This is a genomic window from Marinomonas sp. CT5 (genome assembly GCF_018336975.1).
GTDB lineage: Bacteria > Pseudomonadota > Gammaproteobacteria > Pseudomonadales > Marinomonadaceae > Marinomonas.
The window spans coordinates 890,845-948,515 of the sequence record NZ_CP025572.1 but is presented as its reverse complement, the minus strand read 5'-3'; the positions used below and the strand labels follow the sequence as shown (position 1 = coordinate 948,515).

The 57,671-nt window shown below is 42.2% G+C and carries 51 protein-coding genes (2 of these 51 only partly in view); 25 read left to right on the top strand and 26 right to left on the bottom strand.

Annotated features, from left to right (window positions below; translation table 11 throughout):
• From C0J08_RS04505 to C0J08_RS04490, 4 genes are all read right to left on the bottom strand, one after another.
• A protein-coding gene (locus tag C0J08_RS04505) for an aspartate kinase (RefSeq protein ID WP_212654925.1) crosses the window boundary here: on the bottom strand, positions 1 to 1,173 show its 5' portion. The gene continues 69 nt to the left of window position 1, outside the view; the window shows 1,173 of its 1,242 coding nt (coding positions 1-1,173); its start codon is at positions 1,171 to 1,173; its stop codon lies off the left edge, out of view.
• A 44-nt stretch (positions 1,174 to 1,217) separates the two neighbouring features.
• Positions 1,218 to 3,836, bottom strand: coding sequence for an alanine--tRNA ligase (alaS, locus tag C0J08_RS04500; RefSeq protein WP_212654924.1), 2,619 nt, complete (start codon positions 3,834 to 3,836; stop codon positions 1,218 to 1,220).
• A 229-nt stretch (positions 3,837 to 4,065) separates the two neighbouring features.
• Positions 4,066 to 5,160 carry an alanine racemase gene (alr, locus tag C0J08_RS04495; RefSeq protein WP_212654923.1) on the bottom strand — a complete coding sequence of 365 codons (1,095 nt, stop codon included), beginning with the start codon at positions 5,158 to 5,160 and terminating at the stop codon, positions 4,066 to 4,068.
• A 32-nt stretch (positions 5,161 to 5,192) separates the two neighbouring features.
• Positions 5,193 to 6,446, bottom strand: a complete 1,254-nt coding sequence (locus tag C0J08_RS04490) for a D-amino acid dehydrogenase (protein ID WP_212654922.1) — start codon at positions 6,444 to 6,446, stop codon at positions 5,193 to 5,195.
• Between the two features lie 195 nt (positions 6,447 to 6,641).
• Between C0J08_RS04490 and C0J08_RS04485 the strand changes: the two genes are divergently transcribed.
• Complete coding sequence (locus C0J08_RS04485) at positions 6,642 to 7,103, top strand: regulatory protein RecX (RefSeq protein ID WP_212654921.1); 462 nt, start codon at positions 6,642 to 6,644, stop codon at positions 7,101 to 7,103.
• 11 nt (positions 7,104 to 7,114) lie between these two features.
• On the opposite strand, the gene C0J08_RS04480 is transcribed toward C0J08_RS04485, so the two are convergent.
• A complete protein-coding gene (locus tag C0J08_RS04480; protein WP_212654920.1) occupies positions 7,115 to 8,695 on the bottom strand; it encodes a coiled-coil domain-containing protein in 1,581 nt (526 codons plus the stop codon).
• A gap of 295 nt (positions 8,696 to 8,990) precedes the next feature.
• Here C0J08_RS04480 and C0J08_RS04475 point away from each other — a divergent pair, with 295 nt between their 5' ends.
• The 6 genes from C0J08_RS04475 to phnE (C0J08_RS04450) all read left to right on the top strand — a co-directional run bounded on the left by C0J08_RS04475 (position 8,991) and on the right by phnE (C0J08_RS04450) (position 16,002).
• Positions 8,991 to 10,883, top strand: a complete 1,893-nt coding sequence (locus tag C0J08_RS04475) for an ATP-binding protein (protein ID WP_212654919.1) — start codon at positions 8,991 to 8,993, stop codon at positions 10,881 to 10,883.
• A complete protein-coding gene (locus C0J08_RS04470) occupies positions 10,884 to 12,251 on the top strand; it encodes a sigma-54-dependent transcriptional regulator (protein WP_212654918.1) in 1,368 nt (455 codons plus the stop codon). It abuts the gene before it with no gap.
• 217 nt (positions 12,252 to 12,468) lie between these two features.
• On the top strand, positions 12,469 to 13,512 hold the full coding sequence (gene phnD, locus C0J08_RS04465) for a phosphate/phosphite/phosphonate ABC transporter substrate-binding protein (protein ID WP_212654917.1): 1,044 nt from the start codon (positions 12,469 to 12,471) through the stop codon (positions 13,510 to 13,512).
• A 102-nt stretch (positions 13,513 to 13,614) separates the two neighbouring features.
• Positions 13,615 to 14,400 (top strand): phosphonate ABC transporter ATP-binding protein, encoded by a 786-nt coding sequence (phnC, locus tag C0J08_RS04460; protein WP_212654916.1) that lies wholly within the window; start codon positions 13,615 to 13,617, stop codon positions 14,398 to 14,400.
• Positions 14,388 to 15,182, top strand: coding sequence for a phosphonate ABC transporter, permease protein PhnE (gene phnE, locus C0J08_RS04455; protein WP_212654915.1), 795 nt, complete (start codon positions 14,388 to 14,390; stop codon positions 15,180 to 15,182). The genes phnC and phnE (C0J08_RS04455) overlap by 13 nt, the downstream gene beginning before the upstream one ends.
• A gap of 22 nt (positions 15,183 to 15,204) precedes the next feature.
• Positions 15,205 to 16,002, top strand: a complete 798-nt coding sequence (phnE, locus tag C0J08_RS04450; protein WP_212654914.1) for a phosphonate ABC transporter, permease protein PhnE — start codon at positions 15,205 to 15,207, stop codon at positions 16,000 to 16,002.
• Between the two features lie 808 nt (positions 16,003 to 16,810).
• Here the strand turns inward: phnE (C0J08_RS04450) and C0J08_RS04445 are convergent.
• The 4 genes from C0J08_RS04445 to C0J08_RS04430 are packed head-to-tail and all read right to left on the bottom strand — an operon-like array spanning position 16,811 to position 19,726.
• Entirely contained in the window at positions 16,811 to 17,218 is a 408-nt protein-coding gene (locus tag C0J08_RS04445) for an OsmC family protein (protein WP_212654913.1), read from the bottom strand.
• 39 nt (positions 17,219 to 17,257) lie between these two features.
• Positions 17,258 to 18,073 (bottom strand): indole-3-glycerol phosphate synthase TrpC, encoded by an 816-nt coding sequence (gene trpC / locus C0J08_RS04440; protein ID WP_212654912.1) that lies wholly within the window; start codon positions 18,071 to 18,073, stop codon positions 17,258 to 17,260.
• A gap of 24 nt (positions 18,074 to 18,097) precedes the next feature.
• Entirely contained in the window at positions 18,098 to 19,138 is a 1,041-nt protein-coding gene (gene trpD, locus C0J08_RS04435; RefSeq protein WP_212654911.1) for an anthranilate phosphoribosyltransferase, read from the bottom strand.
• Between the two features lie 9 nt (positions 19,139 to 19,147).
• Positions 19,148 to 19,726, bottom strand: a complete 579-nt coding sequence (locus C0J08_RS04430) for an anthranilate synthase component II (protein ID WP_212654910.1) — start codon at positions 19,724 to 19,726, stop codon at positions 19,148 to 19,150.
• Between the two features lie 363 nt (positions 19,727 to 20,089).
• Between C0J08_RS04430 and C0J08_RS04425 the strand changes: the two genes are divergently transcribed.
• Together C0J08_RS04425 and C0J08_RS04420 are read left to right on the top strand one after the other, a co-directional pair.
• Positions 20,090 to 21,421, top strand: a complete 1,332-nt coding sequence (locus tag C0J08_RS04425; protein ID WP_212654909.1) for a magnesium transporter — start codon at positions 20,090 to 20,092, stop codon at positions 21,419 to 21,421.
• A gap of 60 nt (positions 21,422 to 21,481) precedes the next feature.
• A complete protein-coding gene (locus tag C0J08_RS04420) occupies positions 21,482 to 22,657 on the top strand; it encodes a mechanosensitive ion channel family protein (protein WP_249344505.1) in 1,176 nt (391 codons plus the stop codon).
• Positions 22,658 to 22,742: 85 nt separating this feature from the next.
• Here the strand turns inward: C0J08_RS04420 and C0J08_RS04415 are convergent, their stop codons facing one another.
• Together C0J08_RS04415 and rpe are read right to left on the bottom strand one after the other, a co-directional pair.
• Positions 22,743 to 23,423, bottom strand: coding sequence for a phosphoglycolate phosphatase (locus C0J08_RS04415; protein WP_212654908.1), 681 nt, complete (start codon positions 23,421 to 23,423; stop codon positions 22,743 to 22,745).
• Positions 23,423 to 24,094, bottom strand: a complete 672-nt coding sequence (gene rpe, locus C0J08_RS04410; protein ID WP_212654907.1) for a ribulose-phosphate 3-epimerase — start codon at positions 24,092 to 24,094, stop codon at positions 23,423 to 23,425. Before rpe ends, C0J08_RS04415 begins: the two co-directional genes overlap by 1 nt.
• Before the next feature lie 89 nt (positions 24,095 to 24,183).
• On the opposite strand from rpe, the gene C0J08_RS04405 reads away from it, so the two are divergent.
• A complete protein-coding gene (locus C0J08_RS04405; RefSeq protein ID WP_212654906.1) occupies positions 24,184 to 25,167 on the top strand; it encodes a DUF3530 family protein in 984 nt (327 codons plus the stop codon).
• 16 nt (positions 25,168 to 25,183) lie between these two features.
• Here the strand turns inward: C0J08_RS04405 and djlA are convergent, their stop codons facing one another.
• Positions 25,184 to 25,975 (bottom strand): co-chaperone DjlA, encoded by a 792-nt coding sequence (gene djlA / locus C0J08_RS04400; protein ID WP_212654905.1) that lies wholly within the window; start codon positions 25,973 to 25,975, stop codon positions 25,184 to 25,186.
• Between the two features lie 129 nt (positions 25,976 to 26,104).
• Here djlA and C0J08_RS04395 point away from each other — a divergent pair, with 129 nt between their 5' ends.
• The 8 genes from C0J08_RS04395 to C0J08_RS04360 are packed head-to-tail and all read left to right on the top strand — an operon-like array spanning position 26,105 to position 34,069.
• Positions 26,105 to 28,357: an LPS-assembly protein LptD gene (locus C0J08_RS04395; RefSeq protein ID WP_212654904.1), complete on the top strand. Its 2,253-nt coding sequence runs from the start codon at positions 26,105 to 26,107 to the stop codon at positions 28,355 to 28,357.
• A gap of 2 nt (positions 28,358 to 28,359) precedes the next feature.
• A complete protein-coding gene (locus tag C0J08_RS04390) occupies positions 28,360 to 29,610 on the top strand; it encodes a peptidylprolyl isomerase (protein WP_212654903.1) in 1,251 nt (416 codons plus the stop codon).
• 9 nt (positions 29,611 to 29,619) lie between these two features.
• On the top strand, positions 29,620 to 30,639 hold the full coding sequence (gene pdxA / locus C0J08_RS04385) for a 4-hydroxythreonine-4-phosphate dehydrogenase PdxA (protein ID WP_212654902.1): 1,020 nt from the start codon (positions 29,620 to 29,622) through the stop codon (positions 30,637 to 30,639).
• Positions 30,636 to 31,436, top strand: coding sequence for a 16S rRNA (adenine(1518)-N(6)/adenine(1519)-N(6))-dimethyltransferase RsmA (gene rsmA / locus C0J08_RS04380; RefSeq protein WP_212654901.1), 801 nt, complete (start codon positions 30,636 to 30,638; stop codon positions 31,434 to 31,436). Before pdxA ends, rsmA begins: the two co-directional genes overlap by 4 nt.
• Positions 31,437 to 31,811: a Co2+/Mg2+ efflux facilitator ApaG/CorD gene (gene apaG, locus C0J08_RS04375; RefSeq protein WP_212654900.1), complete on the top strand. Its 375-nt coding sequence runs from the start codon at positions 31,437 to 31,439 to the stop codon at positions 31,809 to 31,811.
• Between the two features lie 15 nt (positions 31,812 to 31,826).
• Entirely contained in the window at positions 31,827 to 32,654 is an 828-nt protein-coding gene (locus tag C0J08_RS04370; RefSeq protein ID WP_212654899.1) for a symmetrical bis(5'-nucleosyl)-tetraphosphatase, read from the top strand.
• Complete coding sequence (gene glpE, locus C0J08_RS04365; protein WP_212654898.1) at positions 32,651 to 32,971, top strand: thiosulfate sulfurtransferase GlpE; 321 nt, start codon at positions 32,651 to 32,653, stop codon at positions 32,969 to 32,971. The genes C0J08_RS04370 and glpE overlap by 4 nt, the downstream gene beginning before the upstream one ends.
• Before the next feature lie 3 nt (positions 32,972 to 32,974).
• Positions 32,975 to 34,069: a tRNA nucleotidyltransferase/poly(A) polymerase-related protein gene (locus C0J08_RS04360; protein WP_212654897.1), complete on the top strand. Its 1,095-nt coding sequence runs from the start codon at positions 32,975 to 32,977 to the stop codon at positions 34,067 to 34,069.
• A 36-nt stretch (positions 34,070 to 34,105) separates the two neighbouring features.
• Here C0J08_RS04360 and folB read toward each other — a convergent pair whose 3' ends face one another.
• Both folB and tsaD read right to left on the bottom strand, forming a co-directional pair.
• The gene (gene folB / locus C0J08_RS04355) at positions 34,106 to 34,471 is read right to left on the bottom strand and encodes a dihydroneopterin aldolase (RefSeq protein WP_212654896.1); all 366 of its coding nucleotides are present in this window, start codon (positions 34,469 to 34,471) and stop codon (positions 34,106 to 34,108) included.
• Between the two features lie 4 nt (positions 34,472 to 34,475).
• Positions 34,476 to 35,510 (bottom strand): tRNA (adenosine(37)-N6)-threonylcarbamoyltransferase complex transferase subunit TsaD, encoded by a 1,035-nt coding sequence (gene tsaD / locus C0J08_RS04350; protein ID WP_212654895.1) that lies wholly within the window; start codon positions 35,508 to 35,510, stop codon positions 34,476 to 34,478.
• Positions 35,511 to 35,930: 420 nt separating this feature from the next.
• Here tsaD and rpsU point away from each other — a divergent pair, with 420 nt between their 5' ends.
• From rpsU to C0J08_RS04325, 5 genes are all read left to right on the top strand, one after another.
• Complete coding sequence (gene rpsU, locus C0J08_RS04345) at positions 35,931 to 36,146, top strand: 30S ribosomal protein S21 (RefSeq protein WP_009835737.1); 216 nt, start codon at positions 35,931 to 35,933, stop codon at positions 36,144 to 36,146.
• Between the two features lie 170 nt (positions 36,147 to 36,316).
• On the top strand, positions 36,317 to 36,763 hold the full coding sequence (locus tag C0J08_RS04340; RefSeq protein WP_212654894.1) for a GatB/YqeY domain-containing protein: 447 nt from the start codon (positions 36,317 to 36,319) through the stop codon (positions 36,761 to 36,763).
• A gap of 4 nt (positions 36,764 to 36,767) precedes the next feature.
• On the top strand, positions 36,768 to 38,771 hold the full coding sequence (gene dnaG / locus C0J08_RS04335) for a DNA primase (RefSeq protein ID WP_212654893.1): 2,004 nt from the start codon (positions 36,768 to 36,770) through the stop codon (positions 38,769 to 38,771).
• A gap of 113 nt (positions 38,772 to 38,884) precedes the next feature.
• Positions 38,885 to 40,723 carry an RNA polymerase sigma factor RpoD gene (rpoD, locus tag C0J08_RS04330; protein ID WP_212654892.1) on the top strand — a complete coding sequence of 613 codons (1,839 nt, stop codon included), beginning with the start codon at positions 38,885 to 38,887 and terminating at the stop codon, positions 40,721 to 40,723.
• A 348-nt stretch (positions 40,724 to 41,071) separates the two neighbouring features.
• A complete protein-coding gene (locus C0J08_RS04325) occupies positions 41,072 to 42,466 on the top strand; it encodes a PhoH family protein (protein ID WP_212654891.1) in 1,395 nt (464 codons plus the stop codon).
• Positions 42,467 to 42,536: 70 nt separating this feature from the next.
• Here the strand turns inward: C0J08_RS04325 and C0J08_RS04320 are convergent, their stop codons facing one another.
• The 4 genes from C0J08_RS04320 to C0J08_RS04305 form a co-directional block, all read right to left on the bottom strand.
• Complete coding sequence (locus C0J08_RS04320) at positions 42,537 to 43,163, bottom strand: bifunctional 4-hydroxy-2-oxoglutarate aldolase/2-dehydro-3-deoxy-phosphogluconate aldolase (RefSeq protein WP_212654890.1); 627 nt, start codon at positions 43,161 to 43,163, stop codon at positions 42,537 to 42,539.
• A 21-nt stretch (positions 43,164 to 43,184) separates the two neighbouring features.
• Entirely contained in the window at positions 43,185 to 44,660 is a 1,476-nt protein-coding gene (zwf, locus tag C0J08_RS04315) for a glucose-6-phosphate dehydrogenase (RefSeq protein ID WP_212654889.1), read from the bottom strand.
• A gap of 19 nt (positions 44,661 to 44,679) precedes the next feature.
• On the bottom strand, positions 44,680 to 45,654 hold the full coding sequence (gene glk / locus C0J08_RS04310; RefSeq protein WP_212654888.1) for a glucokinase: 975 nt from the start codon (positions 45,652 to 45,654) through the stop codon (positions 44,680 to 44,682).
• A gap of 102 nt (positions 45,655 to 45,756) precedes the next feature.
• Positions 45,757 to 46,821, bottom strand: a complete 1,065-nt coding sequence (locus C0J08_RS04305) for a sensor domain-containing diguanylate cyclase (RefSeq protein ID WP_212654887.1) — start codon at positions 46,819 to 46,821, stop codon at positions 45,757 to 45,759.
• Positions 46,822 to 47,136: 315 nt separating this feature from the next.
• Between C0J08_RS04305 and C0J08_RS04300 the strand changes: the two genes are divergently transcribed.
• Positions 47,137 to 47,460, top strand: a complete 324-nt coding sequence (locus tag C0J08_RS04300; RefSeq protein WP_212654886.1) for a hypothetical protein — start codon at positions 47,137 to 47,139, stop codon at positions 47,458 to 47,460.
• On the opposite strand, the gene C0J08_RS04295 is transcribed toward C0J08_RS04300, so the two are convergent.
• Positions 47,448 to 48,482, bottom strand: coding sequence for a DUF3080 family protein (locus C0J08_RS04295; RefSeq protein ID WP_212654885.1), 1,035 nt, complete (start codon positions 48,480 to 48,482; stop codon positions 47,448 to 47,450). The two genes, C0J08_RS04300 and C0J08_RS04295, sit on opposite strands and share 13 nt — an antisense overlap.
• On the opposite strand from C0J08_RS04295, the gene C0J08_RS04290 reads away from it, so the two are divergent.
• Positions 48,481 to 48,891: an acyl-CoA thioesterase gene (locus C0J08_RS04290; protein ID WP_212654884.1), complete on the top strand. Its 411-nt coding sequence runs from the start codon at positions 48,481 to 48,483 to the stop codon at positions 48,889 to 48,891. The two genes, C0J08_RS04295 and C0J08_RS04290, sit on opposite strands and share 2 nt — an antisense overlap.
• A 54-nt stretch (positions 48,892 to 48,945) precedes the next feature.
• Here the strand turns inward: C0J08_RS04290 and C0J08_RS04285 are convergent, their stop codons facing one another.
• The 7 genes from C0J08_RS04285 to nusA all read right to left on the bottom strand — a co-directional run.
• Complete coding sequence (locus tag C0J08_RS04285; protein ID WP_212654883.1) at positions 48,946 to 49,536, bottom strand: LPP20 family lipoprotein; 591 nt, start codon at positions 49,534 to 49,536, stop codon at positions 48,946 to 48,948.
• Between the two features lie 154 nt (positions 49,537 to 49,690).
• On the bottom strand, positions 49,691 to 51,799 hold the full coding sequence (pnp, locus tag C0J08_RS04280) for a polyribonucleotide nucleotidyltransferase (RefSeq protein ID WP_212654882.1): 2,109 nt from the start codon (positions 51,797 to 51,799) through the stop codon (positions 49,691 to 49,693).
• Positions 51,800 to 51,974: 175 nt separating this feature from the next.
• Positions 51,975 to 52,244, bottom strand: a complete 270-nt coding sequence (rpsO, locus tag C0J08_RS04275; RefSeq protein ID WP_012068748.1) for a 30S ribosomal protein S15 — start codon at positions 52,242 to 52,244, stop codon at positions 51,975 to 51,977.
• Positions 52,245 to 52,355: 111 nt separating this feature from the next.
• On the bottom strand, positions 52,356 to 53,282 hold the full coding sequence (gene truB, locus C0J08_RS04270; protein WP_212654881.1) for a tRNA pseudouridine(55) synthase TruB: 927 nt from the start codon (positions 53,280 to 53,282) through the stop codon (positions 52,356 to 52,358).
• A 9-nt stretch (positions 53,283 to 53,291) separates the two neighbouring features.
• A complete protein-coding gene (gene rbfA / locus C0J08_RS04265) occupies positions 53,292 to 53,681 on the bottom strand; it encodes a 30S ribosome-binding factor RbfA (protein ID WP_212654880.1) in 390 nt (129 codons plus the stop codon).
• A gap of 12 nt (positions 53,682 to 53,693) precedes the next feature.
• Entirely contained in the window at positions 53,694 to 56,258 is a 2,565-nt protein-coding gene (gene infB, locus C0J08_RS04260; protein WP_212654879.1) for a translation initiation factor IF-2, read from the bottom strand.
• 26 nt (positions 56,259 to 56,284) lie between these two features.
• A protein-coding gene (gene nusA, locus C0J08_RS04255; RefSeq protein WP_212654878.1) for a transcription termination factor NusA crosses the window boundary here: on the bottom strand, positions 56,285 to 57,671 show its 3' portion. 104 nt of this gene lie beyond the right edge of the window; 1,387 of the gene's 1,491 nt are visible here — the last part of the coding sequence; its start codon lies beyond the right edge, outside the window; the stop codon is at positions 56,285 to 56,287.

The following is a 57,671-nucleotide window of genomic DNA, read 5'->3' as shown; positions in this document are numbered from 1 at the left end:
CTCCATGTACTTCTCATCGATAATGACCGACACCTTAATTTCTGAGGTGGAAATCAGTTGGATATTAATCGACTCAGCCGCTAACGCTTTAAACATTGTGCTTGCAACTCCTGCATGAGAGCGCATACCCACTCCGACAATAGACACTTTGGCAATTTTCGCATCCGAAAGAACCGCGTTTGCTCCCAGCTCAGTTGCAATAGCATTCAAAGTAAGTAGAGCCTGATCGTATTCATTGCGGTGCACCGTAAAGGTAAAATCCGTTGTGCCATCCACAGAGACGTTTTGGACAATCATATCCACTTCAATGTTGGCATCACTAATAGGGCCAAGAATACGTGAAGCAATACCTGGTATATCAGGAACGCCCTTCAATGTTAGTTTGGCTTCATCTCTATTGAATGCAATTCCAGAAACCGCTGGCTGCTCCATACTTGTATTCCCCTCAGTTGTAATCAATGTACCTTCACCTTCAACAAAACTCGACAGCACCCTAAGTGGTACCTGATATTTACCCGCAAACTCTACTGAACGAATTTGCAATACCTTTGAGCCAAGACTGGCCATTTCAAGCATTTCTTCAAAAGTGATTTTATCCAGACGTCGAGCACTATCTACGACCCGTGGATCCGTTGTATAAACACCATCAACATCCGTGTAAATTTGGCACTCATCCGCTTTCAATGCAGCGGCCAATGCTACACCAGTGGTATCAGAGCCACCACGACCTAAAGTCGTAATATTGCCAAACTCATCAGCCCCCTGAAAACCAGCTGCAACAATGACACGCCCTGCATCTAAGTCCGCACGCATAGCCTCAGTATCAATTTTTTGGATTCGAGCTTTACCATGAGCGCTGTCAGTCGTAATACGGATCTGTGACCCAGTGTAAGAACGAGCATCAAGACCTCGCTTCATCAATGCCATAGACAAAAGCGCAATCGTAACCTGCTCACCAGTAGACAAGAGCACATCCATTTCACGAGCACTTGGTGAAACATGAATGCTTTTCGCAAGTTCAATCAGCCTATTGGTTTCACCACTCATAGCAGAAACGACAACCACTATGTCATCACCTTGCTGCTTATGCTTCAGCACTCGATCCGCTACCGCCTCGATACGCTCTATCGTACCTACCGACGTACCACCGTATTTTTGAACTAACAACGCCATATTTTTTTACTACCCAAATCCAAGCTCAAACAGAGCAAATCAATTTAAACTCTCTCAGCAACCCAACCAGGCACCATTTCAAGAGCAGCAGCCAGGCCATCAGGATTATTACCACCAGCCTGTGCCATATCAGGACGGCCGCCACCTTTACCATCAACCAAAGGTGCAATAGTCTTAATCAAATCGCCAGCCTTCACCTTCTGCGTCAACTCCTTAGTTACACCAGCAATCAGGCTAACCTTGCCATCATTCACTGCTGCCAACAAAATAACCGCTGACTCAAGCTTGCTTTTTAATTCGTCCAGCAGATCACGTAGCCCTTTTGGATCATCCATTTCTACCTTAGCAACCAAAAGCTTACCGCCATTAATATCAATGGCTTGTGACACTAAATCAGCGCCTGCCTGAGCGGCCAGCTTCGTTTTCAACTGATCAATTTCTTTTTGCAATGCACGTGCTTGGTCATTCAATGCCACCACTTTATCAAGCGCAGCCTCTTTACTGGCTTTAAATAAGCCTGCAATTTTACCTAACGCGGCTTCAGACTGACGTGTCGCATCAATAGCCGCCTTACCTGTTAATGCTTCAATACGACGCACACCTGAAGCGATACCACCCTCAGAAACCACTTTAAACAAGCCGATATCACCAGTACGAGAAACGTGAGTACCGCCACACAATTCAATGGAATAATCCGCCCCCATAGTCAGCACGCGCACTTGGCTTTCGTATTTTTCACCAAACAAAGCTTGAGCACCTTTTGCTTTGGCCGCATCAATATCCATGGTTTCCGTAACCACTTCATGGTTCAAACGAATCTGCTCATTGACCATATCTTCTACTTGCTCAAGCTCAGCAGCCGTCATACCTTCAAAATGAGAAAAGTCAAAACGTAGGCGCTCAGGGTTTACTAAAGACCCTTTCTGTTGAACATGATCACCTAGCACACGGCGTAAAGCCTCGTGCAATAAATGCGTTGCCGAGTGATTTAGCGCGGTGGCATTACGCAACGAACGATCCACTTCCGCAGTGACCGAATCCCCTACGGTTAATTCTCCTTCACGCACATCAACATGATGTAAATGCACTTTGCCTTGCTTAGTCGTGTTAGTTACTTTCGCAGCCGCAGGCCCACGCAACCAACCTTGATCACCAACCTGACCACCGGATTCACCATAGAAAGGCGTTTCAGCTAAAATAACGAGACCAGATTGACCTGTCTGTAAAGAAGAAACGGATTCACCTTCTACAATAATTTGCTCAATTAAACTTTGACCTTTCAGGTCTGAATAGCCAGTAAACTCGGTAACACCATCAACCGAAACCGATCCAGACATATCCATAGAGAAATTACTAGCGGAACGCGCGCGGGCACGCTGTGCCTCCATCGCCACTTCAAATCCAGCTTCATCAATTTCTAGCCCATTTTCACGAGCCACATCGTTAGTCAAATCAGCAGGAAAGCCATAAGTATCGTAAAGCTTAAAGACAGTTTCACCTGGAATAACTTTTTGATCACCAAGCTCAGAAATCGCTTCTTCAAGAATCTTCATGCCTTGATCAAGGGTTTTGGCAAACTGCTCTTCTTCTTTTAATAGAATAGAAGCAACGCGCTCTTTTAACTTGGTAAGCTCTGGATAAGCCTGACCCATTTCCACATCGAGCGCTTCCACCAATTTGTGAAAAAACACACCTTTCTGACCAAGCTTATTTCCGTGACGAATCGCGCGACGAATAATGCGACGCAAAACATAACCACGACCTTCGTTAGATGGAATCACACCATCCACTATCATGAAAGAACAAGAGCGAATATGGTCTGCAATAACACGCAATGATTGCGCTTCCAAATCTTTTGTACCCACCACTTCAGCAGATGCTTTAATTAGGTTTTGAAACAAATCAATTTCATAGTTGCTGTGGACACCTTGTAAGATGGCAGCAATACGTTCCAATCCCATACCAGTATCAACAGAAGGTTTAGGCAATGGTGACATCGTGCCATCTGCAGAACGGTTAAACTGCATGAATACCACGTTCCAAATTTCGATAAAGCGATCGCCGTCTTCTTCCGGAGAACCTGGAGGCCCACCCCAAATATGCTCACCATGATCATAAAACACTTCAGAACATGGACCACAAGGCCCAGTATCACCCATCGCCCAGAAGTTATCAGACTGATAACGGCCGCCCTTATTGTCACCAATGCGAATAATCTTTTCTTCAGGAAGACCGATATCTTTATTCCAAATATCAAACGCTTCATCATCATCCGCGTAAACGGTTACCAACAATTTTTCAGTAGGCAATTTCAATACGACAGTGAGGAACTCCCACGCATAGTTAATGGCTTCTTTTTTAAAGTAATCACCAAAACTGAAATTACCCAACATTTCAAAGAAAGTATGATGGCGCGCGGTGTAGCCAACGTTTTCTAGATCATTGTGTTTACCACCCGCTCGAACACAACGCTGAGACGTGGTTGCACGAGAGTATGGGCGAATATCTTCCCCCAAAAACACATCTTTGAACTGGACCATACCCGCGTTGGTGAACAACAAGGTTGGGTCATTTCCAGGAACCAATGAACTGGATTCCACGATCTGATGCTGTTTACTTTCAAAGTACGATAAAAATGATTGGCGTAACTCAGAACTCTTCATAATGGGATGAGTCTCTATCTCTATTTTTCTGGACGAATTGGATTGCGAGAATGGCAGATTAGCATATGCCTATTCGATGCAACGAAAAGCACAAAATAGTACACGCAAAGGATAGGTGTTTTCAAAAGAAACCGCAGTAATTTAAAGCTTATTTTGTGCATAACTTAAGCAAAAGCGGAATTTGCAGAGACAAAACCACTTTTGCTTAAGCTTTCTAACAAGAGGGTTACTAAGAATCCTCCCCACGCACATAACGATAATGAGGTCGCCCCGTCATTCTAGTCACCAGTTCATAGCCAATTGTTCCGGCATAATCGGCCACCTCTTCAACAGGTACGTCACCACCCCAAATCACAACTTCTTGCCCCATTGCCGGCTCATTTTCAGCGTCTTTCATACGTACGGTAATCATATCCATGGAAACACGTCCGGCCAAACAAGCAGGCTTGCCATCAATTTGCAGTGGCGTACCGTTTTCAGCGTGTCGAGGGTATCCATCGCCATAGCCAACAGCTACGGTGGCCAATATATGATCCTCAGCCGCGACATAACCTAGCCCATAACCCACTCGATCGCCTTGCTTAAGTTTCCGTGTTGAAATGACTTTTGACGATAATGTCATTGCAGGACGCAGCCCCATTGCTCGACCACTCACTTCTGCAAAAGGTGAAATGCCATACAACATAATACCTGGCCGAATCCATCCACCTTCTGGCACACTCCACTTCATTATTGCCGCAGAGTTCGCCACACTGGCATCAATGTTACCAATCGCTTGTCGTGCCTGCTCAAAATAGGCAAGTTGCTGCATCGTCGTTAAATCGGATAAATCATCTGCGCATGAGAAATGCGTCATTAAAACAACCTCTCCCACTTGCCCACTCTCTTTCAACGCAGAAACAAATACAGGAGCCGTTTCTTTATCAACACCAAGGCGATGCATCCCAGAATCGAGCTTTAAAAAGATTTTTTCAATTTTTGCCTGACTAGCGTGCAATTCATCAAGCTGTTGGGCGTTTTCTAAAGCAGACCAAAAACCATATTTCTCGCACAGCGTCCACTCCTCACCTTCAAATACACCTTCTAGTAACAAAATAGGAGAAACAACACCGGCCTCACGTAAAGCAATCGCTTCTTCAATAGCGGCCACTGCAAATGCATCGACTTCTTCATCTAAGTAACGCGATACCTCAACTGCCCCATGGCCGTAAGCATTACTTTTCACAACAGCAAATGCCTTGCATGTTGGCTGTAATTTTTTTGCATAACGATAGTTTTGTAAAATCGCTTCCAGATCTACCGTTGCCGTAAGTGGCCTTGCCATCTTTACCCCTTAAACTTTTTAAAGCGTCATTATTACTTATAACGCTGTATAGAAAGATCTTGCGAATCAATATCGGCCTTATCACCGGACATAATATCGGCAATCACCGCAGCAGAACCACAACTCATAGTCCAACCCAATGTCCCATGCCCTGTATTCAAATACAAACCAGCAATATCCGTTCGTCCAACCACAGGCGTTCCATCTGGGGTCATTGGACGCAACCCAGTCCAATAGTCCGCCTGAGACAGATCACAACCCTGATTAAACAAATCGTGAACCACATGAGTAATGGTTTCTGTACGAACTTTGGGCAATTCAAGATTATAACCATTTAGCTCCGCGGTACCGGCGGCACGAATACGACCGCCTAATCGAGTGACGGCCACTTTATAGGTTTCATCCATTACGGTAGAGATCGGAGCAAACTGTGAGTCTGTAATGGGCACAGTCAAGGAATAGCCTTTCACAGGATAAACCGGTATAGAGATATCAATCGCTTTGAGTAGTTCTTTTGAGTAACTGCCTATTGATACTAAGACATTATCAAACTCAAAATCTCCCTGATCGGTTTTAACGGCGCGTACTTTACCACTTTCCACGACTAAGCGCTCAACCGATGTATTAAACTTAAATTCCACACCTAATTGATCGCAGTGTTTTTTTAACTCTTGGCAAAAAGTAAAGCAATCACCCGTTTCATCTCCAACTAAGCGCAAACCACCTTTAAATTTATCGATTACCGGAGCCAAACCAGGCTCAACTTCTAGAATCTGAGCAGGCGTTAACACCTGATGGGCTACATTTAATGCTTTTAGAACTTTGATGTCTTTTTCTGAGGCCTCAACTTGCTCATTTTTACGAAAAAGTTGAGTCAGCCCCCCTTGCCCATCATCGTACTGAATACCAATATCTTTACGCATAGCAATAAATTGATCGCGGCTGTACTCTGCCAAAGCCACCATACGGGACTTATTCACGTCATAAGCTTTTTCAGTGCAATTTGCCAACATCTGCCCCATCCAAGCCAACTTCTTCGGCTCTGGATCAATACTGACTTTTAAAGGAGCATGTTTCTGCATCAGCCACTTAATGGCTTTAAAGGGGATACCAGGTGCCGCCCAAGGAGCAGAATAACCAGGTGAAATTTGCCCAGCGTTAGCAAAGCTCGTCTCAAGAGCCACTCCCTCTTGACGATCAATCACTGTCACATCAAAACCTTTTTTCGCCAAATAATAGGCCGATGTCAAACCAACAACACCCGCACCTAGGACGCAAACACGCATAGAAAAACCTCAAACAAAATGAAAAGTCATATCAGCTATATTTGCACAATATATTAAGTTTTATCATCTATTTTATGATATATATACAGAATAAAAAACTATAAATAATGATATTTGAAGTCAATAACAAATAAATGCAAAGACATTATTCAACTGCTAAGATAACAATCCATTTAGAAAAATGAAGATAAAAACATGAAGGAACAACTCTCCACTTTAGATCAAGCTTTATCACTATTGAGCTACAGAGAACACAGCAGCAAAGAGCTAGCCAATAAACTAAAATCAAAAGGACATAGTGAAGAAGAAATTTGCACAACAATCGAAAAATTAAAAGAAATTAACTATCTAAATGACAAACGTTTCGCGGAAATTTTTGTACGAAGCCGACTCAGTAAACCTTTGGGCGCAAATAGAATTTTACAAGAATTGACTCAAAAAGGGATAAGTAGCTCACTTGCCAAAGAAGCCATAGCGAATGAAGATGCCGACTGGTTTGAACTCGCTAGACAGCTAAAAGAACGTCGTTTTGGAGAAGATGTAACCAAAGATTTTAAGGAAAAAGCCAAGCAGTCTCGTTACCTTCAGTATCGCGGATTTGATTTTGAGCAAATAAAATACGCACTTTCCTCTAAAGAAGACGATAATCGGTACTAGCCTCAAGCACACTAATTATTGTCATCTTGGGCCATCAAAGCTGCCAGATAGCGCTCTTCCATCTCAACATAATTCTTTTGTACTGATTCTATTTTGACGTCTAACTCATCAATTTTTTTCTTCAGTTTGTTAAACTCTTCGGTCTGAGACTGACCGTCGAACAGTTCAGCTTGAAGGCGTTTTTTCTCATCCATTAACTCTTCATTGATTTCTTTTAAATTTTCTACCTCTCTTAGATCTTGCTCTAACTGTGAATTTAACTCCTCTTCATCAACAGAGTTCATCAGCAACTCTGGATTTTTAAGCTTTAATTCTAAACTTTCCCGCAACACTCTCGCCTTTTCCAAGTCGTGCTCTAACATTTCTACATAAAGCTCAGACTCATTTACCATAGTACGTAACGAACTTAATTTAGAAGCTTGCTCATTAGCAAAATTATCAGACTCCTCGGTATAAGAATCTCTATGCAGTAAATCCTCCATGTTTTGCATCGTATTTCGTTCTTCATCAAACACATTATAGATATCAACGCTCTGCGACGAATTTCCCTCCTGCTGATCCAGCAAGGCTTTTTTCTGCTTCAATGCTTCATCACGCTTCATCACATCAATATTCAGGTTGTATTTAATTGTTTGTAAACTTTCGAGCTTCCCCTCTAGTCGCTTAACAACGCGATCACTTTCAAGTAATGCTTTTTCCAAACGCACAATGGAAATATCATAAACACCTATGTGTTTACCATCTCCCTCATAACCATGCTTAGATTTTCGAGCTTGTTCTTTTAAATCAACAATAATGGCTTTTTGGTAAGCAGCTAGTTGCTTAAGATCTGATACTTTATCGTCCAATTCCGAGCGAACCGAATGCAAAAACTCTGATTGACCAGTATCACTTAAGAAGGTTTCTAAGGCATCAATATAAACCGCATCCTCTCCCTCTTGTTTAACCTCATCTAAGCGCAACTTAAGCCGTTCAATAAACTCATACATACTGGCTATTTCAGCACGCAATAAGGCAAGAGAATCATCCAAGTCCGTTTCTTGCATTAATTGTCCCTGAAGCTTATCGAGACGTAAGTTCAACTCAGAAGTAATATCTACCTGTGCAAATACCTTATCACCAGCCTTTTGAATCACTTTACTTAATTCTTTGAGTAACGATTGATTCACTTTAATCGCTTTCAATAAAGCATCGACCTCCTGAGCACGATCGACTCTATCCAAAAGCTCTTTAAAAGCTTCTAATAACTCAGGAATGTCATCCATTGGAATATCTTGTTTTAGAATGTGCATTTCGATATCTAAAAAAATTGACCAACAAGATAAAGCGGCTTTACCTTGAACATCAGCCTTAGATAACTCGCCAAGCATCTGCACACAAAGATTTTTCTGCTGCTCCAGTAAACTAAGCCACTGCATTTTTTCTTCTGCTGAGGCATTTTCTTCTAACTCTTTTTTCTTATCAGATTCCTTATTGATTACACCGACATCACGAGCGACTTTTCTTAGAGAAAAGTACCTTGTTAGCATAAACACTAGGATCACAAAAAGAAGTGCACTAGAAGCAATCAAACCCCATTGCCAGATCAACATACTGTGTAAACCCTACTCTAAATTTTGGCTAATAAATCATCATAGAATGATATTCCTGATGAAACCATCAAACCTACATTTTTTTACCGCTCTCCTAAAAAGTAGAACAATACAAAATGACTCCTTCTACTCTCTAAAAAAACCGACGCCCGTTGGACAAACAAAAAAAGAGTAAAAACTTGTGATGGGACAATTTTGTCCTCAATATAAACGAAACCTCATAGTAATAAGCCCTGAAAGTTGGCATCAATCTTTCATTAAGTAATCTAATATAAAAATAATAAGGTACAGATTAATGGGTAACCCCACATTTTTTTGGCTGCGCAATATTGGTATTGGTGGCAGGCTGTTCTTAGCTTTTGTGCTGATATCTTCCATCACGATTGTTGCAAGCGGTTTGGCAACAAATACGTATCTTCAACTTAGCGATCGTCTGTTGTTACTTAAATATCAAGATATCCCAGGACTCGATGCCGCCGCTCGATTAAACGATAAGAGCCGTCAAATCGTGGCCAACGCCCCTCTACTCGTAACCAGTGACGCATCCATATCCAGAGAGAAAACCATGAAGGAATTGAATGCCGCCATCAATGAAATGGATGCGCTCATGCGTAATTTACCGGATTACAACCGCTATTTTCTTGAACTCATTACACAAATTCAAAACAGCTTAGCATTACTAAACCAGAGTGTAGAACGTCGTGAAGTTATAAGGCGGGAACTAGCCACACAATCACAGCTCATTTTTCCTTTATTTCAGGACCTCATTGCTCAAATGGATCAGTTAGAACGTTCTATAGAATTGGGGCAAGTCATTAATCGGCTGTATTATTTTTCAGGGTTAATAGAAAAAGTTAGTAATGATGCTTCTTTTAATGAGCTGGACTACACTTTTTTACGACTTGAAAAGCTCGGCTCTGAAATTGCACAATACCTGACATTATTACCACAAGTGCCGCTACCGTTACGCCAATCACTACTCGACTTACTGACCATGAGTTCTCGCCAAGGTGAACTCTTTCAGCTAAAAAATGAAGAACTGGATCTACTCTATCAACAAAGTTTTCTCTTAGAAAATAGCCAACAGCACATTCAACAATTAGCGGCACAAATCAATCAATATACCAATTACACCAATACTAGCATCCGCGGTTCGCTCGAAGATGCCATCAAATCCATCAACAGCAGTATTCGAAATATCCTCTTACTGTCTCTCATTAGCCTTAGTATTGCATGCGCTATTTCTTGGTTCTATGTACGTCGTAATGTATTGCAACGCATCATTGAACTGCAACGAAATATGCGAGCTATTGCTAGTTCTCAGCTAGACACAAAAATACGTATTGTTGGTCACGATGAGGTTTCAAGTATGGCCAAAGATCTCCAATATTTTCAACAAACGGCCATCGCTGTAGAAAAGACAAACCAAGCTCTCGCTGCAGAAATCGAAGAAAGAGTTGCCGCAGAGGCGCAATTAAAAGCGGCACAAAACGAATTAGTTCAAGCGGGAAAACTTGCAGCGTTAGGGCAGCTTGGCGTAGGTATCACCCATGAAATAAACCAACCTTTAACTGCAGTAGCTAGCCATTTACACACAGCAGGGCGGCATATGGAAAAAGACCAAGTAGAAAAAGCACAAAATAGTTTAGATAAGATTAGTCAGTTACTTAGCAAAATCACCAGAATTACCAAACATCTTAAAGCATTTGCTCGGGTTGCTGGTACAGAGCTAACTCCTGTCGCCTTAGATTCGGTCATTAAAGATGCCATTGAGCTGATGTCTAGTCAGATAATCGACCAGTGTTGCACACTCAACTATCACACAAGCTCAGCACCTTTATATGTTCTTGCGGAACCCATTCGGCTAGAACAAGTCATGGTCAATCTTATTAGCAATGCGGTTGATGCCTTATCAAGCTCGTCTATCAAGCAGTTATCCATAACAGTCTGTGAGCAAGATGACAGAGTAATGATTGATGTTACGGATACAGGAACTGGCATTGAAGAAAGCCAGTTGGAACAAATTTTCGACCCATTTTTCACCCAAAAAGAAGTGGGTCAAGGCCTCGGCCTAGGCTTATCGATAAGCTACAACATCATTCAAGATTTTGGCGGCCAAATTAGAGTCTCTTCTACACCCGAGACAGGAAGCCGTTTTACTCTAGATTTAAAAAAGGCAGAGAAATAAATGCTTAACACCATAAAAATAATCATTATTGATGACGACCAGACCATTATCGAAGCATTGACAGAAATGTTAGAACTAGAGGGTTTCCAAATAGAAAGCCATTTCAGAGCAGATAAAGCTATTGCCATGCTTGATAAAAATAGCCCTGCAGTGATTCTCAGCGATGTCAGAATGCCAAAAATGGACGGCATGGATTTACTGACTCACATACAAAAGTTAGATAATGAGTTACCCGTTCTACTTATGAGCGGTCATGGGGATATTCCAATGGCCATCGAGGCAATGAAAGAAGGCGCATATGACTTTCTTGAAAAACCTTTAAAACCCGCCCAATTGATCAACCAACTACAACGCGCAGCGGAAAAAAGACAGCTGATTCTGGAAAACCGCAAATTGAAACAAAATCTCGCCCAACAAACAGGTTTAGAGACTTTTATCATTGGTGAATCTGCTGCGATTAAAAACATTCGCCAGCATATTTCTTCTTTAGCACAAGCCAATGTCGACACCATTATTTATGGCGAAACAGGTTCGGGTAAAGATGTGGTTGCCAGAGCTCTACATCAATTCAGCCTACGTAATAAAGGTCGTTTCATTGCCATAAACTGTGGAGGCATCAGTGAAAGTTTGATTGAAAGTGAGCTTTTTGGCCATGAAGCAGGATCTTTTACTGGCGCTAACAAACGCCATATTGGCAAAATCGAAGCAGCTAATGGTGGCACATTATTTCTAGATGAAATAGAAACTATGCCACTACCAGTACAAATTAAACTATTGCGCGTACTACAAGAAAGAGCCATTGAACGTGTTGGTAGCACAATCCCAATTCCGGTCGAACTCACAGTCATCGCAGCGAGTAAAGACAATCTTGCCCAATTAGGCGATGAGGGAAAATTTCGAAAAGATCTTTTCTATCGACTCAATGTTGCCAGTTTAACGATTCCACCACTTAGAGACCGTCCAGAAGATATTCTCCCCTTGTTTCATCACTATGCGCAAAAGGCTGCTGAACATTTCTCAAGAGAAATACCTAGTATTACGCCGACGTACTTGGATTATTTAATTCAACACCAGTGGCCAGGAAATGTTCGCGAACTGAAAAATTCAGCCGATCGGTTTGTACTTGGCATTAGCGAAAACTCGCTCGCATCGATCAAGCGCGAAGAAGACCTAAACGGCAGTTACGAAGAACGCATGGATCAATTTGAACGCCACATTATCGAAGAAGGACTCAGAGCCACCAACGGACTATTAAATGAAGCAGCCGAGTTACTGGATATGTCACGCAAAACACTTTATCGGAAAATGAAAAAACACCAACTAGATAAGCAGCAATTCAAATCATTAGAAGAAGAAGGACAAGAATGACCCATTTCCATTTTTATATGAGACTAAAGCGTCCCATATATATTAACACCTGATCAAATAAAAAAATTAACCATTTGTTTTTAAATAGTTTTTTAGTATTGGCATCTACCTTGCTCTATACCAGTCAATCTTACAGTAAGTGAGATTGGCTCATCTCCGATAACGGAACCTCCCGACCGGTGATAACAATAAAAAAGACATCACGAGGAAAACAATAATGCCTATTAAACTATTAACAGGTTTAGTACTCTCTAGTTCATTACTATTTGGTGCTAGTACAGCTCTAGCTGATGATTGCAACTATCGCGGCGTACTGGATGATAAATTCTGTGACGAAGACTATGACCTGGTTGCTGATCGGCCAAAAGACTCAAGTGAATGGCGTGACCCCAGCACCTTAGTCTTCACCTATACTCCTGTTGAAGACCCAGCCGTATACAAAGATGCATTCAGTGATTTCCAAAAGTACCTAAGCGAAGTAACAGGCAAAAAAGTGGTGTATTACACAGTTCACTCTAACGCAGCGGAAGTAGAAGCGCTTCGTTCTGGCCGATTACACATTGCAGGCTTCTCTACAGGTCCAACAGGTTACGCAGTTAACCTAGGCGGTTTAGTTCCCATCGCCGTAAAAGGAACAGAAGAGGCTTTTCAAGGTTACAACCTCATTACAATCGTACGTAAAGACAGTGGCCTGACGAAAATGACTGACTTAAAAGGCAAAGTAGTCGCTCATACCTCCGCTTCATCTAACTCAGGCAATTTAGCACCTCGCGCCATTTTCCCTGCATTAGGTTTAACACCTGATAAAGATTATGAAGTGAAATATTCAGGCAAACATGATCAATCTGTTATGGGCGTGTTATCAGGCGACTATGATGCCGCCCCCGTTGCTTCTGATGTTTTCAAACGTATGGTTGATGCAAAACGTATCAATAAAGATGATTTCCGTATTATTTATACCAGCCCACGATTTCCGACTTCATCGTTTGGCTATGCCTATGACCTAAATCCAGAGTTGGTCGAAAAAATCAAAAAAGCCTTCTTCACTTTCCGATTCCCACCAGAAATGCAAAAAACATTTGGCGGCGCAGATCGCTTCTTCCCAGTAACTTACAAGGAAGACTGGCAAGTTATTCGTGATATCGCCCACTCATCTGGTACAGCTTACACCAAGGCAGGACTTAAGCAGTTAGCTGAAGCCGATGCAGCAAAAGCCGCAGCCAAAAAACGCAAAAAAGAAGCCGCGAGCAAAAGCCAATAAACGGTTATCTCTCATTATCTAATTTTTTAAAAACCACATTTTTAAAAATACCAACAACCCAAATACCGGGTTGTTGGACCTATTCGCCTTTAGGAAATCATCATGTCTGTCACTGATAACACAGCCAAACATACAATTTTTTTAGAAGTACAGAATCTAAAAAAAGAATACACCGCAGGAAACCCCATTCTAAAAGGAATAGATATTCAAGTTACCGAACCCGGAATTATCGCCATTATTGGGCCGTCCGGAACAGGAAAAAGTACCCTACTACGTTGTATCAACCGTTTAATTGATCCAACAGATGGACAAATTTTATTCGACAATGCCGATTTATGTTTAGCCAGAGGAGCACAACTACGCCAGTTGCGCCGCCAAGTTGGTATGGTGTTTCAAGAATACAACTTAGTTGAACGCTTAACCGTTATTGAAAACGTCTTAACGGGCCGCCTCGGTTATATGTCTGCATGGCAAGCATGGCGTCGAAATTTTAGCCAAGAAGATATAAATACGGCTTTTGACTTATTAGAAGCTGTTGGCTTAAGCGAGCATGCCACTAAGCGCGCAGATAGCCTTTCTGGAGGTCAACGCCAACGAGTTGGTATTGCTAGAGCAGTTATGCAGAACCCTAAAATTCTATTAGCCGATGAACCCACTTCCTCTCTCGACCCAAAAACAGCGGTAGAAATCATGGAATTGCTAGAACGCTTTGCCGCTGAAAAGAACATACCTGCTCTAGTTAATATCCACGATGTAAAACTGGCCAGTCGTTTTGCCAAACGTATGATAGGTATGAGCAATGGTGTAGTAGTTTATGATGGCTCGCCAGATGGCATCACTGACGATCACCTAAAACAAATTTATGGGGGTGAGTCATGGCTGGTATAAACACAAATCAAAATAGAGACAATCCATTCAAACAAAACTGGTTCGTCACCGCTATTTGGCTACTTGTCCTATGCTACGTGGCGTATTCCTTTAACGCCATGGGATTGAGTTGGGAACGTTTTAACGAAGGCTTAGGACATGCAAGTAACTTACTAGGTCGCATGATTCCTCCTAACTTTAGCCGTTGGTCATTATTAATGAGTGGGCTAGTTGAGAGTCTTGAAATTGCCATTATTTCTAGTATTTGCGGCATCTTCATTTCCTTATTTTTAGGTCTATTTGCTGCTCGTAACCTAATGCCAAATTGGGTCAGCACACCTATACGAACACTTATCGCATTATGCCGCACCTTTCATCCGGTGATCATTGCCATTTTATTTGTAAAAAGCGTGGGATTCGGTGCCTTAGCAGGCATTTTGACTCTGGTTGTCGCATCCGTTGGCTTTATAGCCAAACTTTTCGCAGAAGCCATCGAAGAGATTTCTCTTAAACAGGTAGAAGCCATACGCGCAACAGGTGCAGGGTTTACTAGCATTATTTTGTTTTCTGTTATGCCACAGGTGTTTTCTCGCTTTATTGGTTTTTCGACCTATCAGCTCGACTCCAATTTACGTAATTCCACCATGGTTGGGATTGTCGGTGCCGGCGGGTTAGGCGGAACTCTTTTCTCAGCATTCCAGCGCTTTGATTACGACTTTGTCGCAGCCATTTTAATCATCATTATCGCTCTAATCATGTTTGGGGAATTTCTTTCCAATATTGTGCGACGCATTTTTCGCTAGTTTGACCTAGGAGCCTATTTTCATGAACACAATAGATCATCACTGGCAGCGTTTTACGCTCAAACAAAAACTGTCACGTTATGCCGTATATTTAGTTCTCGTTATCGCTTTTGTGCAATCTATCCAATCAGTAGAAGTCATCCCAGAGTTTCTTTTAGATGCTCCAGAGCAAATGGCAGATATGTTCTCTCGTATGTGGCCGATAGATTTCGCCTACTATCCAGATACCGTACATGACGCGATGGTTGAAACACTAAATATCGCAACCTTAGGTACACTCATTACCTTAATTTTTGCCGTACCTCTGGCCTTAATGAATGCCAGCAACATTGTTCAGTCCACTTGGTGTCATTGGATATCACGCTTTTTCTTAGTGTCTTCACGCTCTGTAAACTCATTGGTTTGGGCATTACTTTTCGTCTCTATCTTTGGACCTGGTGTTATTGCTGGTGTGTTAGCGATTGCATTTCGTTCTATTGGTTTTGTCGGAAAGTTACTTGGCGAGGCAATCGAAGAGGTAAATATGGGATCTATTGAAGCGCTAAAAGCCACGGGAGCTTCTTGGATGTCGATTTTACTAAAAGGCTATTGGCCTCAAGTATTGCCTGCTTTTTTTAGCATCGTATTATTTCGTTGGGACATTAATGTCCGAGAGTCTGCCGTATTAGGTTTGGTTGGAGCGGGCGGTATCGGCGTAGTGCTAGATGATTCAATGAATCTATTCCAATGGGATCGCGTCGCCATGTCTCTACTGGCTATTTTTGTTATCGTAATTTTGGCAGAAATTGTCGTGGTAAATATTCGTAAACGCTTAATTTAAAAAACATTTTAGTCATAATAAAGGAGCCTACTTGGCTAATACTGTTCACTTAAGCGAAACAGCATTACGAGATACCAGATATCTTGTCTTTGATTGCTTTACCATACGAGGTCTACTAGGCCTCGTTTTCTTTCTCTCCCAAAACAAGATCTTAACTCCTTAAGACACATTCCGGTCTTCGACTCAGCCTTGCGATCATGTTCAACCTGAGCTTTAAAAGTAATGTGATAATGCGTATTCATCAGCCTAACTCAATTCCATAATGGATTAGCACCATGCTTGACGGTTGCATTACTAGTACTACCGAAATGCTCTCATAATTCTGTCGTGTCTGGGGAAGGTAAATGAAACCATTTATGGCGAATATTTTCAGTCCTTGTCAAATCACCTTTAGCAAATCACTCATCGCCCCAATGCTCGCCAATACACAGGAAAAGCCATTGTATGGAACCAGAACCAATGCTTGAAAGAAGTCACTCTTAGCAAGGAGAAGCAGAAGCTCCGATCCCCACCGAACAAATATTTAAGCGTCTGAACAGTTCTTTAATGAATTCATTTCGAAAAGTGTCGCCCTTGGTACCAACCAAAACACTTCGTCTTCAGGTAAGCATTGTCACCTGATATTTGCTCTGAAGATAGGGTCAGTACAAATTCGATCCGTTCAACAGGAATATTTTAAATGAAGATCGAGTGATTTGAGAAAGAGTGTGACTTATCAACAATAAGAGAGGAGGCACAAAAAAGTCCGATTAAAAAGCTTAATCGGACTTTCTGGAGCATTAGCCCAAAGGCTCTTATTTTAACAAACCTAGTCAGCTTCAATCACCTCAAAGCTATGAACGATTTTCACCCCACCTTTCTCTAACATAAGAGAAGCCGAGCAATACTCTTCAGCAGACAACTTTACTGCACGAGCAACAACACTCTCTTTCAAATTATGCCCTGTCACAACAAAGTGCACTCGAATTTCAGTGAACACCGCTGGAACAGTGTCTGCTCGATCTGCGTCAATTTGAGCTACACAAGAAACCACGTCTTGACGAGCTTTTTTTAAAATCCCAACCACATCATAAGAAGTGCAACCACCTAAGCCCGCAAGCAATAACTCCATAGGTCGAGGACCGGCAACTTGATTACCGTCAATTTCAACCTTAAAACCAGAGCCAGTTTCAGCCGTAAAATGCACATCTTCTTGCCAACTAACATTCGTCTTCATCATTCAACCTTAATTAATTCTGCTACTGCACGCTCTTTATTATATTTGGAACAAATCTGCTAACTTTTCACCTGGCTCATCAGCAACCATAAATGCCTCACCAACCAAAAACGCGTGAATACCTTTTTGCCTCATCATAGCCACATCATCACGAGTGTGAATACCACTTTCAGTCACAATCAAACGATCCGAAGGGACATCCCCCATCAATTCGAAAGTGTGATCTAAACTAAGTTCGAAAGTATGAAGGTCACGATTATTAATTCCAAGCAACTCTGTTTGGGTATACTCCAACGCCAAACCTAATTCTGGACGGTTGTGCACCTCAATCAAAACATCCATTCCAAGGTCACGTGCCATTTGGTCCAATTCACGCAATTTATCACCACTTAAGCATGCGGCAATAAGCAGAATACAATCAGCACCAATTGCTCTCGCTTCAAGCACCTGATATTCATCGACAATGAAGTCTTTGCGAATAACAGGTAGCGTACAGGCACTACGCGCCTCAACCAAGTAATCCTCATGGCCTTTAAAAAAATCCCTATCTGTTAAAACAGACAGACAAGCAGCTCCCCCTTTTTCATAAGATCTCGCAATATCTGCAGGAATAAAAGGGTCTCTCAATACACCTTTACTAGGTGAAGCTTGTTTAACCTCAGCGATAACCCCCGATTTACCAATAGCAATTTGGTGTCTCAAAGCATATGCAAAACCTCGTGGCGCGTTATGTACATTAGCCACCGAAGCTGCAACTTCTAAGTTATTATAGGGAGTGTGTAATTTACGCTCACTAATCTCTTCATACTTTCTAGCTACAATTTTTTTTAAAATTGTCGGTGTTTCTAATTGCATTGGGCTAATACTCCTTCCTATTCTTTACAGTGAGTCAGGGCTCATAAAACAGCGAGTAAAACTGGCTAACTCAGACATTTTTACTTTGGCTGTACCACCCCCAATGACATCTTCCGCTATATTGACACCTTCAGCTAAGGTATCAGCAATACCCGACACATAAATCGCGGCTCCAGCATTTAACGCTACTATATCTCTGGCAGGGTTCACTTTTCCTTTACCTTCCAGTGCAGTTTTCACCAGAGCAAGGCTCTGTGTTGCATCGACAGCCTGAAGTGATTCAATAGACTGGGTTGAAATACCGAAGTCCTCTGGAGAGATTTTGTATTCTAGAATTTCTCCACCTTTCAACTCAGCGACATAAGTCGGTGCAGCAATACTAATTTCATCTAACCCGTCTTCAGAATGAACAACCATAACATGTTCACTACCGAGCGCTTTCAATACTTCCGCAATGGGGCGAACCCATTTTTGATGAAACACCCCCATAACCTGACATTTCGCATTAGCAGGATTAGTTAAAGGACCAAGCAAATTAAAAATTGTCCGTGTTGCCATCTCTTTTCGAGGACCAACGGCGTATTTCATCGCAGAATGATGATTAGGAGCAAACATAAACCCTAAACCAATTTCTTCTACACAACGACAAACTTGCTCCGCATCAAGACCAAGATAAATTCCAGCTTGCTCCAAAACATCTGCACTACCAGATTTTGACGATACTGAACGTCCACCATGTTTTGCCACTTTACCACCCGCTGAAGCGACTACAAAAGCAGATGCCGTGGAGACATTAAACAAGTTACCGCCATCTCCCCCTGTACCACAAGTATCTACTACGTGATCAAGATCTAGATGCACCTTGCTAGATAGTTCTCGCATTACCTGAGCGGCGGCCGTTATTTCTTCGACAGTCTCACCTTTCATTCTTAGACCAATTAAAAAACCGCCGATCTGAGCAGAGGTGGTCTTTCCCGTCATGATGTCATTCATCACTTTTCGCATTTCGTCACCGCTCAAATCTTGGCGCTCAACAACTGCGGCAATCGCTTTTTGAATATCCACCAGCCTCTCCTATCGAGTTAAAAAGTTTGCTAATAAGGCATGACCTGCCTCTGTTAGAATTGACTCAGGATGAAACTGCACCCCTTCAACGGCAAGCGTTTTATGTCTAATTCCCATAATTTCCTCGTTGTCACCTTGCATATTTTTACTCCACGCTGTGACTTCTAAACAGTCTGGTAGCGTCTCAGCAGAAATAACCAAAGAGTGATAGCGTGTTGCTGTTTGTGGGTTAGGTACCCCAGAAAAAACCGAGCTATTGTTATGATAAATTAACGAGGTTTTACCATGCATGACATTTTTAGCATGAATTACCTTTCCGCCAAAGACTTGCCCAATACTTTGATGGCCTAAGCAAATACCCAATATTGGAATTTTGCCTGCAAAAGCAGCAATAGCGGCCATGGAAACCCCCGCTTCATTTGGAGTACAGGGCCCTGGAGAAATAACCAAATGTGACGGTGCCAGCCGCGCTATATCTTCAACTGTAATTTCATCATTACGGTACACCCAAACATCGGCCCCCAGCTCACGAAAGTATTGAACTAGGTTATAAGTGAATGAATCGTAGTTATCTATCATCAATAACATAAAAGAGGAGACACGCCTATAAAACAGCCTAGACCTGCACTAACTGCCGTAACAAACCGCAATGAGACGCAAAGAAAAGCTTACACTAATAAAAGAACCATCATTTAAAGTGCGCTAAATTCTACACTGTCATGATCACTCTGTCTTGCCAGACAAGACAATCAAAACCGATAAAGCGACAAGTAAAATTGCATCCCTCTATCAACAAACATGATATTTTTTTTGGTTTATTCAATTCTCGGCAAGCTTCTAGATAAAATCATGTAAAAACAAAGCCTTGTTTGATATACAAGCGGTTATACCGCACACTAAAAAGCATGTTATCTTTACTGTCATTATTCCGTGTTTTAAGGATGCCCATCAGTGCACAGCCAAGTCGCCGATCTTATAGAAACACTCATTCATGATGAGTACTCTCCAGAGTCTGTTAACAAAGCCATTTCTGAGTTAACCCCAGATGATGTGGCGCTCGCCCTTGAATCCATCCCTCTTATTCAGAGACGTCAGGCTTGGGCCAATATAAAGCAAGCCAATCGTCTTGATATCTTAGTTGAGATGCGCGGTGAATCTCGTCAGTTACTGTTAAAAGAACTCGACGACTACGAAATAGAAGCATTATTTACTGATGTTGACGCTGAAGACTTACTGGAAATTACAGACTCACTTCCAGACCGCTTGGTCGACCTTGCTCTCAAGCAAATGGATAACAAACAGCGTGAATATTACCAACAAGGTATTGTTTACGATGAAGATGTTGTTGGTCGTTGGATTGACCATGAACTACTAATAGCTTCTCAATCCATTCGCACCTCGGAAGCTTTGAGATTGCTGAAAAAAGACATCCCAGACTACACAGATATGGTGTACTTGGTCAACAGAACAGGCCGCTGGGTTGGTTGCGTAAAATTCGATAGACTTTTTAAAGCCCAAGGACATGAACCTATTTCCAGTTTGATTGATGAAGAGTGTCCTTTCATTCGATCAGATACTGAATTAACAAAAGCAGCTGAGCAACTCGAGCGTTCGTCTTTATCAGCACTACCTGTTGTCGATGAGAATCAAATTTTACTAGGTCGCTTTCACTCAGGACTTGCTATGGAAACATGGCGTTTAGAACATGAAGCTCAACAAATGTCGATCGCCGGTCTCAATGAAGAATCTGATTTATTTGCTCCCGTAAAGCGCAGTGCGGCAACTCGTGGTATTTGGCTTGGAATTAATTTATTAACGGCATTTTTAGCTTCTGCCTTCATCGGGCTTTTTGAGGCAACACTCCAGCAAGTTGTCGCACTAGCCGTATTGATGCCTGTTGTGGCTTCCATGGGCGGGATTGCCGGCAGTCAAACCTTAACCCTAATTGTTCGAGGCTTAGCACTTGGGCAAATCACTCGTAGCAACTTAAAATCCTTATTAGCTAAAGAACTTAAAGTGGGTGGATTAAATGGCATTTTATGGGCCATTGTTATTGGCGTTGTCACTTTATGGTGGTTTGAAAGCCCAATGCTCGGTGGGGTCATTGGCTTAGCCATCATAGTGAATATTTTAATGGCGGCTCTGTCAGGCGTTCTTATTCCTGTGCTACTGGATAAATTACGCATTGACCCAGCCCTATCTGGATCAGTTATTTTAACAACAGTGACCGACATTGCAGGGTTCGTTGCCTTTTTAGGGCTGGGAACTCTACTGCTTATATAAGTAATGTAATTTAGACCACCAAACTTCTCACAAATAAGACAAAGGGATAGAAAAAGCATAATGAACTGGGAAACAATGCAAGTATATTTGGGCTTAGGTGATACTAGGATGCACTGGGTTGTGCGTGTTTTTTTAGTCGTCCTTGGCACACTTATCATTAATTTTATCGCCACTCGCATTTTAATGCGCATCGACCAACAACTTAAAAAAACCAAAACCCCTTGGGATAATGTATTAATTCATGCCGCCCAAAAACCCATTGGTGTCTTTATATGGGTAGCCGGATTAAGTATCGCAGCTGAAATCTCCGGTACGGAAATAGACCCAGACTTCTCCTCCCTTATTAAAGCCATTCGTGAAGTGGGTGTCATTGTTATACTAACTTGGTTTATTTTACGCTGCATATCGGAGAGTGAACGTACTCTAACGCGATCAAACAAAGTCAAAACTAAGGTAGATTACACAACAGCCAGTGCCATCAGTAAATTACTCCGAGCATCGGTAATCATTACTTCTGTATTAGTCGTCTTACAAACTTTAGGCTACAGTATTTCAGGTGTACTAGCATTTGGCGGTATTGGCGGTATTGCCGTCGGTTTCGCGGCTAAAGATTTGCTAGCCAATTTTTTTGGCGGTTTGATGGTTTACTTAGACAGACCTTTTGCCATCGGTGACTGGATTCGTTCCCCCGATCAAAACATTGAAGGAACTGTTGAACACATTGGCTGGCGTCAAACCCGCATTCGCACTTTTGACAAGCGCCCTTTATATGTACCAAATTCCACTTTTTCATTGATTTCAGTTGAAAACCCCTCTCGTATGACGCATCGTCGTATCAACGAGACCATCGGTGTCCGCTACTGTGACTTCAATCTTCTATCTACTATTCTTTCAGAAATAAAAGACATGGTTGCCAATCATGAAGATCTAGATACCAACGAAACTTATATGGTGAATTTCAATCAATTCGGACCATCTTCCCTAGATTTCTTCATTTATGCTTATACAAAAACAGTGGATTGGCGAACGTTTCACGACGTAAAACAAGATGTGCTCTTCAAAGCGATGCAGATTATTGAATCTCATGATGCAGAGGTCGCCTTCCCAACACATACGGTTCATATGGCAGATGATAGTCAAATGACACTACTGTCAGAGCAATCAAAATCATCCAAGCAAAATCAAGTACAGCAAGAGGCAACGGAGTCATCTGCGAAAAAGTCTGACAACAAATAACCCCTTTACTTTATTTCTAACAAGTGTAAAAAAGGCCAAACTGAAGCAGTTTGGCCTTTTACTTTATCTAACGGAAACAATGAAATCAGACTAATAGCTCGGCTAAATCATCCATTATTGCATCCGCACCAAGTCCATTCAGATCGACGCCTTGGTGATAACCATAAGTCACTAGAGCACATTTAAATCCAGCATTTTTTGCGGCTTTATAGTCTGTAATTGAATCACCGATCATAAGACAGTTTTCAGGCAAAGCTTCAATAGACTCACTACAGTGAAGTAAAGGCATAGCAGAAGGCTTTTTCTCTTCTAGAGTATCACCGCCTAGTAGCCAACCAAATTGCTCTGTGATTTCAAAATGATCAAGCATAGGTTTCACGAAAACACTTGGCTTATTCGTAATCAAAGCAACAGGTACACCATTATGCTTAAAAGCCTTTAGCAGCGCTTTTACATTAGGATAAAGAGTCGTACCGTCAGTCAAATGCGCATGATAGTGTGTTAGAAAAATGCGATAGGCTTCTTCATATTTATCCGAATCAATACCGGCCCACTCAAGTGCTTGCTCAATTAGCTTAGATGAGCCAAAACCCACCCAACCACGAACTCGCTCTTCACCGGCTGGTGACACACCAAGCTCAACCAAAAAAGCATCCACAGCACCCGCTATATCAGGCACACTGTCCACCAAAGTACCATCAAGGTCTAAACAAACCAGCTCTGGCCACCCATCAAACCACTTTGAAAAATAGCTTGGTGTTTTCATTAACGTGTACTCGCCAATTCACTACGCATTGCATCAATCACAGATTTGTAATCATCTTTACCGAAAATAGCGGAACCCGCCACAAATGTATCAGCACCTGCACGAGCGATTTCAGCAATATTTTTTTCGCTCACGCCGCCATCCACTTCTAAGCGAATGTCGTAACCACTGGCATCAATCAATGCACGAGCTTCGCGTAACTTATCTAGCGTGCTAGGAATAAAAGACTGACCACCAAAACCAGGGTTAACAGACATCAGCAAGATCATATCGACTTTATCCAGCACATATTTTAAATGTTCAAGAGACGTTGCCGGGTTGATTGCTAAACCCGCTTTACAGCCACCATCCCGAATCATCTGTAAAGATCGATCAATATGCTCACTGGCTTCTGGATGGAACGTAATATAAGAAGCGCCCGCTTCAATAAAGTCACCAATCATACTATCAACCGGCTTCACCATTAAATGCACATCAATGTCAGCCGTAACCCCATGCTTGCGCAATGCTTTACAGACCATAGGACCGATCGTTAAATTAGGAACATAATGATTATCCATCACATCAAAGTGTATGATATCCGCTCCGGCTTCCAAGACCTTATCGACCTCTTCGCCTAATCGAGCAAAATCGGCAGAAAGGATCGAAGGGGCAATGATAAAATCGTTCATATCTGACTCCAGCAGTGACACAATAAAGGTCGCAAAGTGAAAATTTAGACCATATTTTAACAAGGCCTTTATAAGAAGTATTGAAAACAATGAATAAATTTACTGCACTGCGCTACCTTATCATGGCACTTCTATCCTTGTTCACAGTTCCTAATCTTTGGGCTGAAGATTCTCAAGCCCCTGCAGGCGATACAACAACTAAGCCTCAAGATACACCCAAAAAGAGCACGGAAAAATACATTGTACCAAAACCACAGGCCTCTCGAATTGAAGCACTTGAAGAATCACTAAAAATCAAACGTCTAGATCACCAAATTGAAACACTGGAAGCGAATGGAGAGTCTTTCCTCACTCTATATAGACCGTCTCTCACCAGCTCAACCCAAGGCTGTATAATCTTGCTGCATTCAGACAATGAACACCCAGATTGGCCTGATGCCATTGGGCCATTACGCGATGCCATGCCAGAGCATAGCTGGTGCACTGTGTCTATTGAAGTTCCTGACATTATCAAGCGTGCGAAACCGGTGAAAGCCCCCTCTCCAACAGCAGACGATACACAGCCATTAAATGAACTACCAAACCAACCTATGGTTTTCGCTCGAATACAGGCGACAATAAACAAAGCACAAGAAGAAGGTGTGAGCCAATTCACTTTGCTTGGTTATGGGACGGGGGCAAGCTACGCTCTAGGGTTCCTATCAGCTAACAAAGATGCTGCTGAAGCCTTAGTTCTTATCGATATAGAGTCTCCACCAAACCTATCTGACTACGAAGTCGCACAACAAATTCGTCAAGTTGCTCAGCCAATACTCGACTATTACGTCAACAAATCAGGGAGAGACCAGTTTGCAATATGGCGAAAACAAGCCGCCAGTCAAAGGATAGAGAAAAAAGGCGACTTTATCCAAATAGACGCTTTACCAGATAGAGTAAATGGAAAAAAGAATAAACCGCTATTAATCCAAAGAGTACGCGGCTTTTTGAAACAGAATACCAGCCAAATAAACCAGCGAAAGGCATTACCAAGCGTAAAAAAAGGGCTTTTTTATCAAAGCCCAATAAATGATTAACGCATATTAAAAAATACTATTTACGAGAATTTTTAACCATTTCGTAAGCAGACTGAATTTCTTGTGTTCGCTCTTTAGCTAATTCAATCATCTCATCCGGTAGTCCTTGTGAACTCAATTTATCAGGATGGTTTTTACTCATTAGTCGTCGATAAGCCTTTTTGATTTCCGCATCATTCATATCAGGTGTTACACCTAAAGCCTCATATGCCGCTTTTAACAGGTCTTTTGACTCCATATTATTTGAAGAGGATTGATAACCCTGTCTAAAATGAGCCTGCTGCTTAACTTGGATATGAAGCGCTTCAAACTCCGCAACAGAGACCCCCAGATGAGCACAAACTTGAGACACAAAAGATTTTTCTTCTACGCTAAAATGGCCATCGGCATAAGCAGAAACCAGCAAAACCTCTAATAAAGTACGAGTTAAATCGCCTGGACCTACGACCTGCCTAAAGTTGCTCAACACAGAAGTCAGATCAAAGTTTGCAGATTTCCCCTCATTAAATAACTGTTTGGCTTGCTCTTGCGCAGCTGTAGATAAACGAAGACGCTGCATAACAGACTGCGCTAATTGAATCTCAGCCTCAGATACTTGACCATCTGACTTAGCTAATCGCCCCATCAAAAGAAATAATGTACGAAAAAAAATCTCTTGCTGAAGGCGCACATCTGCACGTCCACGAACATTACCGAAAGCCCCACCAATCTGCGCTCTATCAATAACTCCGCCGATAATAAATCCCAGCAAACCACCTAAAAAACCACCTAATATATAACCCAAAACTGCGCAAACAATTTTCCACATAAAGATATTTCTCCAGAATCGGTAGCCCCTATAGGCCTGCATAGATTATCATTTGTCTTATTACGTGGAACCGCTTATTGGCAGTATCCGATTTCGGACAACATTTATTGGTAAACAAGTATACCTTGCATGGTTAAGCATTTACGCATCTACACATTATTTTTTCAAAGTCTTTTCATCTTGCCTATCGCACATGCACAGGTAAATCAATGGGATTGGGCTCCAAGAGAATCTTTAACAGCGGAACAACAAGCGCAGTTAAGTCAATATTGCCAAGGCTCTTATGTTAATAGCTGGAAAGCAACGAATGAAAAAGGGACTGACCTTACCGCAGATCTTATTATTCGAGACAAAGGTGAAGTATTTCACCTTAAAGGAGCCGCAGAAATAGTAAAACCGCTTTACTCTCTATCGGCTGATAACATAAAGGGAAAACCTAACCAGTATTATCAAGCCCAAGGCAACGTTGCTTTACGCAATAAAAACCTTCTAATCCGCAGTTCAAGTGCCTATGTTTCAAACGATAATAGTGAAGAAAACAGCTTCAAAGACGCCAAATACCTTAACCACGGAAGCGGTACTCGGATGGAAGCCAAGACATTAACTCGCAGCCAAGATGGTGTTGTTTTTATCGATGATGGATTTTTCACAACGTGTGAACCCAATCAAGAAAGCTGGAAACTATATGGCAGCTCAATTGAGCTAGATACGAAACAAGGATTTGGTACTGCCAAACACGTACAGATTCGCATTGGCAATATTCCTGTTTTTTACTTTCCTTGGCTACGTTTCCCATTAAATAACATTCGACAAACAGGCTTTTTGTTTCCCACTTTTGGCTATTCTCTAAAAGATGGAGTAAGTCTTTCAGCGCCATTTTACTGGAACATAGCCCCGAACTACGACGCAACGATTACACCACAACTTATTCAAGAAAAAGGCGAAGGCATAGATTTAGAGCTACGCCATCTAAGCCCATACGGAGAAACTATCTACGAACAGTCAACTTTCTCCGAAAAAGAACAAGGTGAGCAAACGCTGCTCAAATTAAAATCGACGCAATCTTTTAACTCACACCTAAGTGCTGGACTTTTATTTGAAGATAACCCAACACCAAATAAAACACCTGAAGCCAATAGCACTTCGATTGGAACAAAAGATCACTACGAGCAAAGCGCATTTCTTTCAATCAACAACGGTAACTTTCTAAACAAGGTCACCTACTTAACCTTTGAAACCCCCAATACTAGTGCTGATAAACCTTTCGAATGGCTGCCGAGAGTTGATAGTTCATACCGTATAGCAACAACCTATTTAGATTATAAAGTTGATGCTCAATACACTGATTTTCACGATCCAGATGAAACCAACTTTGATGGACAACGCTTCGCGGTTAATCAAGACTCAAAAATAAACTTTAAAAATGCTTGGGGGAGCTTAACAACAGGCCTTTTAGCACAATACCGAAGCTACGATCTACATAGCTACACCAAGATGACGAACAGCGAGACCTCAATTGGACATGTTAGTGGCTATATTGATTCCGCCGTCATATTCGAACGCCGCTTACCCTTAGGAAACAGTGTATGGCGACAAACTCTTGAGCCGAAATTAAACTATCTAAACTCCCCTTTTAAAGATCAAGAGCTTATTCCCAATTTTGACGCTAGTCTCCCAACAATAAACTATACACAAGCCTTCGCGCATAGTCGTTTTAACGGCAATGACCGCATTGGTGATACTGAACAAGTGACCTTGGGGTTAGAAAGTCGCCTATATGATGAAAACAATAATGAAAAATGGGCATTCAAAGCAGGTCAGATCTTTTATTTAAAAGATCGCTATGTTGGTATAACGGGAAAAACGGATGAAGATACCCCTATTGATACAAGCAAGCGCAGCGACTTGCTGACGTCGGCCAATTACAATGGTAATCGCTATACACTTACAGGCTACATGAATTACAGTGCAGACAACAACGAATTAAACTTAATACAATTTATTGCGGCAATGGAGCCAATAGATGACGTTATAATCAACTTAAGCTACCTAAATTCAATAAACACTACAAACTCCACAAGCGATAATGAACAAGCCAGCATAGGAACGATCTTCCCTGTTAATAATAATTGGTCTGCCTTTGCACAGTACAACTATGATTTTTTAAAAGAAGATTTCACCAAACAAACTGCTGGTCTAGGCTATGAGAATTGCTGTTTCAAAGTATCATTAAGCTATCAAGATTGGCTAAATGATGACAACATATTTGATAGAGGCGTCTTTTTACAATTTATTTTACGTGGTTTAAGCACTGCCGGTCGAGCTAACAACGAAACCAACATTGCGAACGACTATTGGAACCAAGGAAAAGTTGGATATTAATCATGAAGTTGTTTTCTTTTTTTACATTGATTTTTTTTACATTGATGCCGTTACAAAATCTACAGGCAGCCCCCCATAAAATCGACGGTATTTCAGCTATTGTTGATTCAACACCTATCTTAGAAAGCGATATCCAAAATCGCTTTCAGATTGTGAAAGAACGTGTTCCTGGTGGCGTAATGACCGACAATATTCATCGGCAGATTCTAAACCAAATGATCGATGAAACATTGCAGGTCAATTATGCTCGAAAAATTGGCATGAGAGCATCCAGCTCCAATGTTGATAACGCAATCCTTGGCGTCGCTAAAAACATGAACCTTGATTTACAAGGCTTAAAAAATGTTCTTGCTAGTAAAGGCATCGATTACTCTCGATACAGAGAGCAGATTGAACAAGAAATACTGATGAATAATGTAAAGCGAGAGATCATCAAAAAGCGTATCGTCATTTCAGACCAGGAAATTGATGACTATCTCAGTTCAGAGACAAGCATTACCAAAGAAAAGGAACAAGTTCACTTTCGCCACCTATTAATTAGAGCAAGTGACCCAGAACAAGCAAAAGAAAAAATAACTGAAATCGCAAGTAAAATTAACTCAGAAGATGATTTCATCCAGCAGGCGATTGAAAACTCGGACGGCCAATTTGCAATTGAAGGTGGCGACCTAGGCTGGCGCCCACTAAATCAACTACCGCCGCTATTTGTTCGCGCCTTAGACACAGAGAAAGGTCCTCTTATTGGCCCATTACAAAGTAATGCTGGCTTTCATTTGCTTTGGGTAATTGAAAAGCGCTCACCTGATGTAACACTGCAGCAGCAAACCAAGGTACGACACATTCTAGTGAGACCAAATGAAATTCGAAACTTAGAGCAAACCAAAGAACTTGCTGACGAAATTTATAAAAAATTAAAAAACGGCAACGACTTCACGGAACTGGCTAAAAAATACAGTGAAGACCAAGGCTCAACCTTGCAAGGTGGTGATCTAGGCTGGGTCACCCCAGGAACCATGGTGCCAGAATTCGAAGATATGATGAACCAGACCAAGGTTGGCGATATCAGCAAGCCATTCCGTACTCAATTTGGCTGGCATATTTTAGAAGTTGAAGGTCGCAGAGAAGCGGATATTAGTAATAAAGTAAAACGCAAGAATGCCGAGCAAGCTTTAATTGCACAAAAGCAAGATATTGTATTAGGCAATTGGCTTGATGAGTTACGTGCCGATGCTTTCATTGACATCAAAAACTAAGAGAAAATAATGGCATACACCCCAGTGGAGCTGCTTCCTATTATTGCCATTACCTCTGGTGAACCGGCAGGTATCGGCCCAGATATTATTTTAAGCGCGTTAAACGAGCAGGCATTCCCTGCTCGTTTAATTGTTCTCGCAGACCCTCAATTACTTAAAGATAGAGCCCTAACTCTAGGACTTAAGGTAGAGATTCAAACTCTGAATAGTACTAAAGATGTTATTACTCACCAACAGGGAAATATCTGCGTCTTACCTATTTCGTTAGCCAAACAAGCCGCCGCTGGAACACTAGATGTTGCAAACTCCCCTTATGTACTAGAAACCTTAAGACAAGCAGGTGAAGGTTGTATCCAACAAAAGTTTGATGCCATTGTGACACCACCGGTTCATAAAGGCATTTTATGCGAAACGGGCGTGCATTTTTCTGGACATACGGAGTTTTTCCAAGCTCAATGCCAGTCTCCACACGTTGTCATGATGTTGGCAACAGAGGCAATGAAAGTGGCCTTAGTGACCACTCACCTACCGCTAAAAGAAGTATCTTCTGCGATTACAGAGCAGAGTATTAGCCTTGTCATTAAAGCTCTGAACAAAGATCTTCAAGAGAAATTTGGCATAGCAAAACCGAAGATTTTAGTTTGTGGATTAAATCCACATGCTGGTGAAGATGGTCATCTTGGTAGAGAAGAGATAGAAGTAATCACTCCGACCTTAAATAAGCTTCGTCATGAAGGCTTTGACTTAATTGGGCCTCTGCCTGCGGATACTCTCTTCACCCCAAAATACCTAGATGATGCAGACTGCGCCTTGGCTATGTATCACGATCAAGGATTACCTGTGCTAAAATATTCCGGTTTTGGTAACGCCGTCAATATCACTCTGGGCTTACCTATTATTCGGACATCCGTCGACCACGGCACAGCCATTGACTTGGCTGGCACAGGCAAAGCAAATAACGGCAGCCTTAAAGTGGCCATTCAACATGCCATTAACATGGCAAATAACGCGAAAAAGTTTTCTAAATGAGCAAATCACAACCCCATAAAGCCAGAAAAAGATTCGGCCAAAACTTCCTTCACGACCACGGCGTTATTCGACGCATTGTGGCTTGCATTGGTCCCAAAAAAGGTCAGCGAATCGTGGAAATTGGCCCTGGTAAAGGCGCCCTAACAGAAGGCATAATCAGTGTCACTGAGCGCATGGATGTCGTTGAGCTTGACCGCGATCTTATCCCAATATTAAAAGTGAATTTATTCCGCTACCCTGAATTAACCGTGCATGAAGCTGACGCGATGAAGTTTGACTTCACCTCTCTAAGCACGCCAGAACAAGCGATTCGCGTAGTAGGAAACCTGCCTTACAATATCTCGACACCTCTTATTTTTCACTTGCTCAGCCAAGCTAGTGCTATTGAAGACATGCACTTCATGCTGCAAAAGGAAGTGGTAGATCGCCTAGCGGCTCGTCCCGGTGACAGCCTATACGGACGTTTAAGCGTGATGGCACAATATTATTGCAATGTAGAGTCTCTATTCATTGTTGGCCCTGAATCCTTTGACCCGGCACCCAAAGTGGATTCCGCCATCGTCAGAATGACACCGTATAAAACACTCCCTTACCCTGTCGAAAATATCAAAAAACTTGAAGACATGGTCAGAATTGGCTTCCAACAACGTCGCAAAACCCTTCGTAACAACTACAAAGGCGTCTTAGACAATGATGACTTCGAGGCAATAAACATTGATCCAACACTACGCCCAGAACGATTAGACGTAGAAGATTTTGTTCGAATTACCAACTACGTCATCCAAAAGGAAAGTTAAATGCAAAAATATGACGTTGTAGTATCTGTTCGTACAGAGTACTTAGCAAAACAATCTACCCCCTCAGAGTCTCGCTATGTGTTTGCATACCACATTTCGATTACCAACTGTGGAACAGAGCCAGCCAAGCTTCAAACACGACACTGGATCATTACCGATGGCAACGAACAGGTTCAAGAAGTGAAAGGCAGTGGCGTCATTGGTGAATACCCTTATTTAGCTCCTGGAGAATCCTTTCATTATACCAGTGGCACAGTCATGGAAACCGTTGTCGGTAGCATGCAAGGCAGTTACCAGTTCCTTGCCGATGATGGAACAGAATTTAAAGCCCCAGTTCGACCTTTCACTCTCTTCGTCCCAAACAAAGTGCATTAAGGCTGTTTACAACTTATGTCGACATATGTAATTGGTGACTTACAAGGCTGCTTAGCACCACTCATTCAACTATTAGAACAAATTCAATACAAAGCAGGTCAAGATAAGCTTTGGTTTGCTGGAGACTTGATAAATCGAGGGAATGAATCGCTTGAAACGCTTCGATTCATAAAATCACTGGGTAACAATGCGACCGTTGTTCTAGGCAATCACGACCTTCACTTACTCGCCGTATCTTATGGTTTTGGCAAATTAAAGCGTGGTGATACGCTCTCGGAAATACTCACGGCCAGCGACCGTGATGAGCTGATGGAATGGTTACGTCATCAACCTTTATTCCATTACGACGAGCAACTCAACACAGTCATGACTCATGCCGGTATTCCTCCATGTTGGGATTTACATCAAGCCCAAGCACTGGCAGAAGAAGTCGAAAACGAACTTAAATCAGACAATGTTGATGAATTTTTATCAGCCATGTATGGTAATAAACCAAATAAATGGAGCGATGACCTTACGGGACAAGACCGACTTCGAGCGATCACAAACTATCTTACTCGAATGCGATTCTGTGATGAAAACAGTAAACTTGACCTAGCATCAAAAGAAGGCATAAACACCGCCACTAAAGGTTATGCTCCTTGGTTTAACTACCCGTCAAAAGTCCCCGAAAGCTGTCACATTGTTTTCGGACACTGGGCTGCACTGGAAGGCAAAACCCAAAAAGAACGTATTCACGCACTGGATACGGGGTGCGTATGGGGCGGGAGCCTAACGGCATTGCGCCTCGAAGACAGGCAGCGCTTCAGTACACCTTGCACAATTAACCGGAAGAACTCATGACTTACACTTGCATCGATATCGCCGACGCTCTACCAATCATTGAAAACGAAGCTATCATTGTAGATATTCGTGACTTGGTTAGCTTTGAAAATAGTCACATTACAAATGCCATCAGCCTCAGCAATGACAATGTTCAAGACTTTATTGAAAGTACAGAAAAAAGCCGACCCATTATTGTTTGCTGTTATCACGGCAATAGCAGCAAAGGTGCGGCAGAATATCTTGCCTCGCAAGGCTTTAAAGAAGTTTATTCCTTGAATGGCGGTTTTAGTCAATGGAGTGCAATGTTTCCAGAGCAATGTGAAATAGGCAACTAACTGGTGACCAAAGCCTTTTACCAAGTTTATCTCGTTGGCGGCGCCGTTAGAGATGCATTACTGGAACTCCCAGTCATCGATCATGATTGGGTTGTTACCGGTGCCACCCCAAAACAGCTTGAGGAAAGGGGTTTTCAACAGGTAGGCAAACAATTCCCAGTATTTCTCCACCCCAAAAGCAAAGAAGAGTACGCACTCGCCCGCAAAGAGAAAAAACAAGGCGAAGGCTACACGGGGTTTATTTGTGATTTTTCTCCAGACATCCGTTTAGAAGAAGACCTAGAGCGAAGAGATCTCACGATCAATGCCATTGCACAAGATAAACATGGCAACTTGATCGATCCGTTTAATGGCCAACAAGATATAATCAATAGAGTACTGCGCCATGTCTCCAATGCTTTTGTAGAAGACCCATTACGCGTATTGCGAGTCGCTCGCTTTGCCGCTCGATTTCATCATTTTGGCTTCAGTATCGCGCCAGAGACCCTGTCTTTAATGCAAAAAATTAGCGAATCTGGAGAACTCAACACCCTAAGTGCAGAACGAATTTGGAGAGAATTAGAGAAAGCGTTAAATACATCCCATGCTGATGTATTCTTTTCCGTCTTAAAAGAAGCCCACGCGCTAGAAACACTCTTTCCCGAATTCATCTGGGATTCCCTTAACGCTGGAGCATCAAATCAAACTGATATCACTCCCGCTCAGCGCTGGGCAATTCTTTGTAAACACACTCCCTTGGCAAAACTTGAGCAACTCCATCAGCGTATTCGTTGCCCAAACCAATTCAAAATTCTCGCAGAGCAAACCCGCTCCTTTATAGAAAACCAACACATTCCAATGGATGCTAAGGCATGGGAAAACTGGTTAATATCAGTAAATGCCATAAAAAAACCTCAACCATATGCTTTACTGGTTGAGGTTCTAAGCCGCCTATCAAATAGCAAAATGGAAGATTGGCTAACACTACGAGAAACCATTGCATCCATTAATGCCGCATCATTAATGAAACAAGGTTTTAGCGGAGCGGAATTGGGTAAAGCACTGAAACAAGCACGAGTATCCGCTTTAGATAAAACCCCTTCTCCATTAATCCGCTAGCTTTCAGCCACCACAACCTAAGTGGTGGTGAATTTACTAATAAGTAACAGCAGACTTCCTGTGAATTTTCACACCGACGGCTTGGGCGGCAGGCACAGCATCAGGTTTACGCAAAGTTAACGTGATGGCATTCAGTTTAAACTGACCAATCATTTCACCAACCAAGTGCTCCGCCAACGTTTCGATTAACTCAAACTGTCGCTCAGCACAAAATGCCACAATAAAATTGGATATTGCTTCATAATCCAATGTTTTAGAAAGATCATCGGTTGCTGCTGGAACACGGTTATCATGCTCCATTTCCAAATCAAACACTAAATCCTGCTTAATCTTTTTTTCCCAATCGTAGACACCAATAACCGCTTGGGTTTTTAGTCCCTCAATAAAGACCAAATCTTTCATATTATTATTCCTTCAATGGTGGCAACTCTGACAATGGCCAACGTGCACGGATAGACAAACTTAGCTCAGAAGAGTGGCCATTCTTTAAACGCTGGGCACCAGCATAAGCAATCATGGCACCATTATCCGTACAAAACTCTGGTCGAGCATAAAACACACTGGCTTTAATTTTCTTCAACTGACTTTCAAGCTGCTCACGTAAACGCTGATTGGCACTCACACCGCCAGCGATAATCAGTTGCTTCAAGCCTTCGGCCTCTAAAGCTCTGCGACATTTAATCACTAAGGTATCCACTACCGCCGTTTCAAACGCCAAAGCCGCGTCAGCCTTAAATTGCTCATCACAACGATCATTATCCAATGCATCATGCACCGCCGTTAAAAACGCTGTTTTCAAACCACTAAAACTAAAGTCTAAACCAGGGCGGTCAGTCATAGGTCGAGGGAATTTGAGCCCAGACTTAGGATCACCTTTCTTAGCTAAAGCGGCAATCTGCGGCCCTCCAGGATAAGGTAAACCAATCATCTTAGCGGCTTTATCAAAAGCCTCTCCAGCCGCATCATCAAGGGACTGTCCTAAAAGCCTATACTCACCGATGCCATCTACCCGAACCAACTGGGTATGACCGCCAGAAACCAGCAAGGCAACAAACGGCATTTCTGGCTGGGACTCTTCTAGCATAGGCGCTAAAAGGTGACCTTCCATGTGATGCACACCCAACGCAGGAATCCCTAACGCATAAGCCAAAGAACGACCAATCGTTGCCCCTGCCATCAAAGCCCCGACCAAACCAGGACCACTTGTATAAGCTATCGCATCCAATTCAGACTTCTTCATACCCGCTTCTTGTAATACCTCATCAATTAACGGCAAGGTTTTACGAACGTGATCACGAGAGGCTAATTCAGGCACCACGCCGCCATATTCAGCATGCTGCGCTATTTGAGAATAAATCTTGTGGGCCAATAGGCCATTTTCAGTATCATAAATTGCGATACCCGTCTCATCACAAGAAGTTTCTAATCCCAATACTTTCATTAGAATAATCTCATCAATAATTTGAGCGCATTGTACCCTATCTATCTGTACCATTGCAGAGGAAAGAAACACTTCGCTTAAAGTCTGTTCAAATGAAATTAGACATAACAGATCAAACACATTATAATGCGCGCGTTTTAAATGTTTAAATTAAAAGGCAGGTGATTTTTCTCGTTTGGCACATAGCTTCTTATGTAAGTAAATGTCGATCCAAACCCCCTCTTAAAAGATGAATACAGTTACAGACGCGATAATAGTCTGTTCAGGGTTAGGCTTTATTTAGCCTAGAAAAATCGATTCATACTGAATCACACTCTGTTCAACAAAAGCGCGCTTTGAAAGCCCAATAAATACGGGTATGATTCACGCCGTTTTTGTGAATACTTAAACTTTAGAAAACAAATTATTAAAGGTAATAAGATGCCAGCAGTAAAAGTAAAAGATAACGAACCATTTGACATCGCTCTACGTCGCTTCAAACGCTCTTGTGAAAAAGCAGGTGTTTTAGCTGAAGTTCGTCGTCGTGAATGCTACGAAAAACCAACTACTCTTCGCAAACGTGCTGCAGCCGCTGCTGTTAAACGTCACGCTAAGAAAGTTTCTCGTGAACAAAAGAAATTTCAACGTTTGTACTAGGCCAATCTGCCGTTTGGCAATTTGCTAAGAACAAATGTTTGCCTAGACGTTTCTAACAATTAGGCTTATAAAAAACGGCTAGTTAATTAACTAGCCGTTTTTTTTGCTTCCAAAGAGACCTCTGCACGACATTACGAGCAACCGTCTCAATAAATTATAAAGAGGATCCCATGTCAGAATTAAAAAAGCTCATTTCCGAAACCCTAAAAACAGCGATGCGAGCAAAAGAAAAGCAACGCGTTACCGTGATTCGTACCATTTTATCTGAATGTAAAAAAATCGAAGTCGATGAACGCATCGAATTAGATGACGCTCGCGTATTAGCTGTGTTAGATAAAATGAATAAGCAACGCAAAGACTCTACTCAGCAGTATTTAGATGGCGGCCGTGAAGACTTAGCCAAGATAGAACAAGAAGAAATGACAATTATCAGTGAATTTCTCCCAGCAGCACTCACTGACGAAGAAGTAGGTGAGATCGTAAAAGCAGCGATTGCAGAAACAGGTGCGACCTCCATGCAACAAATGGGTGCTGTCATGGCCATCGTCAAACCTCAAGTACAAGGTCGTGCTGATATGGCACAAATCAGCAAACAAGTTAAAGCACAACTAGGCTAATACCATGGCGGGACGCATTCCGGATCAGTTTATTGATGAGCTTCTAGCTCGAACCGACTTAACCGATGTGGTTGCGTCCCGTATCAGCCTAAAAAAAACAGGACAGAACTACAGCGCCCTCTGCCCTTTTCATAATGAAAAGAGCCCATCCTTTAGCTTGAATCCAAACAAACAGTTTTATTACTGTTTCGGCTGCGGCGCTGGTGGCAATGCCATCTCCTTTGTCATGGAACACGATCACTTAGACTTTGTTGACGCCATAGAAACGCTTGCCAAAGACGCAGGGATGGAAGTACCGAGAGAACAAGGAGCACCAGATAGATACGAGCAGAATGCAGAGCTACTAAAACGCCTATCTGAAAGCTCACAATTCTATCAGCAGCAGCTAACCCAGCACCCAGACAAGAAAAAAGCCACCGACTACTTATCAAAAGACCGTGGCCTATCTGGCCAAATCGCCAAAGTGTTTGGCCTAGGCTATGCTCCGCCAGGATGGGACAACCTCCTAAAAAAAATAGGCACTCGCGCTGAAAGCCAAGAACAACTTCTGCTTGGCGGCATGCTTATCGAGAAGAAAGACCAGCCGGGTCATTACTATGACCGTTTTCGCGATCGAATTATATTTCCCATACGCGACTCTAGAGGCCGAGTCATTGCTTTTGGTGGCAGAGCATTTGGCGATGAAAAGCCAAAATATTTAAACTCTCCCGAGACTCCCGTCTTTCATAAAAACCAAGAACTCTATGGCTTATTTGAAGCCAAGCAAAACACCCCCGTTCTCGACCAAATCGTCGTGGTCGAAGGCTATATGGATGTCATCGTTCTTGCTCAACACGGCATCACCAATGCAGTTGCCACATTAGGCACATCGGTAAACAGCCAACATATACGTAAATTGTTTAAATTAGTCAGCAAAGTCGTGCTTTGCTTTGATGGCGACAAAGCGGGCCGAGCAGCGGCTATTCGCGGCCTTGAAGCCTCTCTCCCCGTCATGCAAGATGAAAAACAAATACGTTTTTTATTTTTACCTGAGGGTGAAGATCCCGACTCTCTTGTTAGGAAAGAGGGTAAAGAGGCCTTTAATCACCGCCTCGAAGATGCCTCCTCCTTGTCGCACGTACTATTTGACCACGCTCGAAATCAAGTAACTCTTAATGATGAAGAAGGCGAAGCTCAATTTGCGCGAAATGCCATGGAGATGATCAAAGAAATCCCCAAAGAGCTCACCTTTCGCTCAGTATTAATTCGTCAACTCAGCGAACTGTCTGGCATCGATAGTGAAACGCTTAACAACACCGCTTTTAAAATTCGGCGCCAACACACTCAACAAACTAATGTTAGTGAATACACACAACAAGATCATACGCCACATATTCAGCATTATGATGGCGAGGCACCAGATCTAAGTCACTATGAATACGAACCTTCCCATAGCGACTACGATGATTTTCACCAAGGAGATTACGCCCCCCACACAGCTCAGCCAAAAATACAGGGGACATTTAAAAAGCCATTCGGAAAAAAGCCTTTTTCAAAAGGGAAATTTCAAAAAGATGAGCCAGATCTACCACCTGCCGCACCGAGCCTTAGCCGTGTAAAACAAGCCTCACTGTGTCTTTTATTGCATCCACACATAGCAAAAGAAATAGATCTACCTGATCCAGTTATAAACCAAGCAAATGATGAGCTACAAATCTTCTGCAAAATATGGAGATATTTCGCAAAACACCCCAATAAAAATACCGGACACTTATTAGGTGAAATGACAGATAAAACCACAATTTCGTCTATTTACGCATTATTAAACCACCAAGACGCCGCCACCAAGCAAAAAATCACCAATGCACAACAAGAAGTGCTTGATATGGTTTTAGCGCTAGAAAAAAATCTTGGGTTAAATAGCAGTATTGCACGGTTGAAAAGTAAGGGAAATGAATCCATAAAGGATAACAGCAGCAAGCAAGAACTACGAAATTTAATGGATTTAATTAGACAAAAAAAACATTGAAACCGTTTAATTTTCATCCAAAAAAGATAGGTTTCGGTGGATAAAAGTGATTGATTTTGTTATAATCCGCGGCTTGCTAAACTCCAAATGAATTTCTAACGATAGGTTGTCGAATGCCAGACACTCAACAGTCACGTCTCAAAGAGCTGATCGCAAAGGGTAAAGAACAAGGTTACCTAACTTACGCTGAAGTTAATGACCACCTCCCTGATGACCTTTCAGACCCGGAGCAAGTAGAAGAAATTATTGCCATGATCAATGACATGGGCATCACAGTTTCTGAAGTTGCTCCCGATAAAGATAGCCTTCTTATGGAAGAAGGCGACGCTACAGATGAAGCAGCCGCGGAAGAAGCCGCTGCTGCCCTCGCGGCTGTAGAAGGTGATATCACTCGCACAACAGACCCCGTTCGCATGTACATGCGTGAAATGGGTACTGTTGAGCTGCTAACTCGCGCAGGCGAGATTGCCATTGCCAAACGTATCGAAGAAGGTACGCGAGAAGTAATGGCTGCTATTTCTTACTTCCCTGGCGCAGTGGATGTTCTACTTGATGCTTATGCGAAAGTTCAGGAAGAAGAAGGTCGTTTAAGTGATATTTTTAGCGGCTTCATTGATGGTGACGGTGAAGAACCTGTATTTGAAGATACCGCTACAGAAGAGCCTATTATTGAAGAGGACTCAATCGACAGCGATGACGATGATGATGACTCAGATACAGCTGAAGAAGAAACTGATAACGGCCCAGATCCAGAAGAAACTGCGTTACGCTTTAATGACATCACTCGTATCTATAACGAACTAAAAGTCTTATTAGAAACTCGTGATAGGCAAGACCCTGTTGTTCAAAGCAAACAGGAAGAATTAAGCACCAGTTTTGCCCCAATCAAACTTGTTCCTAAATTGTTTGATGATTTGATCGACCGTGTTCGCTCGCGTATGGAAAAAGTACGCGACCAAGAGCGCCTTATCATGCAAGTGTGCGTGCGAAAATCAGGTATGCCAAGAACTGAGTTTTTGAAGCGTTTCCCAAGTAATGAAACAAATCCTGACTGGCTGAAAGAGCAAATTGCTTCTGGCGCCGATTACGCGGCATCACTTGAGGAAAACGAAGCTGAATTTATGCGTAGCCAACGCAAGCTTCGCGCCGTATCAAAAGAAACAGGCTTAACGATCGCTGAGCTAAAAGAAATTAACCGTCGTATTTCTATCGGTGAAACTCGTGCTCGTCGCGCCAAGAAAGAAATGGTTGAAGCTAACTTACGTTTGGTTATCTCTATTGCGAAGAAATACACAAACCGCGGTTTACAATTCTTGGACCTTATTCAAGAAGGCAACATCGGTCTGATGAAAGCGGTCGATAAGTTTGAGTATCGTCGTGGTTACAAGTTCTCGACTTACGCTACTTGGTGGATTCGTCAGGCAATTACTCGTTCGATTGCCGATCAGGCTCGTACCATCCGTATTCCTGTGCACATGATTGAGACGATTAACAAACTTAATCGTATTTCTCGTCAAATGCTTCAAGAAATGGGACGCGAAGCCACACCGGAAGAATTGGCTGCTCGCATGGATATGCCTGAAGATAAAATTCGCAAAGTGTTGAAGATTGCAAAAGAGCCAATCTCAATGGAAACACCAATTGGTGATGATGAAGATTCTCACCTAGGTGACTTTATTGAAGATGATGGCGCCGAATCTCCTATCGACATTGCAACAATCGAAGGGTTACGCGAATCAACTACTATGGTTCTTGCTGGGCTGACCGCTCGTGAAGCTAAAGTGTTACGCATGCGCTTTGGTATCGATATGAATACTGACCACACGCTAGAAGAAGTTGGCAAACAATTTGACGTGACACGTGAGCGTATCCGTCAAATCGAGGCCAAGGCACTACGCAAACTTCGTCACCCTAGCCGCTCAGAACATCTAAGAAGTTTCTTAGATGAATAACGAGAAAGTCTAGTAAATGAAAAGCCGCTGTCATAAACAGCGGCTTTTTTATAACCAAAAAAAGTTAAGAAACATCAATTAGAACAAGCATTAGAAACAATACTGTCATACACTCTAATTAGAGTATGGATAAAGACAGTGAGGTTCAGCTTGCTACAAAACCATAATCAATATAACTCAACCCCTACCCTTTCTCTGGCAGACATAGCATCTCGCCAGTCACTTTTTACAATCTTACATTCCAGATCAACTCAAATTCTCATTTTTCTAAACACACTAAGTACCACGGATTTTTATTCGTTTATTCACTCTTAAAAAACTTCATGTTCATTGCAGGAGTAACACGCTATGGAAAAAATCTACGTTCTTGATACCAATGTGTTATTGCACGACCCGTTGGCAATATACGCTTTTGCCGAACACAAAGTAGTCATACCTATGACGGTTCTAGAGGAGCTTGATGTAATAAAAGATAGACGAGATAAAGATGTTAGCCGCGAAGCCCGTGTTGCTATCAATACTATAGATAAAATCGTTGGCGATGCATCTCCACGAGAACTGCAAGCAGGCGTTCCTATCCAAACAACCAATAGCGATGATAGCAAACTCTGCGAAGGCTCTTTGGCCATTTACCCTGATCAACAAATAACACTGACAGACAATGTGCCTTTTTTAAATGGCAATCATGACCATGCTAATGACAATCGTATTATTAATGTTGGTTTAAGCTTACAGGCAACTCACCCTAGGTCTTCTGTTTGTTTAGTAACTAAAGACATTAATATGCGCATAAAAGCCAAAGGGTCCGGCTTAGAGCGAGTAGAGGACTACCGAAAAGATAAGGTTCTTGATGATCTAGACCTAATGAGCAAAGGCTATATTCAGTTTAATGGCAGCTTTTGGTCAACCATTGAAAGTGTTAAAACGGAAGCCCACGGCCGTCATACCGTACATGTTATTAACAAGAACCAATTACCTAATATTTACTTAAATATGTTTGTGGTTGATGAGGAAGACTTTATTGGTTTTGTGGTCAATCTTGATCAAGAGCATATTTTTTTACTTGATATCAATAAGCAACATCTCATGAATCAAAATTTCTGGGGCATACTACCTCGGAATTTAGAACAAGCGATGGCGTTCTACTTATTACGTCACGATAACTCTGACCTAATGGTAATGACAGGCCCTGCAGGCTCAGGCAAAACACTACTGGCATTAGCCTACGGCTTGCAAGTCACCATGGAAGAAAAGCGTTTTAACAAGATTATTGTAGCAAGATCCACCCCTCCAATGGCAGAAGACATTGGCTTCTTACCCGGTACAGAAGAAGAGAAAATGGCGCCTTGGTTGGCCGCTTTCGATGATAACTTAGAAATCTTACATGGCGCTGATGAGCATTCGTTCAGCAGCATTGATTATGTTAAACAAAAAGCGAACATCCAATTCAAATCTCTTAATTTTATGCGCGGTCGGTCTTTTAATAACGCCCTAATCATTGTCGATGAAGCGCAGGGGCTGACACAATTCCAATTAAAATCCATTGTGACTCGAGTGGGCAGCAACTCAAAAATTATTGTACTTGGCAATCTAGCCCAAATAGACAATAAATACATCACCCCTCTTACATCAGGTTTAACTTACCTCGTTGAGAAAACGAAATCCTTTAAATACGCCAGCATCATGCATGTCAACGGCATTGAGCGAAGCAGACTTGCAGAGTTTGCCGAAGAGAACCTATAAAACAAAAAAAGGGAAGAACATACGTTCTTCCCTTTTAACAGCTATAAAAATAGCATCAAATCACTAACCATTACTGGGCAACAGATTTCGCTAACTCTGTTATTTCATCCCATTTACCAGCACGAACCAAATCGGTTGGTACAATCCAAGAACCACCAACACAAAGCACGTTTGGCAGTGCTAAGTAATCACGGAAGTTATCAGCACCAATTCCACCTGTTGGGCAGAATTTAATTTGAGGTAATGGGCCACCAAACGCTTTCAAGGCTTTCACACCACCATTTACTTCAGCTGGGAAGAATTTAAAACGGTCATATCCGTACTCCATGCCCAATAAAATGTCTGAAATAGTAGCCACAGCAGGTAAATAAGGCACATTGTACTCTTTACCCACAGCCAACAAATCAGCTGTCATTCCGGGACTAATAATGAATTGTGACCCCGCTTCGATCGCTTGAACATATTGCTCACGGGAACACACTGTTCCCGCACCAACGATGGCATCAGGCACTTCCTTACGTAGCGCAGCAATCGCCTCCAAAGCAGCAGGCGTACGTAAAGTGACTTCTAAAACTGGCACACCACCAGCAACAAGCGCCTTACCTAATAAAACAGCCTGCTCAACATCATCAACAACAATAACAGGCACAACAGGCGTTGCGGTCATCACCTGTTCAGCAGTATAAGAAGTGGTCATTATTACTTTCCTTTTTAAAACTTAATAATCGTGCCAGTTACGGCCATCTTTAATAGGCAAAGCCATGGAAGCAGCAGGGCCCCATGAACCAGCAGCATACTCTTTTGGACGCTCACTAGTTTGGCTCCAAGCAGACATAATACCATCTACCCATTTCCAAGCGGCTTCCACTTCGTCATAGCGCATAAACAAAGTGGCATCATTGCGCATCACATCAAGCAATAAACGTTCATAGGCTTCTGGGCTACGCTTATCATTAAATGCTTCCGTTAAACTTAAGTTCAAATCTACCGGTTGAAGGTTCATCCCCTCACTCGCACCAGGCACCTTATTCATTACCGTTAAAGAAATTTTTTCTTCTGGCTGAAGGCGGATAATCAACTGGTTACGCTGCAGCTGTCGATTACTTTCATCACTAAAAATACTATGCGGTACCGACTTATACTGAATCACGATTTCAGAATAACGCTGCCCTAGACGTTTCCCCGTTCTTAGATAGAAAGGGACTCCAGCCCAACGCCAGTTATCAATATCAGCACGCAAAGCAACAAAGGTTTCCGTTCTTGAATTGGGATTACTTCCCTCTTCATCAAAATACCCCAGAACATCTTTGCCCTTAATCATACCTTTTGCATACTGACCACGAACGGTTTTGGTATAGGCATTCGCTCCCGCAATGGGACGAAGGGCTTTGAGTACTTTGATTTTTTCATCACGAACGGAGTCTGCATCCATTCGGCCAGGAGGTTCCATTGCGACTAAACATAAAAGCTGAATCAAATGGTTTTGCACCATATCACGCATCGCACCAGCCTTATCGTAATACCCCCAACGACCTTCAACACCAACCGTTTCAGACACAGTAATCTGCACATTATCAATATGTGCACTGTCCCATAAAGGCTCAAAAAGCGTGTTACCAAAACGAATCGCCAACAGGTTCTGTACTGTTTCTTTACCCAAATAGTGGTCAATACGAAACGCTTGTTGCTCTTTGAAATTCTTCATCACTTCATCATTGATTGCACGAGAGGAAATCAAATCTCGACCAAGAGGCTTCTCTAATACGACTCGCATCCGATCCGCATTTAAACCATGCGTAGCAAGTGATGAACAAATAGACCCAAATAAGTCTGGTGAAGTTGCAAGATAAAAAACAACATCACGATCATCACCACCAACTTGATGATCATTTAAACGAGAAAAATCAGATTCTTGCTGAGCATCTACCGAAACATAACTTAAGCGCTCTTTAAAACGAGGCCATGTTTTTTCATCACCCACACTGGATGGGACAAACTCATCCAGTGCCGCTCGAATTTTGGTTTGATACTCTTCCGTGCTAACTTCTCGTCTCGAAGCACCAATAATACGTGTCGTCGGAGCAAGTAAACCGTCCATATCCAAATGGAACAATGCTGGTAGCAACTTACGCATTGCGAGATCACCGCCACCACCGAAAATTACAACATCACAGGCTTTTAAGCTGGCCTTCATTCTATATTCTCCAACTAATCTAGGCTTTCGATACTAAATGGGAGGCATAACATGCGCAGCCCATCAGCCCTGGGTATTCAGACATAACAACAAAAGTCGGAATAGGTGAAACAAATTCTTCCATACGACCTTTATCTTGCATCGCTTCACGGAAACCACTTTCGAGAATTTCATTTAAGTAACGAGGAACAATACCACCGGCAATATAAACACCACCGCGAGATTCTACAGATAAAACAAGGTTACCAATCACTCGTCCTAAAAACACAAAGAACTGCTCAAGTGTCGCAGTTGCTATTGGATCATTACCTGCCTTTAACGCTTCCCCGATTTCAGGTGCACTTAGACGCTTTTGCACTCCTTCACGCAATGAAAGCGCCTCATAAATATTTTCCAGCCCCATTCCTGATAGAACGCGCTCTGCTGAAACTCGACTATGACGAGTACGTAGAAATTTTAAAATATCGTCTTCAACTTCATTAGAAGAAGGCAAATCAACATGGCCACCTTCTCCCGGCAACACAACATTTGGACCATTCTCTTGGGGAACAACACAAGATATCCCTAGCCCTGTTCCTGCCCCAACTACCCAACAAGGACCTTTGGGGTCAACAGTTGAATTCTCACCAATCACAACGATGTCACTTGGCTTAAGAATTTCCAAACAATGTCCAACTGCGTCAAAATCATTTAATAACGCAACCGCCTTATTATCACCAAAATAAGACTGAACTTCTGCACGAGTAAAACTCCAAGGATTATTAGAAAATTGAATCACAGGTTGATTCACAGGACCTGCAATTGCCAATACAACAGCATCAATTCTATCCATATCAATACTGCAATTTTCTATGTAATCTGCTGCTGCAGAAAAAAAATTATCGTAATTTTCACAAGGAAGCACTCTTACTTCTAGAGGCTCATATTGATGGATGGGAACCAACGCAAAACGCGCATTCGTTCCGCCAAGGTCAGCGATTAAAGCATGGGACATAGATGAACCCTATTTAATTTTTTTGAAATTTTACAACAAAATAAAGGTGAAAAATACCGTAATCATGAAAAATAAACGTGATAATGTAATTTTATTACAATATCATCTAAGCCTATTTAAAAATTTAAAGACCTTTGTTGGAACCGATCTTTTACGGTTATTTTTATAATCATACAGGCGTTCATCTGCCACTTTTAGCAAATGTTTATAGTTACTTGGGGCATCTGACATCACACTCGCCCCACCATAACTTATAGTAATAGGTACAAGATTAGATTTATACCTTAATGGGTTAGATTGTAGATATTCTTGAATAGACTCAGCTATCAAAATTGCCTGATCATAACTTTTCCCAGGCATAACAAAAACAAACTCATCACCAGCGAAGCGAAATGCCAATCCTTGTTTGTGGACATATTTTAATAGCCGTTTAGCAATATACTCTAATACTTCATCACCACAATTATGACCTAAAGTATCATTAATAGACTTAAATGCATCACAATCAATAAAGACAACCGTTAGATCACGCTCCTGCATCTTTGATCGAGCAAATTCACGATCAAGCATCAACTCTAATTGTCGTCGATTCAGCAGACCAGTTAGAGGATCACGCGTGGCCAAATACTCTAGCTTTTCTCTCGCCGTAACATTACTTAAACAGATAGAAATTTTGATAGCCAGCTGATCAAGTAAAAAAGTATCTTTGGTCGCTGCATCATATCGCGAACTGTCTGAATCAGCTTGGCAAAACAAGCCAACTAACTCACCATCAATAGTTAAAGGGGAAATGGCAACGGAAGATATGATATTTCGATAAACAGATGGGATTATTTCCCAACACTGACTTAAATTGGTATTAACCAACACCGTCTTGTTGCTTGATTTGATGATATCAATCATAGATCGGCGCCTAGTAAACAATACCCTATCACGCAAATCAGGCATTTTTTCTAAGCTTTCAATAAGGTGAGACAACGGGGCCTCATTAATCAAATTCACCCAAACATAAGGCACACTGAATTGTTTTTGGACTTCCTTAGTCAAAGTGGATACAAACTGATCACAACGTCCAATTGACAGAATGCATCGCTCAATTTCGAAAAATTTGCGAGCAATCTCTTCATTACGCCTAACGTTGTCGATCAGTTCATTAATATCATGCATTCATTATGCTCCACCAACTAGGTGTTTAGCAGATCACTAGCACCAATAAAGGTAACAGTTATTAAAATATGATTGATCTATAATGCATTATAGTACGATGCTTAAACAGTTTGAGCTATACATTGAATTAAAATTGATAAGGGACATACAAAAAATAACATTTAGCTGTTATATACTAAAACATGACTTCAAGTTACTCACACCGAAAATAAGTACTTCTTCACTGCCCCTCGCTGATTAATATCCAATTCTCATTAAGAAAAATACTAATGTGCCGATAGCCTTCTTAACGATACTTTTATTGGACAAACAAGTATGAACATAAGAGAGATTGTTGAAACTCAGCTCACTCAAGCAAGTAAAGAAGGCAAACCTGTTTCAGGCAGTGCTAACTTTGCTTTGCTAATGAGCTTATTCAATCAGCCTGGTCCCTCAATTATGGATACACCAGATGAATTAAACTTCCATCAATCCCATGCGATTACACGCCCAATGCAATTCTCCCATGAAATTGGTGCCAATCCAGTCGCCAATATCGCACTACTTAAGGCATTAAGCTTTGAACCCTTAGCTAACGGTCCTGCTCATGAATATGATGCCGTGGAAAATTTAGAACAGCAGATAAACTACCGATTATAAGAGGTAATTGGCACTGAGCACTCTCCAAAAAATGCACTCCATGCCTTAGCATGCCGCTGCGACATTTGTTGATAATGCTTCCACTTACTAGAAGGATCCGTTAATGAAAACTGCTTCAAAAAAACGTTCATCTTATAACTCAAAGGAGCACTTAGTTCCGCAATTCGATTTAAAAGCGGTAATATTTGATAAGCACTTGCATTAATTCTTCCCATGTAAGGCTGAATTACTTTGACATAACTCATATCAAATTGCTGCTTAAGATACACCATCGGCGGACCACAAACTGTTTTATTTAGTTTTCCAACGCTATTAGCAACAAGAGCCAAGTATTCTGAAATACGAGATAAGGAATACAACAATCGACCAGCGTATTCACTATTCATTAACACTTTCAAATCTTCCTCAAAAATATTTGCATCCACAATGGGTAAATTTTCGAGGTTCTCACCAATTTCAACGAACCGATTTAATGAGCTCAGTAAGGATTGCTGTTTCACCGTAGAAAAATCAAGTGGCAAAAAACCATTTGATAGACTAAAAAAAGCATCGCTTTCAGAGCCGCTAAACAGTGCATTTCCATACGCCATTGGCAACTCAAGACGTTTTTTCCTAGCCACTTTTTTTAACTTTTCAGATAGTTTTTCGTCTTGAATTTCACAAGACTCAATGGCTCGAATAATATCTAACTCATATAAAAAGCGCTGACTATCAGGCATAACTTTACCAAGAATACTGTTTTTTCTTCCTGCTACGATACCTACATCGCATTGCTGTAAAGACAAAAAGTCCAATAAACCAATATCAAACTCAGACAAAGTCTGCCGACGATCACGGGCTAATGGCAAACTTTGTGGCATTAACCTTGCTGGAGAAGAAATAGAAAGATACTGTGAGCGATTTAAATCTGTCACATAATTATTTAGAACACTTTCAGCTTTAAAACGCGTATCACAACCACTCACAACTGCGAGTATAATGCCGCTCAATAAAATGACAGAAAGGTAAGGTTTTATTAACATGAACAAGCTACTCATTCAGAAACGAGAAGAAATATCAGAAACTCGAGTCGCCAAAATGGTCTTCCCTGCAACAACAAACCATTACGATACATTATTCGGGGGCATTGCCCTTCAGTGGATGGACGAAGTGGCTTATATAGCAGCCACTCGCTTTGCTAGAAAAGCCATGGTCACAATATCCACAGAACAAGTAGACTTCAAACAACCAATCCCCTCGGGAATTTTAGTAGAATTGATTGCTCGAGTGGTTCATGTTGGTAGAACGTCATTAAAAGTGGAAGTATCCATTTTTCTAGAGCAACTAGACAGCGACAAGCGAACAAAAGCAGTAACCGGCCATTTCAACTTTGTTGCAGTGGACAGTAACAAAAAGCCTACCCCAATTTTTAATGAAGAGCCCAATACTTAGAACAAAAAGTGATGAGCAATGCCCATAACGGTGCACTGCTCATCACTTAGTTTTTTATTGTGCATAACGCTTAGCAATTTCTGAGGCAAGCTCATCGAAACTTTTTTCTGCTTCTAATTTTTGAAATAAAGCCGCTTCATTTCTCATAGATGTTCGTAAAATACTCTCAGCAACGCCCTCAGCCTGAGCAGGATCCAACCCAACTAAAACAACTAAACCACCAGATGGCGTTGGCATTTGGCGTACAACCTTAGAGCCTATTAACTTCTGTTCAGTAATTTGTTTGGTGACAACGCTATTAACCCGATCAACTGTTTCAGCGTCACCTGCACCTGTCGTTTCAACGTATTGTTTTACCATATTTTGCAAATCAACACTTAACACTTGAGCCAACTCAACACGAGCAGCAGTAGCAGCCATTTGTTTCATATAGTTAGCGCCCGCTGCAGACTTTTCGCTGTAGCCAACGGCAGACAAGGCAACACCCTCAACAGGGGCTCCACACACCCAATCAGGTGCAGGCTGATTTGAACCGTCCGCAAAAACACAATCAGGAACCGCAGCCACAGGAGTATTCACCACCTCTTTACTGCATGCCGCCAATAAAAAACTCGCAGCAACCAAACCTACAACTTTACTCTTCATGATCCTTTCCTTTATCTAAGATACTGAATTGATAACAAGGTACCAGCGTAAAACAACCAAAGCGTTTCGATGAGATTATTTTAGTTCATTCACTACATTAAAAACAAAAAAAGCGCTATAAATAGCGCCTTTTTACATCCAATTACACTAAAAATTATTCAGTGTAAGCTGCTTTTTCTTCTTCAGTAACGTCTTTCATAGAAAGCTTGATACGTCCACGAGCATCAACATCCAAGACCTTAACGATAACGTCTTGGCCTTCTGACAAGAAATCTGATACTGCGCGAATACGCTCTTCAGCAATTTGAGAAATGTGCACCAAACCATCTTTACCAGGCAAAATATTAACAAAAGCGCCAAACTCAGCCAAACGAACTACTTTGCCTTTATAAAGCTTGTCAATTTCAGCTTCTGCTGTGATTTCATGAATTTTAAGCAATGCCGCATCAGAAGACGCTTTATCAGCCGCGTAAATACGCACAGTACCATCATCATCTAGGTCAATAGACGCGCCTGTTTGCTCAGTGATAGAACGGATTGTTGCACCACCTTTACCGATAACGTCACGAATTTTCTCTGGATCAATTTTGATCGTCGCCATAGATGGCGCATTTGGAGAAACTTCTGGTCGAGCATAACCAATCACTGTCGCCATTTCACGAAGAATATGAGTACGAGCATCAAGCGCTTGGCTCAAAGCGATGTCCATAATTTCTTCGTTGATACCTTCGATTTTGATGTCCATTTGAAGTGCTGTGATACCTTCTGCAGTACCCGCTACTTTAAAGTCCATATCACCAAGGTGATCTTCATCACCCAAGATATCGGTTAGAACAGCAAAGCCATCGTCTTCTTTAATAAGACCCATTGCGATACCTGCAACAGGAGCTTTAAGAGGAACACCCGCATCCATCATAGACAAAGACGCACCACATACAGACGCCATAGAGCTTGAACCGTTAGATTCAGTGATCTCAGACACAACACGAATTGTGTATGGGAATTCATCTTCAGAAGGTAGTACTGCTTGAACACCACGACGAGCTAGACGACCGTGACCAATTTCACGACGACCAACACCACCCATACGACCACACTCACCTACAGAGTAAGGAGGGAAGTTGTAATGAAGCATGAAGCTGTCTTTGCTTTCGCCAGTCAAGCCATCAGTCATTTGTGAATCACGGCTAGTACCTAGAGTACAAGTTGCAATGGCCTGAGTCTCACCACGAGTGAACAAAGCAGAACCGTGAGTTTTGCTTAGTAAACCAACTTCAACATTGATTGGGCGGACAGTTTTATTGTCACGACCATCGATACGAGGCTTACCGTCGATTACACGACGACGAACGATGCGTTTTTCTAATTTAGAAAAAGCACCAGTCACATCCGCTTCTGTGAACTCACCTTCTTCAGTAACAAGCTCCGCAACGGCTTCATCACGAACAACGCCTAGTTGAGCATAACGAGCCATTTTTTCACTAATACCGTACGCATCTTCGATTTTAGCCGCGTAACCAGATTGAAGTGCATCAGACAAAGAAACATTTGCTGCTTCAGCTTCCCAATCCCAACGAGGCTTAGCGCACTCTGCTGCGAAATCAGTGATAGCAGAAATAGCCGTTTGCATTTCTTTGTGAGCATAAAGAACCGCACCTAGCATTTCGTCTTCTGTAAGCTCTTGCGCTTCAGACTCAACCATCAATACAGCGTCTTTTGTGCCTGCTACAACCATGTCTAGCAAAGATCCTTCTAGATCTGAGTAGCTTGGGTTAAGAACATAACCAGACTCATCGTTAAAACCAACACGAGCAGCACCAATAGGACCATTAAATGGAATACCAGAAATAGTCAATGCAGCAGAGGTTGCCAACATAGCCGCAATATCAGCGTCTAGGTTAGTGTTAGTAGACATAACGGTACAAACAACCTGAACTTCGTTCATAAACCCTTTAGGGAATAATGGACGAATTGGACGGTCGATCAAACGAGAAGTTAGCGTCTCTTTTTCAGAAGGACGACCTTCACGTTTTAAAAATCCACCTGGAATTTTACCAACCGCGTAAGCACGCTCTTGATAATGAACAGATAATGGGAAGAAGTCTTGACCTGGTTTAGCTGATTTAGCACCAACAACTGTCGCCAGTACTTGTGCATCACCAATTGTACATAGAACAGCACCTGTTGCTTGACGAGCTATGCGGCCAGTTTCTAGAGTTACGGTATCGTTACCGAACTGAAAAGTCTTAGTAGTAATACTCACACGTATTCCTTTTATTAAAAAAATTCTTCTCCCAAAGACCTCTTTTTAAGCCAGTACTCATATGGACTCTTTAAACGCCTTCATTTGAAGAACGAAAAGCGCATATGAAGTACAGGCTGTCCCTTGGGAGACCAATAAAAAAAGGGCCATAATAATTTATGGCCCTTTCTCAGTCTTAGCGACGCAGACCTAGTTTTTTGATCAAACTAGTGTAACGAGCTGCATCTTTACGCTTAAGGTAATCCAACAACTTACGACGCTGGTTTACCATACGGATAAGACCGCGACGAGAATGATGGTCGTGGATATGAGCTTTAAAGTGACCTTGAAGACCTTCGATGTTCTTAGTCAACAATGCTACTTGAACTTCAGGAGAACCCGTGTCACCTTCCGCTACTTGAAACTCTTTTACCAACGCTGCTTTTGATTCTGCAGACAATGCCATAATCTTAATCTCCAAATTAATATGCTATTAAAAGTAAAGGATAGCCGAGCATATTTTCAGTTATCCTAGGCCAACAAGTTTAACACTCTTTTTAGCAGAACTCACTGCTATTTATAAAGAGAACTCGCTAGTATTTACCAATCGATAAGGACGAAGTGACGTGCCTTTTATTTGCCCAAGCCCTAAGAAACGCTGAGAGCCAAAATCGTACATTCTGACAACCGTCTCATTAGCCAATGAGACTGGACTGACGACGGTTCTACCAAACATCATATTCATTGTATCCGACTCAGGCAGTTCTACTTTCGCGAAATGTTCAACAGCAGTATCCATTGTGATTAGATGCGAGTCTAACGCGTCATAACCTTGCTCCGCTATCGCTTCAAACTCTTCTAGCGTCATCATATTCTCTGGCAAATAACCTGCGGTCGAAATACGATGCAAAGAGTGCAAATGCGCTCCACAACCCAATGCCTCACCGATATCCTCACCAATAGTGCGAATATAAGTTCCTTTAGAACACTGAATATCGAGTGTCAGTGTATCTTTGGTTCTTGAAACTAGGGTTAGGTTAGAAATAGTAACGCGACGGCGTTTCCTCTCTATGACAATACCCTGACGAGCATATTCATACAGAGGCTTACCTTCATGCTTTAAAGCGGAGTACATGGGTGGAATTTGCTCAATCTCACCACGAAAGCCATCCAGAATGGCTTCTAGGGATTCATCAGTAAGGTCAGGAATTAACTCTTCGGTTAAAACGTCCCCCTCACGATCCCCCGTAGTCGTCCTTTTACCTAGCTGAATACAAGTTAAATAACGCTTATCTGCATCCAACAAGTATTGCGAAAATTTTGTTGCTTCACCAAGACACATTGGCAACATACCTGTTGCCAATGGATCTAGCGCGCCAGTGTGACCCGCTTTAGCCGCTTGATAGAGACGACGAACACGTTGCAATGCTTGGTTAGAACTTAAACCTATCGGCTTGTTCAGTAGAACAATACCGTCTACCGAACGCCATTTTGCTTTAACCATACGAACTTATTACTCGACTTCGTTACCGTTTTTGGTCTCATCATCACGAATCGCTTCGTCAATCAGAGCCGACATGCGAGAGCCATTAACCACACTCTGGTCGTAATGGAAACGCAAATGCGGCATCACACGAAGTTTTACTTCTTGTGCTAAGCGACGACGCAAGAACCCTTTTGCACTATCAAGTGCAGCTTGGTTCTCTGCCAATACTTCTGGCTGGTCATCTTTACCAAGTACGGTGTAATAAATATCCGCATAGCCCAAATCTTTTGCTACACGCACTTCGTTGACAGTAACCAATCCTAAACGCGGATCTTTTACTTCAAACTGGATCAAGGACGCCAGCTCCTTTTGGAGCTGGTCACCAATCCGACTAGTACGACTAAATTCGCCTGCCATGATTTTGCCCTATTAAAGTGTACGCGCTACTTCGACGGTTTCAAAAACCTCGATTTTATCGCCAACTTTTACATCGTTGTAGTTTTTCACGCCGATACCACATTCCATACCGCGGCTAACTTCGTTAACAGCATCTTTGAAACGACGAAGAGATTCAAGCTCACCTTCGTAGATAACAACATCATCACGCAATACGCGAATCTGTTTGTTGCGGTATACCGTACCTTCGATGACCATACAGCCCGCAATCAAACCAAACTTAGGTGAACGGAACACGTCACGAACTTCGGCAGTACCTTTAATGTCTTCACGAAGATCTGGAGACAACATGCCAGACAATGCTGATTTCACATCATCAATGATGTTGTAGATAACGCTGTAGTAGCGAAGATCAATGCTTTCACGCTCGATAAACTGCTTAGCTGAACTATCGGCACGAACATTAAAGCCAAAGATAACGGCGTCAGAAGCAAGAGCCAAAGTAGCGTCTGTTTCGGTAATACCACCCACGCCACTAGACACAACATTTACTTTCACTTCATCTGTATTCAGATCCGTCAACGATTTGATCAAGGCCTCTAGAGAACCACGAACATCCGCTTTAAGAACCACGTTCAATGTACGAACTTCATCTTTGCCCATTTCAGAGAACAAGTTCTCCAATTTAGCAGAGTGCTGACGCGCAAAGCGAACTTCACGGTACTTACCTTGACGGAAGTTAGCTACTTCACGAGCTTTACGCTCATCCGCTACAACAATGAACTCTTCACCCGCTTCTGGTGTTCCATCAAGACCAAGGATCTCAACTGGAATAGAAGGGCCTGCAGCGTTGATTGCTTTACCATTTTCATCTAACAAGGCACGAACACGCCCCATTTGAAGACCAGCCAAAACGATGTCACCTTTATTCAAAGTACCATTTTGGACAAGTAAGGTAGCCACGGAGCCACGACCACGATCAAGACGAGCTTCAACAACCACACCTTTCGCTGGAGCGCTTGGTACAGCCGTCAATTCAAGCACTTCAGATTGCAAAAGAATCGCTTCTAATAGCTCTTCAATACCTTCACCTGATTTAGCCGATACACCAACAAACTGAACGTCACCGCCCCATTCTTCAGGCACCACTTCTTGTGCAACAAGCTCGTTTTTAACACGATCTAAGTCTGCACCTTCTTTATCTATCTTCGTAATCGCAACAACCATTGGCACTTCAGCCGCGCGAGCATGCTGTATAGCCTCAATCGTTTGTGGCATCACACCATCATCAGCGGCACAAACAAGGATAACGATATCCGTTGCTTTCGCGCCACGAGCACGCATAGAAGTAAACGCAGCGTGTCCAGGTGTATCCAAGAAACTCACCATTCCATGAGGTGTTTCTACATGGTATGCACCAATATGCTGTGTAATACCACCAGATTCGCCTGCGGCAACTCGTGTAGTACGAATATAATCGAGCAACGAGGTTTTACCGTGGTCAACGTGACCCATTACAGTCACAACAGGCGCACGCTTAATCGCTTCACCGTCATAATCAATGGCTTCGATCATGTCATTTTCGACGGCATTTTCATCGATATATTTAACCGTATGACCCATTTCTTCAACAACCAAAGTCGCTGTATCACGATCAATAGTTTGATTGATAGTTGCCATTGCCCCCATCTTAAACATGATCTTAATAACTTCAGCGCCTTTAACGGCCATTTTTTCAGCAAGATCTGCAACGGTGATACTTTCTGGCAATGCCACTTCATGGATCATTTTGGCCGTAGGTTTTTGAAAGCCGTGCTCTTGTTTTGACGGCTTTTTATTTTTACGACCCAATTTACCACGACGAGTAAATTCGTCTTCATCATTCACATTAACACGTGAACGCTTATTATCTGGATTAACTCGACCACGAGGTTTGTCTTTGTCGTTATCATGTCTTACTGCACCTTTTTTACCTTTTGGCGCAACAGTTGACTTTTTATTATCCATCGCTGGTTGAGATACTTTTTTTGATGCCTTAGGCTGCTTCGGTGATTCCACGGGTTCTGCCGCTCCTGTATCGGAAACATACTGCTCCGTTTCATTGACCGCGCCAGCATCCGCGACAACTGCTTTCACAGCGGCTTCTTGGCGCGCTTTTTCTTCGGCTTCAGCTTTAGCTTTAGCCGCTTTCTCTTCTTCAAGCTTACGCTCGGCTTCTAAACGAGCTTTTTCTTCCGCTAAACGCTCTTGCTCTTCCGCAAGACGCTTCGCAAGCAACTCCTCTTGCTTTTTAGCCTCTTCATCAACATCATCACGTTTAACATAAGTGCGCTTTTTCTTAACGGCTACATTGACCGCTTTTCCGCCGTCACGAGACAAAGTGCTCGTTGTTTTACGTTGCAGAGTAATACGTTGGCTTTTATCGCCTTCTTCGCCATGTTGACGCTTTAGATAATTAAGCAGTGTTTGCTTTTCAACTTCAGAGACTTCTTGGCTTGCGCTCGTTTGAGGTAGGCCAGCGTCTTTCATCTGAGCTAGTAGCTTATCGACTGGCGTATTTACCAGCTCGGATAGTATCTTTACGGTTTGAACTGTCATTAAGTTCCCCCTTATGTACTCAGATTTTATTCAGATTCAGCAAACCAAGGTGCACGAGCAGTCAAAATAAGACTACCTGCACGATCTTCTGTCATGCCTTCAATTTCAAGCAACTCATCAACTGATTGTTCAGCTAAATCTTCCATGGTAATTACTCCCATAGAAGCGAGAACTAAAGCAAGATGATTGTCCATGCCTTCCATTGCTAGTAAATCAGCAGCAGGTTTGGCACCGTCCAATTGCTCTTCAGCTTGAAGCGCTTGATTTAATAAGGCTTCTTTTGCTCGTGAACGCAGTTCATTTACTAAATCTTCATCAAATCCGTCAATTTCTAACATTTCTTCCATTGGGATATAGGCAACCTCTTCCAATGAAGAGAATCCTTCATCAACCATTTGAATGGCTAAATCATCATCTATATCCAATCCAGAAACAAAAATATCAATCAATTTTTGAGATTCTTCTTGTTGTTTCGCTTCTGCATCTTCACTGGTCATAACATTTAAAGACCAACCAGTCAGGGTCGAAGCCAAACGAACATTTTGCCCATTACGGCCAATCGCTTGCGCTAAATTATCACTCTTAACCGCAACATCCATAGAATGTGCATCTTCATCAATGACAATTGAGTCAACTTCCGCTGGAGCCATTGCATTGATAACTAGCTGAGCTGGGTTATCATCCCAAAGCACAATATCCACACGTTCGCCATTCATTTCATTGGAAACAGCTTGAACTCGTGCTCCACGCATACCGACACAAGCACCTATCGGATCAATGCGTCGGTCATTTGTTTTCACTGCAATTTTAGCACGTAAGCCTGGGTCACGAGCCGCGCCACGAATTTCAATAACTTCTTCTGAAATCTCTGGTACTTCAAGACGGAATAACTCAATCATAAACGCAGGATCATTACGCGAAAGAATCAATTGAGCGCCACGACTGTCATCACGAATCTCGAGCAACAAAGCACGAATTCGGTCGTTCATTCTAAAGCTTTCACGAGCAATCAATTGATCTTTTGGCAAAGACGCTTCCGCATTTTCTCCTAAGTCAATAATCAAACTATCACGAGTGACTTTTTTAACTTGACCATGAACTAACTTGCCAACTTTCTCTGCATATAAAGCAACCATTTTAGCACGTTCGGCTTCACGCACTTTTTGTACGATCACCTGCTTTGCTGTTTGCGCTGCAATACGTCCAAATACCTCAGACTCGACTTCTTCTTCGTAAATTTCTCCGATGCCTACACCAAGGTTTTGCTCTTCAGAATCATCAATTGTCAGCTCATAAGCTGGCGCAGAATAGTCTTCATCGGCAACAATATGCCACTGTCGGTATGTTTTATAATCACCGGAACGCTGATCGATAGAGACACGAATTAATGCATCTTCTTCAAAACGGCGTTTG

What these genes read in the sequence shown, in the direction of transcription:
- apaG (WP_212654900.1), top strand. Translation starts at nt 31,437, where the DNA reads ATGCAAAAATATGACGTTGTAGTATCTGTTCGTACAGAGTACTTAGCA.
- djlA (WP_212654905.1), bottom strand. Translation starts at nt 25,975, where the DNA reads ATGTGGAAAATTGTTTGCGCAGTTTTGGGTTATATATTAGGTGGTTTT.
- C0J08_RS04320 (WP_212654890.1), bottom strand. Translation starts at nt 43,163, where the DNA reads ATGACCACTTCTTATACTGCTGAACAGGTGATGACCGCAACGCCTGTT.
- zwf (WP_212654889.1), bottom strand. Translation starts at nt 44,660, where the DNA reads ATGAAGGCCAGCTTAAAAGCCTGTGATGTTGTAATTTTCGGTGGTGGC.
- phnE (WP_212654915.1), top strand. Translation starts at nt 14,388, where the DNA reads ATGGCTGGTATAAACACAAATCAAAATAGAGACAATCCATTCAAACAA.
- C0J08_RS04485 (WP_212654921.1), top strand. Translation starts at nt 6,642, where the DNA reads ATGAAGGAACAACTCTCCACTTTAGATCAAGCTTTATCACTATTGAGC.
- alaS (WP_212654924.1), bottom strand. Translation starts at nt 3,836, where the DNA reads ATGAAGAGTTCTGAGTTACGCCAATCATTTTTATCGTACTTTGAAAGT.
- folB (WP_212654896.1), bottom strand. Translation starts at nt 34,471, where the DNA reads ATGAAAGATTTGGTCTTTATTGAGGGACTAAAAACCCAAGCGGTTATT.
- rbfA (WP_212654880.1), bottom strand. Translation starts at nt 53,681, where the DNA reads ATGGCAGGCGAATTTAGTCGTACTAGTCGGATTGGTGACCAGCTCCAA.
- C0J08_RS04430 (WP_212654910.1), bottom strand. Translation starts at nt 19,726, where the DNA reads ATGTTATTGATGATAGATAACTACGATTCATTCACTTATAACCTAGTT.
- glk (WP_212654888.1), bottom strand. Translation starts at nt 45,654, where the DNA reads ATGTCCCATGCTTTAATCGCTGACCTTGGCGGAACGAATGCGCGTTTT.
- rpsO (WP_012068748.1), bottom strand. Translation starts at nt 52,244, where the DNA reads ATGGCATTGTCTGCAGAATCAAAAGCAGCGTTGGTAAAAGAGTTTCAA.
- C0J08_RS04300 (WP_212654886.1), top strand. Translation starts at nt 47,137, where the DNA reads ATGAACATAAGAGAGATTGTTGAAACTCAGCTCACTCAAGCAAGTAAA.
- C0J08_RS04415 (WP_212654908.1), bottom strand. Translation starts at nt 23,423, where the DNA reads ATGAAAACACCAAGCTATTTTTCAAAGTGGTTTGATGGGTGGCCAGAG.
- C0J08_RS04390 (WP_212654903.1), top strand. Translation starts at nt 28,360, where the DNA reads ATGAAGTTGTTTTCTTTTTTTACATTGATTTTTTTTACATTGATGCCG.
- C0J08_RS04475 (WP_212654919.1), top strand. Translation starts at nt 8,991, where the DNA reads ATGGGTAACCCCACATTTTTTTGGCTGCGCAATATTGGTATTGGTGGC.
- C0J08_RS04325 (WP_212654891.1), top strand. Translation starts at nt 41,072, where the DNA reads ATGGAAAAAATCTACGTTCTTGATACCAATGTGTTATTGCACGACCCG.
- phnE (WP_212654914.1), top strand. Translation starts at nt 15,205, where the DNA reads ATGAACACAATAGATCATCACTGGCAGCGTTTTACGCTCAAACAAAAA.
- C0J08_RS04445 (WP_212654913.1), bottom strand. Translation starts at nt 17,218, where the DNA reads ATGAAGACGAATGTTAGTTGGCAAGAAGATGTGCATTTTACGGCTGAA.
- rsmA (WP_212654901.1), top strand. Translation starts at nt 30,636, where the DNA reads ATGAGCAAATCACAACCCCATAAAGCCAGAAAAAGATTCGGCCAAAAC.
- phnC (WP_212654916.1), top strand. Translation starts at nt 13,615, where the DNA reads ATGTCTGTCACTGATAACACAGCCAAACATACAATTTTTTTAGAAGTA.
- C0J08_RS04490 (WP_212654922.1), bottom strand. Translation starts at nt 6,446, where the DNA reads ATGCGTGTTTGCGTCCTAGGTGCGGGTGTTGTTGGTTTGACATCGGCC.
- C0J08_RS04370 (WP_212654899.1), top strand. Translation starts at nt 31,827, where the DNA reads ATGTCGACATATGTAATTGGTGACTTACAAGGCTGCTTAGCACCACTC.
- C0J08_RS04340 (WP_212654894.1), top strand. Translation starts at nt 36,317, where the DNA reads ATGTCAGAATTAAAAAAGCTCATTTCCGAAACCCTAAAAACAGCGATG.
- C0J08_RS04290 (WP_212654884.1), top strand. Translation starts at nt 48,481, where the DNA reads ATGAACAAGCTACTCATTCAGAAACGAGAAGAAATATCAGAAACTCGA.
- C0J08_RS04405 (WP_212654906.1), top strand. Translation starts at nt 24,184, where the DNA reads ATGAATAAATTTACTGCACTGCGCTACCTTATCATGGCACTTCTATCC.
- tsaD (WP_212654895.1), bottom strand. Translation starts at nt 35,510, where the DNA reads ATGAAAGTATTGGGATTAGAAACTTCTTGTGATGAGACGGGTATCGCA.
- glpE (WP_212654898.1), top strand. Translation starts at nt 32,651, where the DNA reads ATGACTTACACTTGCATCGATATCGCCGACGCTCTACCAATCATTGAA.
- C0J08_RS04395 (WP_212654904.1), top strand. Translation starts at nt 26,105, where the DNA reads ATGGTTAAGCATTTACGCATCTACACATTATTTTTTCAAAGTCTTTTC.
- C0J08_RS04305 (WP_212654887.1), bottom strand. Translation starts at nt 46,821, where the DNA reads ATGCATGATATTAATGAACTGATCGACAACGTTAGGCGTAATGAAGAG.
- C0J08_RS04420 (WP_249344505.1), top strand. Translation starts at nt 21,482, where the DNA reads ATGAACTGGGAAACAATGCAAGTATATTTGGGCTTAGGTGATACTAGG.
- C0J08_RS04295 (WP_212654885.1), bottom strand. Translation starts at nt 48,482, where the DNA reads ATGTTAATAAAACCTTACCTTTCTGTCATTTTATTGAGCGGCATTATA.
- alr (WP_212654923.1), bottom strand. Translation starts at nt 5,160, where the DNA reads ATGGCAAGGCCACTTACGGCAACGGTAGATCTGGAAGCGATTTTACAA.
- C0J08_RS04285 (WP_212654883.1), bottom strand. Translation starts at nt 49,536, where the DNA reads ATGAAGAGTAAAGTTGTAGGTTTGGTTGCTGCGAGTTTTTTATTGGCG.
- rpsU (WP_009835737.1), top strand. Translation starts at nt 35,931, where the DNA reads ATGCCAGCAGTAAAAGTAAAAGATAACGAACCATTTGACATCGCTCTA.
- dnaG (WP_212654893.1), top strand. Translation starts at nt 36,768, where the DNA reads ATGGCGGGACGCATTCCGGATCAGTTTATTGATGAGCTTCTAGCTCGA.
- rpoD (WP_212654892.1), top strand. Translation starts at nt 38,885, where the DNA reads ATGCCAGACACTCAACAGTCACGTCTCAAAGAGCTGATCGCAAAGGGT.
- pdxA (WP_212654902.1), top strand. Translation starts at nt 29,620, where the DNA reads ATGGCATACACCCCAGTGGAGCTGCTTCCTATTATTGCCATTACCTCT.
- C0J08_RS04480 (WP_212654920.1), bottom strand. Translation starts at nt 8,695, where the DNA reads ATGTTGATCTGGCAATGGGGTTTGATTGCTTCTAGTGCACTTCTTTTT.
- infB (WP_212654879.1), bottom strand. Translation starts at nt 56,258, where the DNA reads ATGACAGTTCAAACCGTAAAGATACTATCCGAGCTGGTAAATACGCCA.
- rpe (WP_212654907.1), bottom strand. Translation starts at nt 24,094, where the DNA reads ATGAACGATTTTATCATTGCCCCTTCGATCCTTTCTGCCGATTTTGCT.
- trpC (WP_212654912.1), bottom strand. Translation starts at nt 18,073, where the DNA reads ATGCAATTAGAAACACCGACAATTTTAAAAAAAATTGTAGCTAGAAAG.
- phnD (WP_212654917.1), top strand. Translation starts at nt 12,469, where the DNA reads ATGCCTATTAAACTATTAACAGGTTTAGTACTCTCTAGTTCATTACTA.
- C0J08_RS04470 (WP_212654918.1), top strand. Translation starts at nt 10,884, where the DNA reads ATGCTTAACACCATAAAAATAATCATTATTGATGACGACCAGACCATT.
- truB (WP_212654881.1), bottom strand. Translation starts at nt 53,282, where the DNA reads ATGGTTAAAGCAAAATGGCGTTCGGTAGACGGTATTGTTCTACTGAAC.